At 46.5% G+C, this 57,671-nt stretch carries 53 protein-coding genes, 1 rRNA gene and 2 riboswitches (1 of these 56 running past the window's edge); of the genes, 35 read left to right on the top strand and 19 right to left on the bottom strand.

Annotation, left to right across the window (positions count from 1 at the left end; all coding sequences use genetic code 11):
• A protein-coding gene (locus H8K55_RS20230; protein ID WP_186943916.1) for an SDR family oxidoreductase crosses the window boundary here: on the top strand, nucleotides 1–410 show its 3' portion. It extends 295 nt beyond the left edge of the window; the window shows 410 of its 705 coding nt (coding positions 296–705); its start codon lies off the left edge, out of view; the stop codon is at nucleotides 408–410.
• Nucleotides 411–1,471: 1,061 nt separating this feature from the next.
• Here H8K55_RS20230 and glmU read toward each other — a convergent pair.
• A complete protein-coding gene (gene glmU / locus H8K55_RS20225; RefSeq protein ID WP_186943914.1) occupies nucleotides 1,472–2,839 on the bottom strand; it encodes a bifunctional UDP-N-acetylglucosamine diphosphorylase/glucosamine-1-phosphate N-acetyltransferase GlmU in 1,368 nt (455 codons plus the stop codon).
• A gap of 124 nt (nucleotides 2,840–2,963) precedes the next feature.
• On the opposite strand from glmU, the gene H8K55_RS20220 reads away from it, so the two are divergent.
• From H8K55_RS20220 to H8K55_RS20210, 3 genes are all read left to right on the top strand, one after another.
• The gene (locus tag H8K55_RS20220; protein ID WP_186943912.1) at nucleotides 2,964–3,614 is read left to right on the top strand and encodes a DUF4272 domain-containing protein; all 651 of its coding nucleotides are present in this window, start codon (nucleotides 2,964–2,966) and stop codon (nucleotides 3,612–3,614) included.
• A gap of 196 nt (nucleotides 3,615–3,810) precedes the next feature.
• Entirely contained in the window at nucleotides 3,811–5,148 is a 1,338-nt protein-coding gene (locus tag H8K55_RS20215; RefSeq protein ID WP_186943910.1) for a dipeptidase, read from the top strand.
• A gap of 518 nt (nucleotides 5,149–5,666) precedes the next feature.
• Nucleotides 5,667–6,329: a hypothetical protein gene (locus tag H8K55_RS20210; RefSeq protein ID WP_186943908.1), complete on the top strand. Its 663-nt coding sequence runs from the start codon at nucleotides 5,667–5,669 to the stop codon at nucleotides 6,327–6,329.
• Between the two features lie 99 nt (nucleotides 6,330–6,428).
• Here H8K55_RS20210 and H8K55_RS20205 read toward each other — a convergent pair whose 3' ends face one another.
• Together H8K55_RS20205 and metE are read right to left on the bottom strand one after the other, a co-directional pair.
• Nucleotides 6,429–7,166, bottom strand: coding sequence for a PPC domain-containing protein (locus H8K55_RS20205; protein WP_186943906.1), 738 nt, complete (start codon nucleotides 7,164–7,166; stop codon nucleotides 6,429–6,431).
• 279 nt (nucleotides 7,167–7,445) lie between these two features.
• On the bottom strand, nucleotides 7,446–9,761 hold the full coding sequence (metE, locus tag H8K55_RS20200; RefSeq protein WP_186943904.1) for a 5-methyltetrahydropteroyltriglutamate--homocysteine S-methyltransferase: 2,316 nt from the start codon (nucleotides 9,759–9,761) through the stop codon (nucleotides 7,446–7,448).
• 132 nt (nucleotides 9,762–9,893) lie between these two features.
• Here metE and H8K55_RS20195 point away from each other — a divergent pair, with 132 nt between their 5' ends.
• The 6 genes from H8K55_RS20195 to mmsB all read left to right on the top strand — a co-directional run bounded on the left by H8K55_RS20195 (nucleotide 9,894) and on the right by mmsB (nucleotide 17,030).
• A complete protein-coding gene (locus H8K55_RS20195; RefSeq protein ID WP_186943902.1) occupies nucleotides 9,894–10,817 on the top strand; it encodes a LysR family transcriptional regulator in 924 nt (307 codons plus the stop codon).
• A gap of 110 nt (nucleotides 10,818–10,927) precedes the next feature.
• Nucleotides 10,928–11,139: riboswitch (cobalamin riboswitch) on the top strand.
• A 259-nt stretch (nucleotides 11,140–11,398) separates the two neighbouring features.
• Complete coding sequence (locus H8K55_RS20190) at nucleotides 11,399–12,934, top strand: CoA-acylating methylmalonate-semialdehyde dehydrogenase (RefSeq protein ID WP_186943901.1); 1,536 nt, start codon at nucleotides 11,399–11,401, stop codon at nucleotides 12,932–12,934.
• 10 nt (nucleotides 12,935–12,944) lie between these two features.
• Complete coding sequence (locus tag H8K55_RS20185; RefSeq protein WP_186943900.1) at nucleotides 12,945–14,105, top strand: acyl-CoA dehydrogenase family protein; 1,161 nt, start codon at nucleotides 12,945–12,947, stop codon at nucleotides 14,103–14,105.
• Entirely contained in the window at nucleotides 14,102–14,896 is a 795-nt protein-coding gene (locus H8K55_RS20180; protein ID WP_186943899.1) for an enoyl-CoA hydratase, read from the top strand. Before H8K55_RS20185 ends, H8K55_RS20180 begins: the two co-directional genes overlap by 4 nt.
• A complete protein-coding gene (locus tag H8K55_RS20175) occupies nucleotides 14,893–16,104 on the top strand; it encodes an enoyl-CoA hydratase/isomerase family protein (RefSeq protein ID WP_186943897.1) in 1,212 nt (403 codons plus the stop codon). Before H8K55_RS20180 ends, H8K55_RS20175 begins: the two co-directional genes overlap by 4 nt.
• Nucleotides 16,105–16,127: 23 nt before the next feature.
• Nucleotides 16,128–17,030 carry a 3-hydroxyisobutyrate dehydrogenase gene (gene mmsB / locus H8K55_RS20170; protein WP_186943896.1) on the top strand — a complete coding sequence of 301 codons (903 nt, stop codon included), beginning with the start codon at nucleotides 16,128–16,130 and terminating at the stop codon, nucleotides 17,028–17,030.
• A 217-nt stretch (nucleotides 17,031–17,247) separates the two neighbouring features.
• On the opposite strand, the gene H8K55_RS20165 is transcribed toward mmsB, so the two are convergent.
• The gene (locus H8K55_RS20165; protein WP_186943895.1) at nucleotides 17,248–17,628 is read right to left on the bottom strand and encodes a VOC family protein; all 381 of its coding nucleotides are present in this window, start codon (nucleotides 17,626–17,628) and stop codon (nucleotides 17,248–17,250) included.
• 57 nt (nucleotides 17,629–17,685) lie between these two features.
• Entirely contained in the window at nucleotides 17,686–18,459 is a 774-nt protein-coding gene (locus H8K55_RS20160; RefSeq protein ID WP_186943894.1) for a C1 family peptidase, read from the bottom strand.
• 208 nt (nucleotides 18,460–18,667) lie between these two features.
• On the opposite strand from H8K55_RS20160, the gene hemP reads away from it, so the two are divergent.
• From hemP to H8K55_RS20145, 3 genes are all read left to right on the top strand, one after another.
• The gene (gene hemP / locus H8K55_RS20155) at nucleotides 18,668–18,853 is read left to right on the top strand and encodes a hemin uptake protein HemP (RefSeq protein WP_186943893.1); all 186 of its coding nucleotides are present in this window, start codon (nucleotides 18,668–18,670) and stop codon (nucleotides 18,851–18,853) included.
• A gap of 282 nt (nucleotides 18,854–19,135) precedes the next feature.
• Complete coding sequence (locus H8K55_RS20150) at nucleotides 19,136–19,474, top strand: hypothetical protein (RefSeq protein ID WP_186943892.1); 339 nt, start codon at nucleotides 19,136–19,138, stop codon at nucleotides 19,472–19,474.
• 26 nt (nucleotides 19,475–19,500) lie between these two features.
• A complete protein-coding gene (locus tag H8K55_RS20145) occupies nucleotides 19,501–20,793 on the top strand; it encodes a DUF2325 domain-containing protein (RefSeq protein WP_186943890.1) in 1,293 nt (430 codons plus the stop codon).
• A gap of 85 nt (nucleotides 20,794–20,878) precedes the next feature.
• Here the strand turns inward: H8K55_RS20145 and H8K55_RS20140 are convergent, their stop codons facing one another.
• The gene (locus H8K55_RS20140; RefSeq protein ID WP_186943888.1) at nucleotides 20,879–21,337 is read right to left on the bottom strand and encodes a ferritin-like domain-containing protein; all 459 of its coding nucleotides are present in this window, start codon (nucleotides 21,335–21,337) and stop codon (nucleotides 20,879–20,881) included.
• Between the two features lie 197 nt (nucleotides 21,338–21,534).
• Nucleotides 21,535–23,823 (bottom strand): catecholate siderophore receptor Fiu, encoded by a 2,289-nt coding sequence (locus H8K55_RS20135; protein ID WP_186943886.1) that lies wholly within the window; start codon nucleotides 23,821–23,823, stop codon nucleotides 21,535–21,537.
• Between the two features lie 408 nt (nucleotides 23,824–24,231).
• Here H8K55_RS20135 and H8K55_RS20130 point away from each other — a divergent pair, with 408 nt between their 5' ends.
• The 12 genes from H8K55_RS20130 (at nucleotide 24,232) to H8K55_RS20075 (ending at nucleotide 34,760) form a co-directional block, all read left to right on the top strand.
• The gene (locus tag H8K55_RS20130) at nucleotides 24,232–24,912 is read left to right on the top strand and encodes a Fe2+-dependent dioxygenase (RefSeq protein ID WP_186943884.1); all 681 of its coding nucleotides are present in this window, start codon (nucleotides 24,232–24,234) and stop codon (nucleotides 24,910–24,912) included.
• A 249-nt stretch (nucleotides 24,913–25,161) separates the two neighbouring features.
• Entirely contained in the window at nucleotides 25,162–25,797 is a 636-nt protein-coding gene (locus H8K55_RS20125; protein ID WP_186943883.1) for a PepSY-associated TM helix domain-containing protein, read from the top strand.
• Nucleotides 25,798–25,852: 55 nt separating this feature from the next.
• The gene (locus tag H8K55_RS20120; protein ID WP_186943881.1) at nucleotides 25,853–26,365 is read left to right on the top strand and encodes a DUF2271 domain-containing protein; all 513 of its coding nucleotides are present in this window, start codon (nucleotides 25,853–25,855) and stop codon (nucleotides 26,363–26,365) included.
• A 32-nt stretch (nucleotides 26,366–26,397) separates the two neighbouring features.
• Nucleotides 26,398–27,219 (top strand): DUF4198 domain-containing protein, encoded by an 822-nt coding sequence (locus H8K55_RS20115; RefSeq protein ID WP_186943879.1) that lies wholly within the window; start codon nucleotides 26,398–26,400, stop codon nucleotides 27,217–27,219.
• 114 nt (nucleotides 27,220–27,333) lie between these two features.
• Nucleotides 27,334–28,422: an FAD:protein FMN transferase gene (locus H8K55_RS20110; RefSeq protein WP_329605074.1), complete on the top strand. Its 1,089-nt coding sequence runs from the start codon at nucleotides 27,334–27,336 to the stop codon at nucleotides 28,420–28,422.
• Between the two features lie 133 nt (nucleotides 28,423–28,555).
• Nucleotides 28,556–29,944 (top strand): sulfite reductase subunit alpha, encoded by a 1,389-nt coding sequence (locus H8K55_RS20105; protein WP_230408739.1) that lies wholly within the window; start codon nucleotides 28,556–28,558, stop codon nucleotides 29,942–29,944.
• A gap of 128 nt (nucleotides 29,945–30,072) precedes the next feature.
• On the top strand, nucleotides 30,073–30,825 hold the full coding sequence (locus H8K55_RS20100; RefSeq protein ID WP_186943876.1) for a substrate-binding periplasmic protein: 753 nt from the start codon (nucleotides 30,073–30,075) through the stop codon (nucleotides 30,823–30,825).
• 288 nt (nucleotides 30,826–31,113) lie between these two features.
• Entirely contained in the window at nucleotides 31,114–31,536 is a 423-nt protein-coding gene (locus tag H8K55_RS20095) for a hypothetical protein (RefSeq protein ID WP_186943874.1), read from the top strand.
• A 6-nt stretch (nucleotides 31,537–31,542) separates the two neighbouring features.
• Complete coding sequence (locus H8K55_RS20090; RefSeq protein WP_186943872.1) at nucleotides 31,543–32,106, top strand: dienelactone hydrolase family protein; 564 nt, start codon at nucleotides 31,543–31,545, stop codon at nucleotides 32,104–32,106.
• 90 nt (nucleotides 32,107–32,196) lie between these two features.
• Nucleotides 32,197–32,862, top strand: a complete 666-nt coding sequence (locus H8K55_RS20085; protein WP_186943870.1) for a phytanoyl-CoA dioxygenase family protein — start codon at nucleotides 32,197–32,199, stop codon at nucleotides 32,860–32,862.
• 98 nt (nucleotides 32,863–32,960) lie between these two features.
• Nucleotides 32,961–33,332, top strand: a complete 372-nt coding sequence (locus tag H8K55_RS20080) for a nuclear transport factor 2 family protein (RefSeq protein ID WP_186943868.1) — start codon at nucleotides 32,961–32,963, stop codon at nucleotides 33,330–33,332.
• Nucleotides 33,333–33,566: 234 nt separating this feature from the next.
• Complete coding sequence (locus H8K55_RS20075) at nucleotides 33,567–34,760, top strand: sterol desaturase family protein (RefSeq protein ID WP_230408738.1); 1,194 nt, start codon at nucleotides 33,567–33,569, stop codon at nucleotides 34,758–34,760.
• Nucleotides 34,761–34,830: 70 nt separating this feature from the next.
• On the opposite strand, the gene H8K55_RS20070 is transcribed toward H8K55_RS20075, so the two are convergent.
• The gene (locus tag H8K55_RS20070; RefSeq protein ID WP_186943864.1) at nucleotides 34,831–35,367 is read right to left on the bottom strand and encodes a PilZ domain-containing protein; all 537 of its coding nucleotides are present in this window, start codon (nucleotides 35,365–35,367) and stop codon (nucleotides 34,831–34,833) included.
• A 251-nt stretch (nucleotides 35,368–35,618) separates the two neighbouring features.
• Between H8K55_RS20070 and H8K55_RS20065 the strand changes: the two genes are divergently transcribed.
• The gene (locus H8K55_RS20065; RefSeq protein ID WP_186943862.1) at nucleotides 35,619–35,981 is read left to right on the top strand and encodes a hypothetical protein; all 363 of its coding nucleotides are present in this window, start codon (nucleotides 35,619–35,621) and stop codon (nucleotides 35,979–35,981) included.
• 179 nt (nucleotides 35,982–36,160) lie between these two features.
• The gene (locus tag H8K55_RS20060; RefSeq protein WP_186943860.1) at nucleotides 36,161–36,565 is read left to right on the top strand and encodes a hypothetical protein; all 405 of its coding nucleotides are present in this window, start codon (nucleotides 36,161–36,163) and stop codon (nucleotides 36,563–36,565) included.
• A gap of 110 nt (nucleotides 36,566–36,675) precedes the next feature.
• Here the strand turns inward: H8K55_RS20060 and H8K55_RS20055 are convergent, their stop codons facing one another.
• On the bottom strand, nucleotides 36,676–37,485 hold the full coding sequence (locus tag H8K55_RS20055; RefSeq protein ID WP_186943858.1) for an AraC family transcriptional regulator: 810 nt from the start codon (nucleotides 37,483–37,485) through the stop codon (nucleotides 36,676–36,678).
• Nucleotides 37,486–37,880: 395 nt separating this feature from the next.
• Between H8K55_RS20055 and H8K55_RS20050 the strand changes: the two genes are divergently transcribed.
• The 4 genes from H8K55_RS20050 (at nucleotide 37,881) to H8K55_RS20035 (ending at nucleotide 43,569) form a co-directional block, all read left to right on the top strand.
• Complete coding sequence (locus H8K55_RS20050; protein ID WP_186943856.1) at nucleotides 37,881–39,158, top strand: MFS transporter; 1,278 nt, start codon at nucleotides 37,881–37,883, stop codon at nucleotides 39,156–39,158.
• A gap of 461 nt (nucleotides 39,159–39,619) precedes the next feature.
• Nucleotides 39,620–41,245: a methyl-accepting chemotaxis protein gene (locus H8K55_RS22235; RefSeq protein WP_186943854.1), complete on the top strand. Its 1,626-nt coding sequence runs from the start codon at nucleotides 39,620–39,622 to the stop codon at nucleotides 41,243–41,245.
• Between the two features lie 192 nt (nucleotides 41,246–41,437).
• Nucleotides 41,438–42,277, top strand: a complete 840-nt coding sequence (locus H8K55_RS20040; protein ID WP_186943852.1) for a peptidylprolyl isomerase — start codon at nucleotides 41,438–41,440, stop codon at nucleotides 42,275–42,277.
• Nucleotides 42,278–42,285: 8 nt separating this feature from the next.
• Nucleotides 42,286–43,569, top strand: coding sequence for a dicarboxylate/amino acid:cation symporter (locus H8K55_RS20035; protein ID WP_186943850.1), 1,284 nt, complete (start codon nucleotides 42,286–42,288; stop codon nucleotides 43,567–43,569).
• A gap of 133 nt (nucleotides 43,570–43,702) precedes the next feature.
• Here the strand turns inward: H8K55_RS20035 and H8K55_RS20030 are convergent, their stop codons facing one another.
• The 7 genes from H8K55_RS20030 to H8K55_RS20000 form a co-directional block, all read right to left on the bottom strand.
• On the bottom strand, nucleotides 43,703–44,926 hold the full coding sequence (locus tag H8K55_RS20030; protein WP_186943849.1) for an ABC transporter permease: 1,224 nt from the start codon (nucleotides 44,924–44,926) through the stop codon (nucleotides 43,703–43,705).
• 2 nt (nucleotides 44,927–44,928) lie between these two features.
• The gene (locus H8K55_RS20025) at nucleotides 44,929–45,696 is read right to left on the bottom strand and encodes an ABC transporter ATP-binding protein (protein ID WP_186943848.1); all 768 of its coding nucleotides are present in this window, start codon (nucleotides 45,694–45,696) and stop codon (nucleotides 44,929–44,931) included.
• Nucleotides 45,693–47,006, bottom strand: coding sequence for an efflux RND transporter periplasmic adaptor subunit (locus H8K55_RS20020; RefSeq protein WP_186943847.1), 1,314 nt, complete (start codon nucleotides 47,004–47,006; stop codon nucleotides 45,693–45,695). The genes H8K55_RS20025 and H8K55_RS20020 overlap by 4 nt, the downstream gene beginning before the upstream one ends.
• Nucleotides 47,007–47,018: 12 nt before the next feature.
• Nucleotides 47,019–47,714, bottom strand: a complete 696-nt coding sequence (locus H8K55_RS20015; RefSeq protein ID WP_186943846.1) for a YIP1 family protein — start codon at nucleotides 47,712–47,714, stop codon at nucleotides 47,019–47,021.
• Nucleotides 47,715–48,186: 472 nt separating this feature from the next.
• Nucleotides 48,187–49,125 carry a tRNA 2-thiocytidine(32) synthetase TtcA gene (ttcA, locus tag H8K55_RS20010; RefSeq protein WP_186943845.1) on the bottom strand — a complete coding sequence of 313 codons (939 nt, stop codon included), beginning with the start codon at nucleotides 49,123–49,125 and terminating at the stop codon, nucleotides 48,187–48,189.
• Between the two features lie 8 nt (nucleotides 49,126–49,133).
• On the bottom strand, nucleotides 49,134–49,532 hold the full coding sequence (locus tag H8K55_RS20005) for a dihydroneopterin aldolase (protein WP_186943844.1): 399 nt from the start codon (nucleotides 49,530–49,532) through the stop codon (nucleotides 49,134–49,136).
• Nucleotides 49,533–49,581: 49 nt separating this feature from the next.
• A complete protein-coding gene (locus H8K55_RS20000; protein ID WP_186943843.1) occupies nucleotides 49,582–50,382 on the bottom strand; it encodes an SDR family oxidoreductase in 801 nt (266 codons plus the stop codon).
• Between the two features lie 171 nt (nucleotides 50,383–50,553).
• Here H8K55_RS20000 and H8K55_RS19995 point away from each other — a divergent pair, with 171 nt between their 5' ends.
• From H8K55_RS19995 to H8K55_RS19980, 4 genes are all read left to right on the top strand, one after another.
• Complete coding sequence (locus tag H8K55_RS19995) at nucleotides 50,554–51,774, top strand: class I SAM-dependent methyltransferase (RefSeq protein ID WP_186943842.1); 1,221 nt, start codon at nucleotides 50,554–50,556, stop codon at nucleotides 51,772–51,774.
• Nucleotides 51,775–51,823: 49 nt separating this feature from the next.
• Entirely contained in the window at nucleotides 51,824–52,021 is a 198-nt protein-coding gene (locus H8K55_RS19990; RefSeq protein WP_186943841.1) for a DUF2905 domain-containing protein, read from the top strand.
• Between the two features lie 229 nt (nucleotides 52,022–52,250).
• Complete coding sequence (locus H8K55_RS19985; protein WP_186943840.1) at nucleotides 52,251–53,879, top strand: tetratricopeptide repeat protein; 1,629 nt, start codon at nucleotides 52,251–52,253, stop codon at nucleotides 53,877–53,879.
• A gap of 12 nt (nucleotides 53,880–53,891) precedes the next feature.
• Nucleotides 53,892–55,433, top strand: coding sequence for an HDOD domain-containing protein (locus H8K55_RS19980; RefSeq protein ID WP_186943839.1), 1,542 nt, complete (start codon nucleotides 53,892–53,894; stop codon nucleotides 55,431–55,433).
• 22 nt (nucleotides 55,434–55,455) lie between these two features.
• Here the strand turns inward: H8K55_RS19980 and H8K55_RS19975 are convergent, their stop codons facing one another.
• The 3 genes from H8K55_RS19975 to rrf all read right to left on the bottom strand — a co-directional run bounded on the left by H8K55_RS19975 (nucleotide 55,456) and on the right by rrf (nucleotide 57,669).
• On the bottom strand, nucleotides 55,456–56,271 hold the full coding sequence (locus H8K55_RS19975; RefSeq protein WP_186943838.1) for a hypothetical protein: 816 nt from the start codon (nucleotides 56,269–56,271) through the stop codon (nucleotides 55,456–55,458).
• 120 nt (nucleotides 56,272–56,391) lie between these two features.
• Nucleotides 56,392–56,958: a TMEM165/GDT1 family protein gene (locus H8K55_RS19970; protein WP_186943837.1), complete on the bottom strand. Its 567-nt coding sequence runs from the start codon at nucleotides 56,956–56,958 to the stop codon at nucleotides 56,392–56,394.
• A gap of 91 nt (nucleotides 56,959–57,049) precedes the next feature.
• Nucleotides 57,050–57,182, bottom strand: a riboswitch (yybP-ykoY riboswitch).
• Nucleotides 57,183–57,556: 374 nt separating this feature from the next.
• Nucleotides 57,557–57,669 (bottom strand): 5S ribosomal RNA (gene rrf, locus H8K55_RS19965).
• Nucleotides 57,670–57,671 lie beyond the last annotated feature (2 nt).

Genomic DNA, 57,671 nt, shown 5'->3' with positions numbered 1-57,671 from the left:
TTGAGACTAACTTCTTTGGCGTGTTAAACGTGAGTAAGGCATTCGCCCCCGTTCTCAAAACAAATGGTGGTGGAGCACTCCTTAATGTATTGTCAGTCGCTTCGTGGGTAAATGCCGGTGAGTTAGCCGCCTACTCGGCAAGCAAATCAGCGGCGTGGTCGTTGACCAATGCATTGCGCCACGAACTCGCAACGCAAAAAACTCAAGTATTGGGCTTGCACATGGCCTATGTCGACACGGATTTGACACGGGGTTTTGAGGTTCCAAAAAGCAGTGCCGAAGAAATTGTATTGCGCGCACTTGACGGATTAGAAGCAGGGGCAGATGAAGTGCTGGCAGATGCGCTAACCCAGCAAATTCACAGTGGCATGGCAGAACCACGTCCGGTTTATTTGCCTGAAATTAAGTAAGCACGTCCTTAAGACGTAATTCTTAAGGTATTAATAAAGTTAGCCCAAGTCTGAGGAGTCAATTTGGGCTAACTTCTATTTCAACTTCAATTTACAGCGCTCTATTCTGTCCACGACTTATTTGATAGTTCATGCCAATTATTACGTAGAACAGCAGGCAATTACTATCACATCAAAAAGCTTGAGAAGCCTCAAAGTGCGGCTAAGAATCCCTAGCTAAACGCGAATCCATTGAGGTTCCGCAATAAGGCTGGCTTATAAAGGCTAGAATTAAATTGCATTTAAATTATTTTTGATGATTTATTAGTTAATTTATCGTCGCATTTAGACGACATTTCTGTGAAATTAATGCCTAAAATCAATAATTATTTCTTGACGATGACAAGATATACAATTTGTGAATGATTGACATTACTAATCAAAATTATATTTATATTTATCGCCTTGCTATGATTCTTCCTGTCGCAACGATGCATTTAAATCAAATGCAAAGAAACGATAAACTTAATCACTTATAAAGGAATAATCATGTTGAACGCATTCGTAGAAATCCAACTGGTAGTAACAATGATCGCTGTAGTAGCTGCATTCTCTACTTACTTGATCGATAACTCTACAAACTAATTTTGTAGCAAGTTTTCGAAGTAGTAATAGAAATAGTAATAGAAATAGTAATACGTCGTAAAAATTAGCAATATCAGTAAAAAAGTGGCGCGAGCGATTGCGTGAGCGATACCACAGTAGTAGTCAGATCTAGTATTTTGTACTTAGTCGTTAAGTAGTTCGAAGATGTTTGAAAATGTTAGATGTTGTTAGTAGTAATTGAAGCGCAGCAATTGTAGTAAATCACTGGCTGAGTAGAAACCCGCGTTGGATCGCTAGTGAGTAGTAAAAAATAGACGCCTTATTTGTATGCCTTGATGCATGTGGATGAAAATCCACCTCAGCTATCCGGGGCACATAAAAGGCGTCTGTCTAGGGGGAAATTCTTCCCCCTGTTTTGTATCTGGAGCAGGGAATACATCTACCCGCTCATCGACATATCCTTAATTTCCTCAGCTTTACTTCTTGATTTTTTGCGGGCGCTGCCAGCCCTCTATCGTCAATTGTTTGGCGCGTGATACAGTCAGCTTTCCTTCCGGCGCATCTTTCGACAGCGTCGTTCCCGCACCTAAGGTCGCACCTTTACCGACTCGTACTGGCGCGATCAACTGACTGTCGCTGCCAATGAAGGCATCGTCTTCAATCACCGTGCGGAATTTATTCACGCCGTCGTAATTACAAGTAATCGTGCCAGCGCCGATATTCACACGACTACCAATCGTGGCATCACCAATGTAAGCCAGATGATTGGCTTTGCTGTGCGCTGCAATTTGGCTATTCTTGATTTCAACAAAATTACCAATATGCACGTCTTCTGCTAACTCGGCACCCGGACGCAAACGCGCATATGGACCGACCTGACCTTTGGCACCAACCACCGCATCTTCGATATGACAAAAAGGCTTGATGTCTGCGCCAGCACCGATACGAGCATTTTTAATCACACAGTTGGCGCCGATTTTGACGCCATCTGCTAGCTCGACTTGGCCTTCAAACACACAACCAATATCAATCGTCACGTCGCGTCCGCAAATCAAATTGCCGCGCACATCGATTCTGGCCGGATCCAGCAAAGTCACGCCCTGCTCCAACAAGCGTAGCGCGATATGTTGTTGGTGTAAGCGTTCTAGTTCGGCTAGTTGCACTTTGCTATTGACGCCCATAGTTTCCCAAATTGCCTCTGGTTGTGCCGAAGTGACCTCGACGCCGTCGGCAACCGCACTGGCGACGATATCGGTCAGATAGTATTCACCTTGTGCATTTTGATTAGATAATTTACCCAACCAACGCTTCAAGGCAGCAGTTGGTGCCACCATGATGCCGGTGTTGATTTCCTGAATCGCCCTTTCGTCTGCATTCGCATCTTTCTGCTCAACGATGCTGCGGATTTTCCCCTGTTCCCGAATAATGCGTCCTAAGCCAGTTGGATCAGCCATTTGCGCAGTCAAAATCGCCAATTTATCGCCACCAGCAGCCTCGACTAGGCGTTGCAAACTACTCGTACGTGTGAGTGGAACATCGCCGTATAGAATCAAAGTTGAAACTGCATCATCCAAATGAGGAATCGCCTGCGCTACCGCGTGTCCAGTACCTAATTGCGGTTCTTGCTTGGCAAAACAAATATCTTCGACAGCAACTGCGCTTGGTACTTGCTCGCCGCCATGCCCGTAAATGACACAAATTTTTGCCGCTTGCGCAGCCTGCAATTGGCGTGCTGTCGCAATCACATGCTGCAACATCGCTTTACCAGCAATAGGATGTAGCACTTTGGGGATATCCGATTGCATGCGTTTGCCCATGCCGGCAGCAAGAATAACAACGTTCATTTTTGTGTTTAGGTGGAATAAAGTGAGGCTCACAGTCTATCACGCCGATCTGCCTTGGAGCATCAGGTTGAGAGTGTCATAATCGCGGCTACTACTCCAACTTTCATAGCGACACTGTATTTACATGACACCCGAACTCCGTAAAGAAGCCTCCGAACTCCAACTCCATAAACGCGGCATACGTATTAATGTGCAATTACACGTAATCGAGGCTGATGAAGAAGTGCGCTTACGAACATCAACAGAAGTTGAAGCACGCTTAATCGCCTTGTGGGCAGTTAGCCAGGCAGCGATCAGTGGCGAGCGCAAGGCAATGCATGCGTATCTGCAAGCGCATAATTTGACCTCCGTATTATCTGCACAAGAACTAAACTTCCTGTCGCAAGAAACTGTCAGCGATGCTCTGCAACAAAGCTTTCGTGATCGCCTGCATGCCTTTCACTTTCTCGCCTGGTGCGCAGGCTTACTCGACAAGATAGATCTGAGTTCCAAACCGATTGCGACTGAAAAAATTCTGCAGCATTTCACACAATCAGATCAGAAACCACCATTGACAGTAGCGCTCAAACTCAGACGCAAAGCTGACATCATGGATTGGTCCGATTTGTTATACCGCTTGCATTGGGCAGTGCGGCATGCAAAATTGAATGACAAGCCCAGTCCGGGCAATATCGATACTGCCATGGTATGCGAATGGCATCAGGCGGTGAACTGGATGTGCAATTACGATGAAGAAAACAATTGGGATCTGGTGAGTACCGAAACGACTGCATAGCCACATATGAGTCATTCATGTACAGTGAATAGAATGTGAATGAGTCATTATTATTGGGAACCTTCTGCCATTGAGTGAGTCTAGAGTACAAGGGCGCACACTATTGCCCTCACACAAATGATTGCAGTGTTTAGCAAGTCCAATATCCTTTATCAAAATCCATTACCCTATCGGTAGACCATCTATTAGGAACAACATGAGACAAGTTACACGCCATAAATTACCGATCGCACTCTTGATCAGCTCCCTGTTCGCAGCTTCTGCCTTAAGCGTGGTCAGTTACGCTCAGCCACCTGCCAAAACTGCCTCAGCGGAGGAAGCTTTAGTGACCAAGGCCAAAGGCATACACAAACGTGTACTGACTTTGGATACACATAATGATATCGATATCAATAACTTTGGCTTTTCCCGCAACTACGCACAAGACTTAGAAAACCAAGTCACGCTGCCAAAAATGATCGCTGGCGGTTTGGATGCTTCTTTCTTCATCGTCTACACCGGTCAATCAACTGAAGCCGATGCCTTCGAACCTGCGGGATACAAACGCGCGTATGACAGTGCCATCACGATGTTTGAGGGTATACACCGTATGACGACGGTACTGGCACCTACGCAAATCGAATTTGCCCGCAGTACTGACGACGTGCGCCGCATTTATGCTAAAGGCAAAAAAGTCGCCTTAATCGGTGTAGAAAATGCCTATCCTTTAGGTGACGAAAAAGTCGCTTTAAAACGCGTCAAACAATTCTACGAACGCGGTGCGCGCTATATGTCTTTGGCGCATCAAGGCCATAGCCAGTTATCGGATTCGAATACTGGCGAAGCAATCGGCTGGAAATGGAACGGCTTATCGCCGCTTGGAAAACAGGTCATTGCCGAGATGAATAAGTGGGGCATCATGGTCGATGTGTCGCATCCATCGAAAGAATCGATGATGCAAACACTAGCGATTAGCAAAGCACCCATCATCGCCTCCCATTCTTCTGTGCGTGCCTTGTGCGATGTCAGCCGCAATATGGATGACGAACAATTACTAGCGCTGAAGGCCAACAATGGTGTGATTCAAATCGTTGGTTTTAATTCTTATTTAAAAACCGACTCAGCCGAACGTCGCGCTGCTTTAAAAGCTGTACGTGAAGAATTCAAACTACCAGACAACGTCTCAGTGCAAGGCGTACGCCGTGGACCAGTCGGTGGCATCAGCGAAGAACAACGCACTAGCTTGCTAAAACGCTTGAGCGAAGTCGATGCCAAATTCCCACCACCAAGCCGCGCAACAGTCAAAGATCTGGTTGATCATATTGACTATGCAGTCAAAAAAATCGGCATTGATCATGTCGGCATTTCATCCGACTTTGACGGCGGTGGCGGCATCGATGGTTGGAATCACGCGGGCGAAACTTTCAACGTGACCTTAGAATTAGTCCGTCGTGGTTACACCGAAGCACAGATTGGCAAATTGTGGAGTGGTAATTTATTACGTGTGATGAGCGATGTGGAAAAAATCGCGAAAGAATTACAAGCGCAGAAATAATCACTGTCTGCAAAAAATCCACCATGAATCCCCAAGCAGCTCAGCTCTTGGGGATTTTTCTTTTTGCATCACTAAACTACTGATTTACCCTGACGTTTATTAATCAATGACATCAACGCAGCTGAACGTCGACCACTTACTACGTGATTCACTTACCTCAACAAACTGAAAGTCGCTCAGACTAGGCTTGATTTGATTTCGGGTATTTAGAAAACCCACATTCGGCATCACGAGCTTAATAAAGTGTTGGAAATCATCGACAAGCTACGCCCAGTTTGTAACTTTAAGACAACCAAGACAAATACGAATACTTCCGTTTTCTTATTTTGGTATGCTTACAGCTTGCCAATTTTGAATTTTGAAAAGTGAAGCTTAAGCACTATTTCAGCTGATTTTCACTGGCAAACTATAACCACAGCGACGGTCAAAACCCTTAGCGTGTGGCGTAAGAGTTGAAAAATCTTGAAAATGGGAAGCCTTAATTTAATAGAATTTGAAAGAAAATAAGGGGATAAAAAATGACGAAGAAGACAGTGTTATTCGGCGCTTTATTGAGTAGTTTAATCAGTATCACGTTAGCACATGCACAAACCGAAGTACGAACACGTCCGAACATAAAAGTAGATCCCAAGGTGCTCAAAAATGTGCAAGTAACAAAAACCGAAACAGTAACGCCGGCGCCCGCAAAAAATGATGCGCCGGCACCGCCACCACCGCCAGCCAATACGGCAAAGACCGACGATGACGGTTTTAACATAGGCGGGAAAATTGCAGAGCAAAATTTGATCGCCAAAAGTATTCCTTTAGACAGAAATGAAGAAAGTAATGCTTTCCCTATTGGGGCTATTTTGAAAGCTGGCCAAAAAGTCCTCTTTGAAATCGAAGTTCAAGACCGCAGTCACTGGAATAACTCAAATGAGTACTACTGCAAAGTGATAGAAAGTGGTAGCGGAAAACAAATGATGTACATCAGTTTGCCAGTGATTGATACCTCACAATTCCAAAACAAAAAAACAACTACTGGTACGTCACGTCTGACTTCAGGGACGCATGCCATGGTTTATTCTGACAATAGTAGTCAAGGTATGGTGTTGCTATATCAAGTGGTCTGTGGCGGTCATCAATGGGGAGCACCGACTGGTTCAATCTTTGTGCGAGTGAAGAAAACCATTTTCGAATAAAGCTTCAGGCCTTATCCGGTAAGGTCACTACAGAAGCAGAGGCAGAGACTGATGAAGTATCCCATCAATCAAACCATTTTTGATTGATGGGATAATGGTTCATTGGAAGGTAGTAAGCAGTTTGGCAGCGCTCACATTGCTGACAGCTTGTAACAATAAATAATAAGTACCAGCACGTGGAAAATCAATACTGATCGTTTCGACGTTGCTTGCCCCCATCGAACGTTTTTCATAATTAGTGGTACTTGGTAGAGCACCATATTTCAAATAAATATCACCATCCCCAGTACCACCACTTAATTGATACGTGAGCTTGGATTTGCCAGCGGGCACAGTAATGACAAAGTAACGTTGCTTGTCTTTCGCTAAACTAATACCCGTCATAGGCACACCGTTGGTCACAAAATAAATTTCGCTGGCCTCATAGCTTGCCACCAATGTAGCACCTTGAACTTGAGTCAAGGCATTCACCAAGACAAAATATCTAGAAGAGGCGGCAATCTTACTGATGTTTTCTTCATTGGTGGGTCCGGTAGATTTTGCATAATAAGAACTCGGACTCGCAGCCACATTTTGCTGCACGTACAGATCAGCGTTACCCGTTCCGCCAGACAATTTAAAACTGACACTCTTAGTTTCAGAGGGTACATTCAATACATAGTGCGATTGTGTGCCTGCCGCCATATTAACGCTGACATTTTGCCCGCCATAAATCATGGTCTGTGCCAAAACCGGCACACTAAAACTCATCAGACTAGTAAGACCAAGCAGGCACAAACCACTATTGATGGTACGTGTTGCGATGCTGGTCAATTGAGATGAAATGGACTTCAACATTGTTCGCTCCCTAAAGTAGTTGGGTAAATAATTACATTAATAAATGTAATTATTGAATGTAACTTGTTTACTTTATTGAAGCAATTCCATCTCGGATATATCTAAAATTGACCTTCTTTTCTGAAGAAATGTGTGGTTTTTTTCGTAAGCTTTGCATGTGTGCCGAGAACACGTTTCCTATCACACATCAAAAAATCTCTATGCCTGGAAATAGTCGCGAAAATTTTCTAACTAGCTAATTCCTAGACTATTTCGAGACATTCTAGACACTGTAGACATTTAGCAGCAATGCTGATGCTCAACCTCAGCTTCTTCCATGCAGCTCGCGCGTAATAATGCCGCCGCTTGCACCATATGTTCTAAAGCCGCAATTGTTTCTGGCCAGTCACGTGTTTTTAGACCACAGTCAGGATTCACCCAGATACTTTGATCAGGCAATAATTGCCGCGCTTTTTGCAGAAGCTTTTGCATCTCACTCACTTTCGCCACGCGTGGTGAGTGAATATCGTAGACGCCCGGGCCGATTTGATTCGGATAAGCAAAGTCGCTAAAACCTTCCAATAATTCCATCGCCGAACGTGAAGTTTCGATACTGATGACATCGGCATCCATCGCTGCAATCCACGGCAAAATATCATTGAATTCGGCATAGCACATGTGGGTGTGAATTTGCGTTTCATCCTTAACGACCGCCGAACATAATTTGAACGCATGCACCGCATTTTCCAGATAGGCTGTCCAGTCTTTTTGCTTCAAAGGCAAACCCTCGCGGAAGGCTGGTTCGTCAATTTGGATCATACCAATTCCCGCCTTTTGCAAGTCAGCCACTTCATCGCGCAAAGCTAAGGCAATTTGTAAAGCCGTGGTCGCACGCGGCTGATCGTCGCGCACGAATGACCATTGCAACATCGTGATCGGTCCTGTCAACATCCCCTTCATAGTCTTCTGCGTGAGACTTTGCGCGTAGGCACTCCATGCCACCGTCATTGCTTCTGGACGACAGACATCACCATAAATGAATGGCGGCTTCACGCAACGTGAACCGTAGCTCTGCACCCAACCAAATTGTGTGAAGCCATAACCCCATAATTGTTCACCAAAATATTCCACCATATCGTTACGCTCAGCTTCACCATGCACTAGCACATCGAGACCGATTTTTTCTTGCTCGGCAACGACGTAAGCAATCTCTGCACGCATCGCTTCTAGGTATTCCAAGTGCTTTAACTCACCACGTTTATACGCAGCACGTGCCTGACGGATAGTCTTGGTTTGCGGGAAGGATCCTATCGTCGTGGTCGGAAATAGAGGCAATTGAAAACGCTGCTGTTGCGCGATGATACGCTCTGCAAATGGAGAGTTTCTTTCTGCATCGCTAGCCTGCGTTTGCGCCAATCGTTTTTGTACTGAATCGATATGTATACGTTTAGAAGTACGGCGACTTTGCAGCGCGGCATCGGCGATAGCGAATTGTTCTTGCGCCACTTGTTTATTCCCATCCAAGGCATGTTTTAAGCTGACAATTTCTGCGAGCTTTTGTATGGCAAATGCTAACCATGAACGTAATTCAGGATCGAGCTTAGTCTCAACATCCAAATCAACTGGCACGTGCAACAGAGAACAACTCGCGGCCAACCACAGAGGTGCTTGTAGCGTTTTCAAACGACTTTGCACGGGTTGATATAGTGCGAGAATACTCGACAAATCAGCGCGCCAGATATTGCGTCCATCAATCACGCCCAAAGACAAAACGCGTCCTTGTGGCCAGTTTTTTAACAGAGTTTCCAACTGTTGCGGCGCGCGTACCACGTCAATATGCACGCCATCAACAGCTAGGCGATGCAGCAAATCAGCGTGTTCAGCTACCGCATCGAAATAAGTCGTCAGTAACAATTTAGGTGTGTTGGTGCTCAACAATTGGTAAGCAGGCTCAAACGCACGTAGCCACTCTGCACTGAGATCCAAAACCAAAATTGGTTCATCTATTTGCACCCATTCCACACCCGCTTCTTGTAAAGAGATCAGCAAGGTTTTATACGCTGGTAGTAGCTTATGCAATAGCTCTAATGGGCTACTCAGGCCTGATTTAACTTTGCCCAAATATAGCAAACTCAAAGGCCCAAGCAAACTGACTTTGACTTGATGACCGAGTTGCTGTGCTTGTTGTACTTCCTCTAGCAAGGCATTATTTTTTTGCAGGTCAAATTGTGTATCAGCAGTCCACTCCGGGACTAAGTAATGGTAGTTGGTGTCAAACCATTTGGTCATTTCCATCGCGACGTGCTGTGCATTGCCACGGGCGGCAGTAAAGTAATTTTCCAGACTGGTGTGCTCGCGATCAAAGCCATAACGAGTAGGCAAAGCACCGAATAAGTTCAGCGTACTGAGTACTTGGTCATACCAAGAAAAATCACCAACCGTCACAAAGTCTAAGCCAGCTTGCTGTTGCAATGCCCAATGCTGAGCACGCAAATCACTGGCTATGTCACGCAGAGCAGCTTCACTAATCTCGCCACGCCAAAACGCTTCTTGGGCGAATTTCAATTCACGTTGTGCGCCTATGCGCGGAAATCCTAAAATATGGGCGATGCTCATCATGTGCTCCTGAGGGTTAAGTTTAAGTATTAAGTTTCAGTATTTCTGCATGATGAGATAAAATCCATTATGATTCAAACGATGAATTTTTATATTTAACTTGAAAAATTTTCATAGTAAATTATTTCAGCCATGATCTCCATCTTAGAAATCCGCCATTTAAAAACCTTGCAAGCACTACATGAAGCTGGCAATTTGCTGCGCGCCGCAAGTTTATTAAATCTGACGCAATCAGCCTTATCGCACCAGATCAAACTATTAGAGGAGCATTACGGTAGCGCACTGTTTGAGCGTAAAACCACGCCGATACGCTTCACGGCGGCGGGTGATCGCTTACTGCAATTAGCGAATGCGGTGTTGCCGCAAGTGGCTGCGGCTGAGCGCGATTTGGCGCGGTTGGCACAGGGTGTCGCAGGGCAATTACGCATCGCAGTCGAATGCCATACCTGCTTTGATTGGTTGATGCCAGCGATGGATGTATTTCGCACGCGCTGGCCGGAAGTCGAGCTAGATATTGTGTCTGGCTTTCAGGCAGATCCGGTAGGTTTGCTGTATGAACATCGCGCTGATATCGCAATAGTGTCAGAAACCGATATCAGCGAAAAAGTACATTACCATCCTCTGTTCCGTTTTGAAATCATTGCCCTCATCGCGAAAGATCATGCACTAGCAGAACGCGATTATCTGGTCGCCCAAGACTTCACCAACGATACTTTAATTACCTACCCGGTACCAGACGATATGTTGGATGTCGTCAGGCAAGTGCTCGCCCCTGCTGGCGTCACTACTGCTGGGCGCCGCACCACAGAATTAACCGTCGCCATGATGCAATTAGTCGCAAGCAAACGTGGTATTGCTACCCTGCCAGTGTGGGCTGCACAGAATTATGTGAATCGTGATTATGTGTTGGCAAAACGTGTCACGGCATCAGGTTTAATCGGTAGTTTGTACGCGGCATCTTTACCGGAAATCAGCGACAAAAGTTATTTAAAAGATTTTGTCGCGACCATCCGTGAAACCAGTTTTCTACAATTGCCGAGTATAGAGTTGCTCTGAACAGGAGCTAGTGCCAGAACCAATCTGCAACTCCACGTCCAGTTCGCGCAAGCTTATATAAGTTAAGATAGAATTTTTGATTAACGTTTACGTTAACGTCAATGCTTGTGTTACACTTTCAAGCAACAGGTGCGCGCTTCATTATCTTGAATCGTGTTAAACGGGAAAGTGGTCATGATAGGAAACTCTATCGCCAAGCCCCTGCTGCCTCCGCAACGGTAAGTGAGTGCGGTTACATCATCCATGCCACTGGTCATCAGACTGGGAAGGCGATGTAACAAGACTTGCGAGCCCGGATACCGGCCTGTTGATCTCTATGGAAAACATTGCGGAAGGCGGTGTTTGAAATCAGTAATCCATTTTCAATACTGTTTTCTGTTATTTTTTCCTAAGGTCTGGTCACGTACGGAAGGTGCGTGGCGGATGTGTTTTCACATCCATGGCCGGGATTTGGTTTTATCCACTCACCACGTTTGAAGAAATACAGGTATTGGATCAGCCCTCCCGTTTTCAGGCACAGCGCAGCGACATCTTGCGAACAGAGTTTCGCCTTCGTTTGCGCATGGTAAAAGGAAACTCGTATGGAATTGCAATCCAAATTGTCTTCTGCTTTGTCTTCTGCTGTCCCTAGCGTCAAATTACTCATCAATGGCGAATTTATAGAATCCCGTAGCGATCAATGGCGCAACGTGATTAATCCCGCCACGCAACAAGTTCTGGCACGCGTGCCATTTGCGACTCGACAAGAAATGCAGGCAGCAGTTGACAGTGCAAAAGCTGCTTTTATCACCTGGAGAAAAACACCGATCAGTACACGAGCACGCATTTTTCTTAAATATCAGCAATTGATCCGAGAAAACATGACGGAACTGGCTAGCATCTTGACAGCCGAACAAGGCAAGACACTACCCGATGCAGAAGGCGATATTTTTCGTGGCTTAGAAGTGGTTGAACATGCAGCCAATATAGGTACGTTACAAATGGGTGAGTTAGCCAGCAATGTTGCTAATGGCGTCGATACTTACACCATCAATCAAGCTTTAGGCGTTTGCGCGGGTATTACGCCTTTCAATTTTCCAGCAATGATTCCGCTCTGGACTTTTCCGATGGCGATTGCGTGCGGCAATACTTTTATCCTTAAACCTTCAGAGCAAGATCCCATGGTGACGATGCGTCTGGCAGAGCTGGCATTGGAGGCAGGCATTCCCCCCGGTGTTTTAAACGTCGTGCATGGCGGCGAAGAAATTGTGAATACTATTTGTGATCACCCAGATATTCGTGCAGTTTCATTTGTTGGATCAACGCGTGTTGGTACTCACATTTATCGACGTGCAACCATGGCGGGCAAACGTGCGCAATGTATGATGGGTGCAAAAAATCACGCCATTATCCTGCCTGATGCTAATCGCTCTCATACGATCAACAATTTGGTCGGCGCTGCATTTGGTGCTGCGGGCCAACGCTGCATGGCCTTATCTGTCGTCATTCTGGTGGGTAGTAGCCAAGATTGGTTACCAGAAATCATCGCTAAAACGCGCACACTTTCTGTCAACGCAGGGGTAGAAGCCAATACCGATATCGGCCCCGTTATCTCATGCGCTGCTAAAGAAAGAGTTGAAGAGTTGATCGCGCAAGGCGTTAAAGATGGTGCGCAATTAGTGTTGGATGGACGTAAGCCAAAAGTACCTGACTACCCAAAAGGTAACTTTATCGGCCCTAGTATTTTCACGCATGTCACACCGGGCATGAGTATTTATGATGAAGAAATCTTCGGTCCGGTTTTATGCATTATGTTTGCCGATACTTTGGCCGATGCCATCACCATCATCAACGCCAATCCTCACGGTAACGGTACAGCTTTGTTCACACAGTCTGGTGCCGCTGCTCGTCAATTTGAAGAAGATGTCGATGTCGGACAAATCGGCATCAATGTTCCGATTCCAGTACCTGTTCCCTTGTTCTCATTTACCGGTTCACGCGCTTCCAAATTGGGTGATCTTGGCCCTTATGGTAAGCAAGTCATCCAGTTCTACACGCAAACCAAAACCATTACGGCGCGCTGGTTTGACGATAATGTGAACGCTGCGACTGTCAATACCACGATTTCGCTCAAGTAGAGAGGCGACCATGGACTTCGAACTAACTGAAGACCAGCGCGCCTACCAACAATCTGCCAGGGACTTTGCCTGCAAGGAAATGTCCGTGCAGGCGGCATCATGGGATGCACAATCTTTCTTTCCCTTGAAAGTGATTGCGCACGCGGGTGAATTGGGATTCTGTGGCATGTATGTACCGGAAGCCTTGGGCGGCCTGGGCTTGACGCGACTCGATGCCGCTATCGTTTTTGAAGAACTGGCGCGCGCCTGTCCTTCCACGACGGCCTATATCACCATCCATAATATGGCAACCTGGATGCTGGCAGAATGGGGAACGACTCACATACAAAATACCTGGGTAGGACCATTGGCCGTGGGAACAAAACTGGCGTCCTATTGCTTAACCGAAGCGGGTGCCGGTTCAGACGCAGCTGCCTTGCGTACTACGGCAACGGTTGACGGTGATGACTACCTGCTCAATGGCAGCAAAGCCTTTATCTCTGGCGCGGGAGCGACCGATATGCTGGTCGTCATGGCCCGTAGCGGAGGGGATGGCGCGAACGGCATTTCTGCTTTTGCTGTACCTGCGGATTTACCGGGTATCACTTACGGTAAAAAAGAAGACAAGATGGGTTGGAATAGCCAGCCCACGCGCACCATTCATTTCGATCGGGTCAGGATTCCACGTTCACATTTATTGGGACAAGAAGGTGAAGGATTCAGGATCGCCATGCGTGGTCTGGATGGTGGCCGTATCAATATCGCCACCTGTTCAATAGGTGCAGCCCAATCAGCATTAAACAGTGCGCAAACCTATATGAACGAGCGCATGCAATTTCAAAAAAAACTGGCGGATTTTCAGGTCTTGCAATTCAAGTTGGCAGACATGCAGACGGAATTGATCGCTGCCCGGCAAATGGTTAGATTGGCTGCCAGCAAACTGGATGGCAAAGCACCTAATGCTTCTGTGTATTGCGCAATGGCGAAACGCCTGGCGACCGATACCGGTTTTGCTGTCTGTAACGAGGCACTGCAAATCCATGGCGGCTACGGCTATATCCGTGAATATCCATTAGAGCGGTTCTTACGTGATGTACGCGTCCATCAGATTCTGGAAGGTACCAATGAAATCATGCGCGTCATCGTTGCGCGCCACCTGTTAACCCAAACTAGCACTGAGGAGTTCCAATGAGTCAATCCGTAAATCAATACCATAGTCTGCAATGCGAAATCAGCGGACACACCGCTATCGTCACTATAGCCAATCCACCAGCCAATACCTGGACATCGGAAAGCCTGCAATCATTGACGCAACTGGTGACTGACCTGAATGCCAACCCTGCAATTTATAGCCTGGTGATTACCGGTAGCGGGCAAAAATTCTTTTCTGCTGGCGCAGATTTAAAACTATTTGCCGATGGTGATAAAGCAGTGGCTCTGGATATGGCACGTCGTTTTGGCGAAGCATTTGAAGCCTTAAGCCAGTTCCGTGGTGTTTCTATTGCGGCGATTAATGGTTATGCCATGGGTGGTGGATTGGAGTGTGCATTGGCTTGCGATATACGTATCGCTGAAACCCAATCTCAAATGGCGTTGCCGGAAGCAACGGTAGGCTTATTGCCCTGCGCTGGAGGTACACAAAACCTCGCGTGGCTGGTAGGCGAAGGCTGGGCAAAACGCCTGATCTTATGTGGCGAGCGTATCACCGCAGAAACGGCCTTACGTATCGGCCTGGTGGAAGAAGTTGTGGCAACCGGCACAGCGTTGGAACACGCATTAACGCTAGCAAAACAAGCGAGCAAACAAAGTCCAACCAGTGTCAAAGCCTGCAAGCAATTAATACAGGGAGCACGTCACCAACCATTGGCAACGGTATTACCAAAAGAGCGCGAAGCCTTTACGAATTTGTTTGATACCGCAGATCAAAAAGAAGGTGTCACGGCATTTCTGGAAAAACGCCCTGCAATATGGAGTAATTCATGATCCCACAAGATAGTAACGCTCCCGTTATTTTTTCAAGAATCGCTGCACAGGAAGGCAAATATGTAGGTATCGCCACCTTCAATGTGGAAAAAACCTTGAACGCCTTATCGATGGAAATGGTGCAGCTATTACATACGCAGCTACAAGCCTGGGAACAAGATTCCAGTATCGCGGTTGTAATGCTAGAGGGGGCTGGTGACAAGGCATTTTGCGCAGGTGGTGATTTGCAAAATCTGTATACCAGTATGCGGGCACATCATGCGTCAACCCAATCTGAAGATGTACTTGGTAATCCCTGTGCACTCGATTTCTTTTCGCAGGAATACCGGCTTGATTATCTGATCCACACCTATCAAAAACCTATCCTGTGCTGGGGGCACGGGATTGTGATGGGCGGTGGTATCGGTTTAATGGCGGGTGCCAGTCATCGCGTCGTCACAGAAAAATCACGCCTGGCCATGCCCGAAATCGCGATCGGTTTATTTCCCGACGTGGGCGGTAGTTACTTCCTCAGCCGTATGCCAAACAAGCTAGGTTTATTTTTAGCCTTAACTGGTGCCAGCATTAATTCGACCGATGCCAAGTTTATCCGATTAGCTGACGTACAACTACCGCATGCCAGTAAAACTGAAGTGCTGACTACCTTGCAAACCATGCTATGGAGCGAACAAGATAGCGATAATCACCAGCGTCTGCATTTAGTCTTGCAACATTTGGAAGCTAAGCATGCAAGCGCAGCATTGCCAGGCCCATTAGAGCAACAGGCGAGCCAGATAGCAAAGTTATGCGAGGGTGACGATCTCCAAACAATCGTAAGCGACATCACCTCGTTAGCCAGCACGGAGAACATAGATCTTTACCTACAAAAAGCCGCCAACAATCTGCAAAAAGGGAATCCAACTTCTGCTTGGCTAGCCTACGCTTTACAAGACGCCGCGCAGCATCTATCTCTTGCTGAAGTGTTTCGTATGGAATTGGTCGCGGCTCTAGTTTGCGCACAAGAGCCTGATTTTGCCGAAGGCATACGTGCATTAATTATCGACAAAGACTTGCAGCCTCATTGGAAGGCAGAAAACTTAAACAACGTCAGCGCAATCAGCAAAGAAAAGTTTTTCCGCTCCCCTTGGCTAGCACAGCACCATCCTCTGCACGACCTCGAGCGTTCCTCGAACAAAACAATCAATGCGCGTGCAGCAGAAGCAGCCTAAACAATTTAAAAAGGAGAACCCGCATGTCACAGCTTCAACGCATCGCCTTTATCGGCCTCGGTAATATGGGAGCACCGATGGCAATGAACTTATGTAAAGCAGGATACACATTACAAGTATTTGATTTGTCCGCAGCGGCATTAAACAAACTCAGCGAAGCCGGAGCCAGTATCGCCCACTCCGCACAAAATGCCGTAAAAGACGCGCAGATCATCATCAGCATGCTACCCGCCAGCACCCATGTAGAAAACCTCTACCTATCTGCGGACACCGGTATACTGTCGCACATAGCGCAAGATGCACTCATCATTGATTGCAGTACCATCGCCCCATGGTCTGCACAAAAAGTAGCGCAAGCAGCGCAGGCGCGCGGTTTAGCGATGCTTGATGCGCCGGTCTCAGGCGGTACCGCCGGAGCTGCTGCTGGTACCTTAAGTTTTATGGTGGGCGGCTCTACAGAAAGCTTAGAACGCGCCCACCCACTCCTCAGCGCAATGGGAAAAAATATCTTTCATGCGGGCGATCATGGCGCAGGGCAAACCGCCAAAATCTGCAACAACATGCTATTGGGAATTTTAATGGCAGGCACTGCTGAAGCGCTGGCATTAGGTGTGGCAAACGGACTCGATCCCAAAATCTTATCCGACATCATGAGTAAAAGTTCCGGTCGCAACTGGGCTTTAGAACTCTACAACCCCTACCCTGGCGTGATGGACAATGTACCGGCATCGCGCAATTATAGCGGCGGCTTCGGCGTCAACTTAATGCTCAAAGATTTAGGCTTAGCTACCCAGGCAGCGCTAGCAGGTCAGGCAACGATTCCTCTGGGAGAGCTAACCCGCAACCTATACAGCATGCACAGTCAACATGGCGCGGGAGAAAAAGACTTTTCGAGTATTTTGGAATGTTTTACAGTCAAGCAGTAAGCAAAAACACCCACAATATTCGTCAAAAATTTAAGTAAAAAATTGAGATACAAAGTTCTTCACAGCACCTCACTTGCCATTCGTACTTTATTTGACTGTTCGAGCATGTCATGCCATTCAAAATCATATGGCGCATAAAATGCGGTAACAGTGAGGTGCCTTTTTTTATCAAAGCAAATGCTAGCGAATACTAGCAAACACTAACAAACACTAGCATTTACGACTTCGACTTCTCTTCCATCAACCCCACCAGATTACCATCAGGATCACGTACAAAACCTATCCACAAATCATGATCTGGCATAGGTGCAGCAAACTGCGGGATGCGTTCGGCGACCGCGCCACGCGCGACGATATCGACGAACCTTGCTTCTATATCCTGAACTTTAAAATACAGAATAGAATTGGCACCGACTGCACCCGCACCTTGGGGCGTACTCAGCATAATGCGTACCGTCCCCGCAGCCAAAAAAGCTAATGTCGGCACTGGACTAAATAGAAACTGCAATCCTAGTACGTCACGATAAAATGTTAACGCCGCTGCTACATCACTCACCGTAATGGCGATTTGTCCTATTTCGGATACTTTAGTTTCCATGTTTCCCTCGTAAAAATAGCGTGTAATTTAAGTAGATAAGCAAAATTTCAACCGATTTCAACCGACTTCAACAGCGCGCAAAGTCCAAAAATCTCGTGCCATTCTTTCTTGCATCAGATACTCGTAAGGCACAGTAAAATAACCTTGTTGCCCCCAATTCTTCCCCCAAGAATTCATCAAAATAAAGCGTTGGCTTTCATCGTTATAACCGACGGCTAATACGGCATGACCACCGACTTTAGTTTCTGCTTTTTTGGGCAAATGCAAAACACCACGACTGGTCATCTGCGCACTCTCAAACGCACTGTATACCGTTAAGCCCAACACAAAGGGAAAGCCTTCTGCCAGACATGCTTTCAACTCATCTAATTCATGCCGTAGCCGTTGATAAGCGACGCTTTGGTAATTTAAGGCTTGTTGATAGGCGTGATGTGGTGGTTTGCTTGCATATTGATAGGCACGATACGGCCAAGCACTCTCGCGGCAAATTCCCTGTTTAGCCACACTTTTCATGGCATCACGAATTTGCGCTCCTTTATTTTGACGCTGTTTACCCGCCAATACCCTAGCGTTGTAATGCAAAAACAAACGCGATGGATGATAGGCTGGCGCAACTCGTCCCTGCTCTCTCGCCTGTCGCATTAGATTAAAACGAAATGCATTACAAACCGCATTCGCAGTACAACTACCTAGCCGCGATCCTTGATCATACACTGGCGGACAATGACTACGTAAATCGACACGCGCAGGTAAAAGTAAAGGTGGCACCTGAAACGCATGATCTCTCGAGTCGGGACCATCTGGCTGCAGTAAACATAGTTTCGTTTGCAAAACGTTCACCTTCTTAAGAAAGACATTCTGGACAGTTTATATGAAACTTAGGTCATAAAAGCATGTAAATATGGTCAATAGTGACGATTCCTCAGCTGCTGCAAAGACACAAAAAATTTTCATAAAATCGTATATACTCCTTGTAAATGAGAATGATTCGCATTTATAATAAATCGACGACTTACTCTCAATAAAAAATATTTCATTTATGAATCTCACAGACAAAAATAAAATTACTCAAGAATCTGTCAGGCATCTGCCAGAAATCGCCACAAATTTGAGAATTTCCAGCAAAGACATATTGCGCGGTCACAAAGAAGTTGAAATTGAACACAATGGCGTGCTTTATCGCTTTCGTTGTACTTCCTTAGGTAAACTGATTTTGACTAAATAGCCTCAATCCAAAACTACACACTTTTCAAGCACCCGCCAGCCAACACTCTTCACAGCTTATGTTATGAAGAGCGACCATACAATCCGCCAGCCAGTGCCGCTTTAATGGAGAAACCCATGCACAACAAAGGCGCGCCTGCACAACCGATATTACTGCTGATTGATATTTTTCCACAGCAAATCTGAACATGTTTTCCTCTCTCTGAGGTCAGATGCGGCTTGCTCGTACGCCGCTATCTCACTACCGATTTATTTACATTTATTTTAAACAGGGGTTCTATACATGAAACCATCTGCCTCTCAATCGGGTTCAAATAATGCCTGCCAGCATCTAAGTATTGCCAACAGCAAAATTGGCGAAATTATGATTTGCCCAGAATGTAGCGTCATACATCTATCACTACAGTCGATCTCTATACGTCTCGATCTCGATGCATTCTCTGAATTAGCGAAGATGATCAAACACGCGCAAGCAACAATAGAACAGGCACAGGAGCAGGCACAGAAATTCTCGTCGAACCAAGCAAATCCATCGAATGATTTACACGATGCAGATCCATTAGCGCATGAAGCACTCCTGCAAGAAAATGCTTATCCCTACTACCCACACAAAGTTCACTAATCTTTCTTTCAGCGAGGAGACTTACGATGTGCGAAAAACACGAATCCAGTCAACAAAAGCAACACAACAGCGCAACGGCAACTAAACCACTGAGCTCGCGCCGTCGCCGCTTGTGGGATTTATCAAGGGAGACGCATTGCCCTGTCATCGGCGTATGCATCCCACTCGCGGTCTTGCGACGCCTGCTCGGCAAAGCTGTTGGCGGTGCAACTCAAGCTGACGACTACGAAATTCATGTAGGAGCAATCGCCGAAAGCAGCTATCGCAATCGCCTCTCCGAATTACTGCAAGAAGATTTGGAACAACGCTATTCGCTGACCATTAAACGGTTTCGTACTGCGAAAACGGTGGGTGCTTTAACTCAACTATGGTTGGATGCCATCTATCAAGGTGATGTCGCCGGTGCATTCTGGGCTGGACTCACACATCCTTTATGCGATCTTGGCTTACAAGAAGGTATGTGTCGCGATATGCACATGCTGCAACATCAGGCTGGTGCAACCGTGCGTGCCGACATTGTCCGCTTTAACGCTGTATTAGAAGAAAATGCCCTACTCGCCAGAGAGATTGCTCGCCATCAGGAAAGACACACCCGCCACATGCAAGAGAAGGCACAAGAAATTGAAAAGCTACAGCGAAACATCGTTCAGTTACGCGCCGAATGTATAGGTAAGGAAAGTATCATCGCTTATCTGAATACAGATTTACAAGCACTAAAGAACGCTGCGCCAGAACGGGTGCAGGCTGAGAAAAACAGTCATCAACAACTACAACAAAAATTAGAACGAATGGGAGTACGACAAGCTGAATTGGAACAAAAAATACGGGAACTCAAGCACAAACTCACATACAAACTCAAGCAAACCAACAAGCATGGATCACTCGAAGTCACGAACGAAAATGTATTAGAAAATACACTAGAAAGTGCGCTAGAAAATGTCACATCAGCGAAAGAATTTAATCATCATCGCACCATTCCGATTACGCTTCAGCTACAACAAAAAAATGTACTTTGTGTCGGCGGCCGCAGCGGCAATGTTGCCAGCTATCGCGACTTAATCGAACGTGTAGGTGGTCGCTTCGCACACCATGATGGCGGCATGGAAGATAGTCAGAATTTATTAGACAGTAGCCTGGCCGCTGCAGATTTGGTTATCTGTCAAACCGGCTGTATCAGCCACAATGCCTATTGGCGCGTCAAAGAATTTTGCAAACGCACGGGCAAGCGCTGTGTGTTTGTAGAAAACCCGAGTGTGTCCTCGCTAGCTCGAGGATTAGAACAGGTATCTGAGGAAGCGACTACGACGGTAGACAAATGATGGTGAAAAAATACAACGCTAAAAATAGCGTGTTGGATCACACAAAGCGACAGCGACGCCCAACACGCCTTACAACATGACTGGATCAGGACGCTTCAAACACCTCAATTGCGCCCGGGCGGCGCAACATCTTGTTGACCTCATCCAAATGCAACTCTTCTGCAACGATCATTTCACGTGCGTATTCTTCCAGTAACACTGAACTGCCTTCAACAATTTTGAGCAGGGCATAATAGGCTGACAAAGCAGTGGTTTCGAGCTCCAAACTTTCGCGCAAAATATCACCGATATCATGTTTTTCGGTTTCTAATAGAGCGCCTATCTTTAATGAAGGGTGGCCGCCTAGCAAGGTTGCTAGCTCACCTGCTTTATGTGCATGCGCCAGACTTTCATCGGCATTTCCCTTTAACCAAGAGACGATAGGAATGCGGTTATAGCCATACACCATCAACGAGTAATGCGTATATCTGACCACGCCAGCGAGTTCTAATTCCATGATGTGATTGAGTGCATCAATCGCCATCTGTTTTTTTGTATCATCCATATTGTTTCTCCTAATTTTCTTAAACTACGCGCGACATCAGCTGCATTGTGTACCTAATTACCGATCTATGTAAACGTGAAAATAATCGTGAAAATAAACGTCAAAATAAACGTCAAAACGACAAGCCCTACACGTTAAGTGTCTATGACTTGTCGTTATTTTGGATCAGCGAATCAAAGCTAATCCTTGCAAAAAACTTAGAACAATACGTTCGCGCTCAGTGAAATCGTACGTGGACTACCTACGGTATAACGCGCACCACTATTGTTCAAAGTGCTAACGTATTCCTTGTCAGTCAGATTGTTTACATTTAATTGCAAAGATAAATTGCGAGTTGCCTGATAGCCAATCACGGCATTCGCAACCCAGCTAGAAGCAATCGATGGCAAATTTTGTAGCGCCGCATTGAGACTAGGATCAACAATACGCTTTTGCTCAGAGGTATAACGAACACCACCACCCACGGTCCAGCTTGGTGCTACTTTATAACTACTCCATAAGGTCGCGGTTAAGTCAGGTGACCAGCGTGCTGCCGCACCTGCTGCATTGTTACCAGCTGAACCTTGCAAAACCTTGGTTTTCATTGTCGCGACGCCAGCCGTAATCTGCCAGTCTGGATTGACTTGTCCAACCAAACCAAGCTCTACACCTTCCACACGACGCTTGCCAAATTGCGCAAAAACATTGGTCACAGCATCGACTTGCACGATTTCATTCGTGTTATCGGTACGATAAAAAGCCGCTGTAAATGCCAATGCTTTATTTAATAAATCCCATTTAGTACCAAGCTCAAGATTGGTGGTTTTTTGTGGATCGGCGAGCGGACCATTGACGTTGTTAGCAGCACTGCTCAAAGAAAAGTTAGAGCTGCCTGGTGGCGTCAATGAAGTTGCATAAACACCGTACAAACGACCATTTTTTGCGACTTTGTAAACTGTGCCTAACTTCCAACTGAGCAAATCATCATTCTTGTTTACTTTCGCTGGAATCAAAGTACCAACTGGCAAAGTCGGATTCGCTGCCGCTGTGGACAGGCTGACCGTCTTCGATTCTGTACTGTAACGCTCGTAACGCAAGCCAGTATTTAATTGCCAGTCGTCATTGACATCAATCGCATCAAATACATACAGCGCGGCGGTTTTGGTTTGACCGTCGCTGCTCGCACCGTTTTTCGCCAACGCTGGCAACACGGTATTGGCATCTGGCTGGTACAGATTTGCTGCAGGAATCACCGCACCAGTTGGTACAGCCAATGTGTTCGTCGTTTGACGCTCTTGCAATAACTCTACACCGGCAGATAAGCTATGCTTGAAACCTGCGGCGTCAAAACTACTATTGACGCTAGTCTGGTTCGCAAAAATATCATTGCTTTGATCAAGGCCTTGACGAGTGCGCGCTACAGTCCAGGTATTTTGAGCGCCTGTCGCTGTCAGTCCATTTACACCCGTTAACGCACGCTTCATAGAGGACTGTCCGTAACGCGTCACATTACGCAAAACGGTATTCGCACTCAGATCAAATTCGAACTTCGCCGTCGCCATATCAGCTTCTACTTTTTCGAAATCATTGACACTACCGTAGTAATTTTTTGAACGTACTTTCGGTGCGACCATCACTGCCGCAGTAGCATTGTAGAAACCCGCTAAGCCTACCGTTGGAATACCACCATCAGGCACATTATCTTGACGTATGTGTTGCGAGTAGAAGTAAGCACGCGTCTTTTCACCAAGGCCAACAGCGATGGACGGCGCGATACCATAAGCATTACTTTCTAATTGATCACGACCTGCTACGCCGCCTGCTTGTTTGAATACATTCAAACGTACTGCCGTTGTATCACCAATTTTTTGATTGATATCAGCCGTGATACGTTTATTGTTGCCATTATTAATACTGGCTGTGCCGCTGACCGCATCTTCTAAAGTGGGCACTTTCGACGCCAGATTAATATAGCCCGATGCAGCACCACGACCTACGTCGGCACCTGCAGGACCTTTTACCACTTCGACTTGTTCCACGTTAAAAGTATCACGTGTTACCGCACCAAGATCGCGTACACCATCAACAAACACAGAAGACTGCGTTGCAAACCCGCGCATTTGGAAAGTATCACCCGCGCTGGTATTCCCATTTTCACCTAATTGCATCGTAATACCTGGCGTATTACGCAAAGCATCCATCATGTTGAAAGCGCCCTGCTCTTGCAGTAATTCTTTCTTGATCACCGACACCATTTGCGGCGTCTCCAGCAAAGGCTTCACAAACTTACTGGAGCTGGATGTATCTGCTTTAAATGGCACATCTAGTGTGCCCTGTACTTTGATTTCTGGCAGTTCAGCTTCTTTTTTTGTTTTTTCTTGCGCGTTGGCTGGCTTAGCTTGTTGTGCTTGCACAGATAAAGGTGCGGCCAATGCGGCCAATGCAATCAGGGTATGACTCAATTGCACGGTGTTCTTTAGATGTTGTCGACTACGAATATATGCCACAGAATTCTCCGGAAGGTAGATTAAATCCAGATTCTTCATCAGACGCACCATAGGTGCTATTTACGTGGTGAGCGCACATGTTCTGTTTGCTGTTCCTCAATGTCGATAACTCATGATTGACGCTATGCTGAATCAACCCACACATTAGAACTTGCTCAAAAACTGCATCCGTCATCATCGCAAATCCAAATAAAAAATCTGGGCTGGCTAAAACAAATGGAAAAAAGCTGGCTAATGACAACTACTTGGAGGACGCAGTATCGGTGGCTGGCAAACTTGATAAAGTCAAATAATAATAGTTCTCATTTAGATTTGCAAGAACTAAATGATAATGATTCTTATTTACTTATTTTTGAATATTGATTAAAATGACGCAAATTCACAAGAAACCTCTCAAGAATATTCCCCATGATGCTGCACATTCCCGCCGTCCTTAGTATCGAAGAAGTCAACTATCTTCGCCGCCGCTTAGAGACCACGGACTGGGTTGATGGCAAACAAACCGTGGGAGCACAAGGGGCGCAAGTTAAACAAAACCGACAACTCCTAGAACATGCAGAAGTCAGCTTAGAACTAGGGAAAATTGTCTTAGCAGCGGTAAAAAAACATCCGCTCTTTTTTTCTGCAGCTTTACCCTTACGTATCGTGCCACCGCTATTTAATGCCTATGCAGGTGGTGAGCATTACGGCTTACATGTGGATGGCTCCATACGTCAGGTGCCCAATGCCGATTACAGCTTGCGGACGGATATATCCTCCACCTTATTCTTGTGTGATCCCGATGAATATGATGGTGGCGAATTAGAAGTGGTCGATACCTATGGCACCCATGAAGTCAAGCTGCCAGCGGGTGATTTAATTTTGTATCCATCAACCAGTTTGCATCAGGTCAAGCCAGTCACGCGCGGCGTACGCGTTTGCTCCTTTTTTTGGACGCAAAGCATGATACGTGACGATACCCGTCGCAGCATGCTATTTGAGATGGATCAAAATATACAAGCTTTACGTAACAAATTAGGCGACGGTGCCGAAGTGCTTAGCTTGACGGCGCAATACCATAATTTAGTGCGTATGTGGGCAGAGACATAATCGCCCGCAAATAGGGGGCACCACAATACGGCATTCGAGCAGGCAGTTTGAAACTAAGCGGGTTGAAACTATCCAAGCAACAAAGCGATACAAAACAATTTCTTGTGCTTTTCCAATTGAGATTTTTTCTCAATTAAAATGTGATGTCTGCAAACCATCGTCATTCCATTTTTAGACCACAGAGCCTAACAAGAAATAATAAGCGGCAGCAACATTCCATCATCAAGTTTACTTTCGGTTCTATATAACGTGTCTACACCTCAACAACAACGCGCATTCTGGCTACGTCATTTGCATAACTGGCATTGGATCAGTTCTGCGATTTGCTTAATTGCGATGATATTGTTCGCTATCACTGGGTTTACTTTAAATCACGCAGGCGATATCGAAGCGCATCCCATATTCAGCAAAAAAACAGGAATCATCCCGCCCGCTTTATTGGCCAAGCTAGCGCAGGAAATTCCTCAGCGCAGCAAAAAATCCAAGGACCAAAGTTTGCCGCAAGAAATGCAGACATGGTTAGAACAAAATCTGAAGATTGATGTCCAAGCGAAAGCGGCTGAGTGGTCACCCGAAGAAATCTATGTCGCCCTGCCCCGGCCGGGCGGCGATGCCTGGCTCAGAATTGACATGGACAGTGGCGCGCTCGAGTACGAAAAAACCGAACGCGGCTTGGTCGCTTACTTGAACGATTTACACAAGGGCAGAAATACGGGCAAAGCCTGGTCGTGGTTTATCGACATTTTTGCACTGGCTTGCCTGATATTTTGTGTCACTGGTTTATTTTTATTAAAGATGCATGCGAATAATCGCGTGTTGACTTGGCCGCTAGTTACCCTGGGTTTGGTAGCGCCAGTTTTATTAGTCATTTTATTTATACATTGATGTCCGTATTTCCGCCTTTACTTTAATCTTAGTGCTCTCATCGACGAGGTATAACATGCAGAAAATCATCCCCTTCGCCATCTCCACATTGCTAGGCTCTTCAGCGATGGCGGCTGAATTAGTCGTGAAGTTAGAAGTTCCTAAACTGGACGTTGCCGAATATCACAAACCCTATGTGGCTTTGTGGATAGAGCGTCCAGATCAAACCTTAGCCGCGAATTTGCAAGTCTGGTACGACATCAAGAAACGCAATAATGAAGGCACGAAGTGGTTGAAAGATTTACGCCAATGGTGGCGTCGTAGTGGTCGCGATTTAAGTTTGCCGGTTGATGGCGTGAGTGCTGCCACCCGCATCGTTGGTGAGCACAGTTTGAGCTTTGCGGGTGACAGCAATGCATTAGCAAAACTGCCGGCAGGCGACTACAACCTGATCGTAGAAGCCGCGCGTGAAGGTGGAGGTCGTGAAGTCGTCAAACTGCCATTTACCTGGAATGGCAAAGAGCAGGCGGTAATGAGCGTGCAGGGTAGCCATGAACTGGGCAAAGTCAGCGTTCAGGTCAAAAAATAATCTCAGCGAATTACACTATCAAGGAATCCACGATGAAACGTCTTGCCCTCACTAGCGCACTCAGTTGCGCCCTCAGCGCAGCTCTATTAACACCACTTTCTGCATTGGCAGACCGTCCATTTATTTTGCCAGCGATGACGCTCAATTCCGGCACCGCGCCTCTGATTACGTTTGATGCTGCGGTGGGTGAAAACCTGTTTTACTTCGATCACAATACCTTGAGTATCGATAACCTGATTATCACTGCAGCCGATGGCAGTATTGTGAAGCCAGAAAGCATCGCTCTTGGTAAATTGCGCAATAGTTTTGATGTGCGAGCGAGCCTGCAGGGCACCTATAAAGTCAGTATTGTGAACGACATGCTGATCGCCAATTACAAGGAAAATGGCGCACCAAAACGCTGGCGTGGCAACGCTGAAAGTTTCGCCAAAGAGGTCCCGGCGAATGCAGAAGAATTACAAGTATTCCAAAATCAAAGTCGCATCGAAACCTTCGTCACGAATGGCAGCCCGAACAACACCGCCTTAAAACCTAGCGGCAAAGGTTTAGAGTTACAAGCGATCACCCATCCGAATGACATCGTCGACGGTGAAGCCGCGAGTTTCCGCTTGCTCTTAGATGGTCAACCTGCAGCAGGCGTGAAAGTCACCGTAATTGCCGGTGGCGCACGTTATCGCCAAAAACTTGGCGAACAGTTTTATACCAGCGATGCCGACGGTAAAATTAAGATCAACTGGCAAGGTGCTGGCATGTATTGGTTGCAAGCGCGTACTAGCGACAATAAAACCGCCGTACCTGCCGCCAAAGAGCGTCGTGTCAGCTATATCGCGACCTTAGAAGTATTGCCGCAATAAATTGACTAGTGTGCACTGGCAAGCTGAGGTAGCGCTTCAAATTGCCAGTGTTCTGCACAAAGTAAGACGCCGTATCCGTAACTCCTGTAACCGTTTCATTTGATTGTTGTAACCGTGTCTTCTTCATCTATTCCTGACAAGTTATCCCCCTCCGCACGTCAAGTGCTGATTCCGCTCAATATGAGTCAGCCGCGCGTGCCCGATAGTGGAATGCATTATGTGAATTTGCAGGGTTTTAGTATGGGTACCAGTTGGCAGGTGCAGTGCTATCTAAACTCTTCGCAACATGCGCCGGAAATTCAGAGCGCCGAATTACAATCAGGAATCCAAGCGCAACTCGATCAGATTGTGGCGCAGATGAGCCCATGGGAAACCGATTCTGACATCAATCAATTCAATCGTGCGCCAGCGAATAGCTGGCAAGTTTTGCCACCAGAGTTTTTTAAAGTCTTACAGCACAGTGTTTTCGTCGCGGAACAAACCCGTGGTGCTTTCGATCCCAGCATTGGACACTTGGCGAATTTATGGGGTTTTGGCCCTGCCGGAAAAATTGAGCAAGCACCAGAAGCAATGGAGATCTTGCAAGCGCGCATGCGCACTAATTGGCAACAAATTCGCCTCAACCCCACCGACAGCAGCGCACTACAAATCGGCAATGTGCATCTCGATCTATGTTCTACCGCTAAAGGTTTTGGCGTTGATCAGGTCGCCCGTTATTTGCAACAAATCGGGATCACGAGTTATCTGGTCGAAGTCGGCGGCGAACTGCGCGGCCTCGGTTGCAAACCCGATGGACAACCATGGTGGGTAGAGCTCGAAGTCGTACCCGATTCAACCTTGGAACAATTACCTATTCAAGATTTATCCACTTCGTATGTAGTCGCCTTGCATGGTTTAGCCATTGCAACATCCGGTGATTACAATCGTTATTTCATGCACGAAGGCAAGCGCTATTCGCACACGATAGATCCACGCACTGGCTACCCCGTCGATCACGATCTTGCTTCCGTCACGGTGATGCATAGCGAATGTATGATCGCCGATGCGCTGGCTACGGCGATGAGCGTACTCGGTGTAAAAAAAGGCATGGCCTACGCTAAACGGCTGCACGCGGCAGCGCGCTTTATTGAACGCAAACCCGATGGTTTTGTTGAGCACTTGAGCCCAGCCTTCATTGCGATGATGGATGAGCATCTTGATTAAAACATCCACACCACCAGTCACAAATTCCGCAAAAGCGCCCCGTCTCCTCACACTTGGTTTAGTGATTTCTTTGAGCATAAGCGCGCTGATTTTGCTGACATCATTTAGCACCTATCTACTAGGGGCGCTTAGCTTGCAGCAAGTACGCTTAGGCAGCGCCACCAGCGTGCTGCTCAGCTATGTCCTGTTTTATTGCTGGATACAGCAAGGCCACGCGCAAGCGCATCAAGCCAGTTCGCCGCCAACGACACAGCTTGACTCATTTGCCGCAGACGAAATACTTGTCGTGTACGCGAGCCAAACCGGCTACGCCGAACAATTGGCAATACAAACTCTCAGCAGTTTGCAAGAAGGCGACATGCCATCTCGCTTGATGAATATTCAAGCGTTTACGCCAGTGATATTACAACAAGCACAAAAAATTTTATTCATCGCCAGCACGACAGGCGAAGGCGATGCCCCAGACAGCGCGGCTAAATTTAATCGCAATGTTCTGCATGCAAGCCCACAACAAACAACATCACTCTCGCACTTGCAATACGCGATTCTGGCACTCGGTGATCGCCACTACCAAGCCTTCTGCGCATTCGGGCATCAACTCGATCACTGGCTACGGCAACAGGGCGCGCGCAGTCTGTTTGATCTGGTTGAAGTGGATAATGGCGACGAAGGCGCACTCCGCCACTGGCAACACCATCTGGGTGTACTCAGTGGTCACACCGATCTCGCCGATTGGCATCAAGCCGAGTATGAAAATTGGACATTGAACGAACGCCGCTTACTCAATCCAGACAGTCAGGGCAATCCCGTCTATCAATTACGCTTAGTACCAAGCACCAGCATTAGCAATAGCAGCTGGCAGGCAGGTGACATCGCCGAAATCCTGCCACGTCGCCCGGGCAGCGAACAGACCTTACCGCACCGGGAATATTCGATTGCTTCCATCCCGCAAGATGGTGCGGTCGAACTCATCGTGCGCCAAATGCAACAGGCCGATGGTAGCTTAGGACTAGGTTCCGGCTGGCTCACACACTACGCCGATATCAACAGCACGATAGCATTACGCCTGCGCAGCAACCGCAGCTTCCATCCACCGACCAATAACTGCCCACTCATCCTGATCGGCAACGGCACTGGCATCGCTGGCTTGCGCGCTCATCTCAAACATCGTGCTCAACAAGGACAACATCAAGCACCAAACTGGTTATTCTTCGGCGAGCGCAATCGCGCCAACGATTTTTTCTGCCAAACAGAAATCGAACAATGGCAAGCCGATGGCACATTGGCCAAACTTGACCTAGCCTTCTCCCGCGACCAGACCCAACGCATTTACGTACAAGACAAATTACGCGAACAAGCCACCGAATTGAGCGCATGGGTAGCGCAAGGCGCTGCAATTTATGTTTGCGGCAGCTTAGAAGGCATGGCTGGCGGCGTTGATACAGCACTGCGCGAAATTTTAGGAGATAAACAATTAGAACGCATGCGCGAGGAAGGGCTTTATCGGAGAGATGTTTATTAAGCCGAGATTCCACAGAACATTTGCTTGTCAGAATAAATTTGGCTATAGTCCGTCTCTATATACATAGAAAAAAAAGAATTTTTTAAACTATTTCTTATATTAATCAAAGATCCAGGCAAAGCTAAACCATGGCCGTAATAAAAATTCTCCTGATAGCGGCCAGCTTACTCTGTCTGAATACGCAAACGCTAGCGCAAAACAAAACTTCACCAGTGTTGTCCCTATATTGCGAAGACGACAAACCACTTCAGTTTTATGACGAGAATAAAAAGCTGACTGGCTTGACGGTTGAAGTCGTACAAGAAATCCAACGACGACTCGGCAACAAAGATCGCATCCAGGTCGTTCCATGGTCACGCGGCATCGACAAATTAAACAAAGAGCCGAATAGTTTTCTGTTCACGATGGCACGCACGCCCGACCGGGAGCAACTCTATCAATGGATAGGCCCTATCCTATTTATTGAGTATGGTCTGTACGTCAAAGCGGATTCATCAATTCAAATTAATAAGCTTGAGGATGCAAAAAAGATCGGTCTGATTGGCGTGTATCGCGACGACATCCGTGACCAAACCCTCAGTAAATTGGGCTTCACCAATCTGGATCGCGCCAGCTCAGTTGCCTCTAGCTTTAAGAAATTAATGATAGGCAGAATTGCCGCCTACGCCGATGCAAAAAAAGGCGTCGCCATCACGGCAAATTTAGCCGGCTACCAGGCATCAGACGTCAAACTCGCCTACGATTTATTTAAGAATCCCTTGTATATTGCTGTTTCAAAAAACACGGATGCAGCCATCGTTGCCCAATGGAATAGCTCCTTAGAAGAAATGAAGAAGGACAAAAGTTTTCTTAAAATTCTAAAGAAATATAACGAACAATAAGCGCTGTGTGATTATGCGACGCCAATCGCAGTTACTAGATTTTTGTCACCCATCCACCTTCACCTATCCATCGTAGCGACAGCGTACAGTGCCATAAGCAAAACGCCTTCAACGAGCTTATAGTCGAATCGATGTTCATCATTAATTCGGTGCGGCGCGTAAGCTACCGGGGTAAATTTTATGAGCGCAATAAGCTTATTGAGATATCGAGTACATCGAGACTTTGTTGTTTATTTTTTACAACTATGTTAACTTCGGTTTCTTTCACTCCAAAACAAAGTCCTCAAAATGAACGGGTACATCTGTCGTTTACTGTTTATCATCGTTACATTGAGCTTCCCGACGTTAGCTTGGTCACATAACTTAAATGGAGAGTGGATTTTAAAAATAGAAAACAAAAAACACCAAACGATCGCAACGCTCAACATTCAGTTCACTAAACAAAAAGCAGAATCGTGCATCGCTGGTGAATGGTCAAGAATCATAGTTTTGTCGTCAACGACAAAAGATAAGAATTTCTTCCCCGTTTCCGACATGCTGTCGTACTCTATTGAAAAGAACCGATTGGCGATTGGACGCAATGAAATTTGCGACGCCTATTTAATGTTAAACGGCAGATTAAGAAAGAAAGTAATCCGTGGCGATTATTACGCGTTGGGAATGGGCGGCGCCTCACCGCTTGGCTTCTTCTCTTTAAGCAAGAAAAACTGAACGACTATGCAAACCCTAGTCGCCACAGACATACACGGCATCAACAATGATCTCAAAGCGCTGTTTCAAGATAACGACGGTGAGATTAGATTTCTGTCACCTTGGAATCTTGATGGATGTCCATTCGAAACAGAGCAAGAAGCGGTCGCTGCTTTTCATGCGAAAAATGGGCTTACGACCTACCAGCAAAAAATTGCAGAAGCGGCTGGAAGCACACCTTGCCTTTTAATAGGATTCAGCGTCGGTGCAACGAGTATGTGGCTACATACCGCTAGCGAAAATTGCCACCCTGATAGTTATGCTCAGCTAATTTATGGTTCACGTATCAGAGATTATTTATCCCTTGTTCCACGTTGTCCTACCTCGCTGATCTTCGCGGAACATGAATCGTCCTTCCGACCAGAAACAGTGGCCGCCAAAATGATCCATACGCAAGTTGAATGCACCATCATCAAAGATACGCATCACGGCTTCATGAATCCTCACTCACCTCACTTTAATGAAGCACATACACGAGGACAACTAACACAGATAAAGTCTTTTCTGACGCGATACAACAAACGTGATTAGACAAGTATTGACGCAGACAAGTATTGACGCAGACAAGCTATCGCAATAATCATACGCAAATTCTCTCACACTGATACACAACAAACCATCATGCAATTTCTTGATAAGGGATTTGAGATCGTCGACGATTTTATTTCTCAGCATTGGCTGAAAACGATCGTCAGCGACGTCGAACAATCTGCAAACCCGAATATCGGCAGCGGCCTCAGACATATCAACAAGAAATTACCTGCCGTTGCAGACTACCTTAGCAGCGCCGAATTTCAGAAAAAATCTGAAAATTTTTTACCTGTCGGCGCCTCATTGGTTCGAGCCATTCTTTTTAATAAGTCACCCGAATCGAATTGGTATGTGACCTGGCACCAGGACAAAACCGTTTCAGTATCCAAACAATTTGACGCAGTTGGCTGGCGTGCGTGGAGTGTCAAGGATGGCAGCTTGCACGTGCAACCACCATTAGAAGTTGTAGATGAAATGGTGACGATACGCGTACATCTGGATGCAACACCGAAAGAAAACGCTTGTCTCAAAGTGATACCCGATAGTCACAAACTGGGTCTATTGTCACCCGAACAGATCAGCGACATCGTGACAGAAGATAAAATCCACTACTGTGAAACCCAAAGAGGTGCTGCACTAGTCATGCGTCCGCATTTACTGCATGCCTCAAGTAAAAGTACAATTCCCGGCAAGCGGCGGGTTTTGCATTTAGAGTTTAGCGACTGGCAGTTACCAGATGGCATTTATTGGGATTGATTTCATCGCTAGCCTAAAACAGGCCTAAAAAATGCCTGCGTATAGCGTCTCCTCTACTATTTCCAAATGTCCAAACACAATTTCTACACAAGCTCATAATGACCACTAATTCACCACTCGCCGTCGTTCAAAGACAACTCGATGCCTATAACAGTAAAGATATCGACGCATTAATGGCTAACTACGCACCGGATGCAGAACAATTCACATTGCACGGAGAATTGCTGGCATCTGGTCACCCGCAAATGCGCGAGCGCTACCTGTCGCGTTTTGTCGAACCTGATCTACATGCAAAGCTGATATCTCGTATGGTGGTGGGTAATATAGTCACGGATGCCGAGCTAATCACGCGTAATTTTCCCGAGGGTAAAGGCACGATAGAGATGCTTTGTATTTACGAAGTGATCGATGGCCGAATTCAACGAGCATCGTTTGCGATAGGTGACAAAACATTGCACGCGACTGACTGAATCGCGTGTTTATTCGTACGATTTGATTGCCTTAGATTACAACTCAGATTGCAAAATTGACTTTGCATTTTAATTTTGAAATTTTGTTTTGCACCCTTATACTGTGGAGCGAAATAAAGCGCAGCTTGGATAAAATTCGATAGCGAGAAAACTATGCAGAAAAAACACTCCACAGAAAAAATAAGTAGCCCCGTCAAAGTGATCACTGGTGCGGCTAAAGATACCGCCAAGTTAATGGCGGCTGATGGCGAGCTCAAAAAAGGTTATGGCATCGTCAGTGGTGTCTGGGCTTTGAGTCTTGCCATTCTGTGTTTTCTGGGTGTACTTGCCTTTCATTTCCCTCAATATTTGACCACCCCAGAATTACGTCAAAAATATTCACCGGATTTAATTCGACATCTGATGTTTGCTGCGCTGGTGCTGTCGGGATCGATTAGTCTAGTCAATCTGATCCTCAAACGCGCACGTAGTATCAATGGCGTGGCGGGTCTTTTAGTATTGGCGTGCCTTGCACTGGGCGGTTCGCATGTAACCGTTGCTGACTTTCCTGATCATACGCCTTACATCGGTCTGGATTGGTTTATTCTCGATTTGCTAGGTTCAACTTTGATCTTTGTCGCATTCGAAAAAATCTTTCCTCTGTATCGCGGGCAACCGATTTTTCGCAAAGAATGGCAAACGGATCTGGTGCACTTTGCAGTCAACCACTTCATCATTGGCCTGGCCTTATTGACCGTCAATTTTCTGATTCACAAGATTTTCGGTTGGATTGCGATTCCTGCTGCGCAAGAATTGGTACAAGCGATTCCATTTATACCGCAACTTTTACTATGCATATTGATTGCCGATCTGGCGCAATATTGGACCCATCGCGCCTATCACGAAGTGCCGTTTTTGTGGCGCTTCCATGCCGTCCATCACAGTACGAAAACCATGGATTGGCTGGCAGGTTCGCGCATGCACATACTCGAACTGATCGCGACCCGCGTTCTCGTACTCGGTAGCTTGTATGTACTGGGCTTTGAAAAATCAGTGATGGATGTGTACATCATTGTGGTCGGATTTCAGGCCGTGTTTAATCATGCGAATGTCCATCTGAACTGGGGACCCTTGAAGTATCTGATCGTAACGCCCGATTTTCATCACTGGCATCATTCATCGGACGATATCGCGGTTGATAAAAATTATGCCGCGCACTTTGCGTTTCTGGATCATCTATTTGGCACTGCCATCAAAGGTCAAACAGGTTTTCCGAAACATTATGGTGTGATTGGTGACTACATGCCTGAGGGATTTATGGCGCAACAGAATTTCCCGTTTCATGTTGATCCTTATCGCGCTGGCACCGCTGCTATCTTGCGCTCTAAGCGTCGGAAACGTCAGCAGCAAAAAGCTGAAACGAGTACAGAGACCAGTCTCGACAATTAAGATCCGCACTGCGGGTGTGGCCAAACGCCATGCTCGCAGCTAGCATCTAGCTACGAACTGCGAGCATCAACTAAGCCTCAGAGTAGGCGATTCCACCGGCATTACTAATCTCTAAACGCTCTTCCAGCAATTTTTTGTCGCCACTGCGAAACTCCACGAATTCCAAGCCTATACGAAACAAGGTCTTCGACAAAATCGTGTAATTCATGCGACAAGTGATTTCGAGAATTTTTTCTCGACCGCCAGCAAATAAGGGCGGCAAGGCTAGCAGTAAAATCACTTTACCGTCATGAAAAACATTGTGATCGCAATGTATGCTCAAGCCCCCCATAGAAATTTCATTGACGCGGCCATGGAAGGTTTTTTTCCCATTGCCACCTTCATACACAATCGCGATTCGCCATTTGACCAGATAGCGTTTATGTCGCCGATGTTCGACTTTGGGTAGACGAGTCACAATTTGTTTTGGAGCGAATGAACGTGATTCGGTGTCGCCTGGGGGCTGATTTTGTGGCTTACTGAGGATCTTCTTAGGAGTAGCGTCATCACTCTTTGGTGTTGGCAGCTTCTGCTCACTTATCTTGGAATCACTGGACGTTTTTTTCATAGTGCGACACCGCCGGGGTAGATTTCATCTCGTCTTAGCCTGGACATAAGGAAGTTGATTCAAGGCAACTAAATAGCTTCGATATTAAAACACGGATTTCCCACTTTTGCGTGCGTAGATTGCATAGATTGAGTGAGTGTATGTGCAGGCATGTACTTAACTGCTTTGCCATAGACATATCAATGACAGAACCGCCATACTCATGACTCTTCACAATTCTTCAACAGACCCTAAGTACGAGGAGAGAAATTTTGTTAAGCCATAAGCAAAAAGCTGGGCTGGCCTTAATCTTGTCATGCATGTCGACACTGATTGCAGTGTATTTGGATAGTCTAGAATTCGAGGAAATAGGCTTCGACAATCCATGGATATTTAGCACCAATATGCTATGGGTGTTGGTCGTGCTTTGGCTTATTTGGGACTTATTTCGCGGTAAAAACATTCAGCAATCCTTGATACTCACGGGTGCAGTCATGCTGGCATCCTTAATTTGGGATAGCTATCGATTTGGCTTCGGGCTAGCGCAATTGTTTTACACTTTAGAGCTACTTTTATTCGCTAGCGCATATTGGTTTTCTGGTAAAAGTACTGCTGCCAAACGCATGGATAATTGATCGCCAGGTTAGCTTTCATCGGTGCTGGCGCTAATTTCGCACTCTACAAAAATGACACACCAGAATCCATAGTGATTTAAGGCAGCACTACCAGTAAGAATAATTTCCCTGTAGCGCAGAATTTTTTGCTAGGATGCTGCGCTTGCCTGAGTTCAGGCCGATTACCTAGAATGAAAATCATGCTGCGCGAAAAATTATTTTTAAGTATTGTTTTTTTGATCCTGTCGATGTTAGCTGGATTGGCCTGCGTTCCTTTATTCGGCACAGTGTTGAATGATCCGGCGATGACTGCCAAACTTGGTGCTGCAACCCTATTATTGCTACCACTGCTTAGTCTGGGCCTCATGTGGAAAGCGAATCCTGGTTCGAATTATGTATTACGCCGTTATAGTTTTTTATCTTGGGCAGCGGTTCTATGTTTGATTGGAGTAAGTAATTTTGTGCTGATCAAAGATCAGGCGAATTCGAACACAACCATACTGATGTTGGGCGTTGTGTGTGCTGCCATTAGCTTGCATGCGAAGAAAAAAGCAGACAAGAAGAAATCGACGACAGCAACTGTAAACGAAGACGCTGCTGCCTAGTTAACTACATACGAAGATAGATAGTTACCGCAACGCAGAGTCAAAAACTCTGCGTTTTTTTTCGCACCTGTTTTTGACTTACTTCTCACTTACCCTACGCTTGCATTCCATTATTTGCGCATCGCTAGTCGAAAAAATTGTGAAGGCGATTGGCCGAAAGTTTTTTTGAACATTGCAGAAAATGCCGATTGACTAGCATAGCCCAACTCGGCAGCGACCACCGATAAAGGCTTGCCACTTGCGATCAAAGGCGCAGCTCGCGCCAGCCGCATTTGCTGCCGCCAGAGGCCAAAACTCATTTGCATTTCACTTTGAAATAGACGCGCCAAGGTGCGCTCAGATGCGCCAGCCTGTTGCGACAAATCGTGCAGGCTGAGATTAGACGCAGGATCGGCAATCAACATCTCACATAGGCTGCGTAGACGTGGTTCACGTGGCATAGGTACGTTCAACGGCAGAGGTGCAGCATGTGCTAATTCATCCAATAAGCAGGCTGCCAAGTGGGCTTCACGCTGCGCTGTTTGATTCGCCTGATTCAGCTCTAAGGTGGTCAATGAACGGACTAACTCCCGCATTAAGTCAGATACTTCTAACACCACACAATCGTCACCGGAAATCGGTGCGACCGAGACATCTACATGAATCGCCCGCAATTGCGCTCTTTCCAAGGTCCGTACTTCATGCTCTATGTGCGCTGGAATCCAGATCGCCCGCAATGGTGGCACGAACCAAGTCTGATGGTTGGCATTCACTTGCACCGCCCCGTCTAAGGCATAGGTGACCTGCCCCCAAGCATGCTGGTGCGCACGCAGCAGTTCATCGGCTTCCAAATCGCGGGCCACCACACGCACCGGACGCTCGGCAGTGGGTGATAAGCTGGCGGGCGGCGCACCCGTATGGGTGATTGGTGTTTGCGACATCGTTAGCATCTCTCTATTTTAGGAATTCTCAATTCGGTGCTTAGACAATACCGACGGCAGCGAATTGTATTCGCTTGCAATGCGCGATAAAGGGAATAAGGTTGGTTGCGCAATGCACACCGAAGCCGCAGTCAATGTGTGTGGTGCGCACGGCGCACCCTACCCGATGAAACTCAAGCCAGCGCATTTTGCATAAGTTCTACATTAAATTAACAAAAATAGAATAAAAATAAACAGAAACAAACAGGATCTAGCAGATTTGGCAAATTATCGACAAATTATGACTGTTTATCTCAAAACAGACGAGGCTTTTTTCCGTAGACTTGATTTTCTTAGAACTAGGGCGTGTTGAATCGCGATGATTTTGCACCGCCAATCTTACCTAGAGTAATTTCATGACTAGCATTGCTGCCCATCCTACCCAAGTACAGAGTCCGAATAGCCTTAAACAAGATGCGCTTGTCATTGGCCTAGTCGGCTTGGCACACGGAATCTCGCATTTTTTCCACATGATCTTGGCGCCTTTGTTTCCCTGGCTAAAAGACGCTTTTAACTTATCGTATGCGGAACTTGGCATTTTGATGAGTGCGTTTTTTGTGGTCTCGGGCATAGGTCAGGCGCTGGCAGGCTTTGTGGTTGATCGAATTGGTGCCAGAGCAGTACTCTTTTTTGGAATCACTTGTCTCGCCTTATCTGCTGCTGTGTTGGCTGTCGCGCCGAGTTACGCGGTCTTAATGCTAGGTTCTATGTTAGCTGGCTTAGGCAATAGTGTGTTTCATCCGGCCGATTACACGATACTGAATAAATGCGTGACGACGCAACGCCTAAGCCATGCATTTTCAGTACACGGCATCAGCGGTAACTTGGGTTGGGCTGCAGCTCCAGTGTTTTTGGTGAGTTTGGCGAATTTGTACAATTGGCGTATCGCGCTGATGGCAGCGGCAGCTTTACCTGTGATCGTGCTGATCATTTTGATTAGCTACCGTCATTTGCTGCACACTATTCCCAAACCACACAACACGGCCAGCAGCACTTCTGCTACCACCGCTGCTAGCACAGTCGCAGACCAACAAAATCCAGACAATAGCGTATTTCACTTCATGCGTTTGCCCGCAGTGTGGATGTGTTTCCTATTCTTTTTTATGATCTCTATGGGCATCGGTGGTATTCAAAGCTTTTCACCCACTGCCTTACGCGAAGTGTATGGCATGTCTCTAGCATGGGCGACTGCCGCGTATACTGCCTATATGCTGACTTCTGCTGTGGGTATGGTGTGGGGCGGTTTTATCGCTGCCAAAACAACAGATCATGACCGTACGATCACGGTAGCATTTTCATTTTCCGCAGTGATTGCTTTGCTACTATCAACTGGCTGGGTATCACCGATGATGGCGGTGGTCTTGATGGGAGCAGTCGGCTTGGGTGCCGGGATTGCCGGACCTTCTCGCGATTTACTCATTCGTGCGGCATCGCCGAAAAATGCGACTGGCCGCGTGTACGGCGTCGTGTATTCTGGTTTGGATATTGGCCTGGCATTTTCGCCAGCGCTTTTTGGAGCCATCATGGATGCGCATCATCCTAGCTGGGTTTTCGCTTGTATCGGTATGTTCCAGATGCTCGCAATCTTTACTGCAGTGGGCGTTGGAACCAACACCCGTAAGAAAACCAAATAACTTGCCGACCGATTATTAAACTATCGCAACGATAAGAATAAATGGCAATCACCATAATGTGTTTGCCATTGAAATACATTTAAAAACAGCAAGTCTGCAGCCTTGTTTGTGACGATTTTGCTATTTGTTTTCTATGTGTTTGCTATTTATTTTCTATTTCTTTGTGACTATGCACTAATTTAGCTGGTGCATCATAGTTATAGAATTGTTGCTGGCTCGCAATATAATACTGCGAAATGCTTTCTATAAAGCTGCGTGTACATGGTAGGATTTTGGCAGTTGGATGCTTGAGCCCGATCTGTACTCATTACATGAGTCCAAAAGGCCGTGTGCACATCCTAGAAATCGCAAGTCCTTGACCTCAATTGCCTCGCTTCACGCTCTGCCAATTAGTCTTTGGTGTGCGCTAGACGAGGCCTTTTAATTTAAGGGTCAACAGAAAAAATAATCAGGAGAATACTATGTCAGGCTTGTTCGGCCCGCTTCATCAAATCAGTGTCAGCAAACGCTTGGGCGCATTAGTTATCAGTGCGATTTTGGGCATCGTGATATTAAGTGCGATTTTCTTAAACAGCGAAAGAAACGCGATACTGAAAGAGCATCAAAACAGTGTAAAAAATACCGTGGAATTAGCGAATACACTGGTTGAACATTATCAAAAATTAGCAGCCGATGCCAAAATGAGCGAAGCCGATGCTAAACAAGCGGCACTCGCCGCTGTCAAGACTCTACGCTATGGCGACAATGGTTATGTATGGATTAACGACACATATCCACGCATGATCATGCATCCGATTTCACCGAATATGGACGGCCAAGATTTATCCGATAACAAAGACAGCAAAGGCAAATTATTATTCGTCGAAATGCGCGATATCGCCAAGAGCAAAGGTGCTGGCTTTTTGGAATACATGTGGACAAAACCAAACAGCACGACACCAGTTCCTAAATTGGCTTACGTCAAACTCAATGCACAGTGGTCATGGGTTATTGGCACTGGCGTTTATTTAGATACGATAGACGAAGCTGTTTACCAAAGTGCGATACAAATGATGATTACCGTCGGCATACTATCTTTGCTGTTGTTCGCTTTGGGCTTTGTGATTTCGCGTGGATTGGTCAAGCAACTAGGTTGCGAACCACAATATGCAGTGGACATTACCGGTGCCATCGCCGCCGGTGATTTAACGGTGCATATCGACATCGACACTGACAATCAAACCAGCTTGCTGTATTCGATATTCAGTATGCGCAACAGCCTGCGTGACATCATCCGTGAAGTGCGCAAAGGAACCGATGCGATCGCCACATCATCGACAGAAATCGCGCAAGGCAATATGGATTTATCTGCACGCACCGAGAGCCAATCAAGCGCATTAGAAGAAACTTCTGCATCGATGCTGACACTAACTGACGCAGTCAAACTCAATTCGTCTCACGCCCGCAATGCGAATCAAATGGCGGCATCAGCATCGAGTGTGGCGATCAAGGGCGGCACGGTAGTCAATGATGTGATCGATACAATGAGCGAAATTAATACGTCATCACAGAAGATTGTCGATATTATTTCGGTGATTGACGGCATCGCTTTTCAAACTAACATTTTGGCTTTGAATGCCGCGGTTGAAGCGGCACGGGCGGGTGAACAAGGACGTGGCTTTGCGGTGGTCGCATCAGAAGTACGCAGCCTGGCGCAACGCTCGGCGAGTGCCGCTAAAGAAATCAAAACCTTAATCGGCGACTCGGTCGACAATGTTAAGCGCGGCACGCAATTGGTCGATCAAGCGGGTGAAACGATGAAAGAAATCGTCGAAAGTGTGCAGCACGTGACACAAATTATGGAAGAAATCACCAAAGCATCAGATGAACAAGCCACAGGCATTGAACAGGTAAATGTGGCGATTCGTGAAATGGACGATGTGACCCAGCAAAATGCCGCCCTGGTTGAACAAGCAGCGGCAGCTGCTGCTGCGATGCAGGAACAAGCCGGTACGTTAACGCAAGTGGTGCACATGTTTAAGATGCGTGGTGATCCGGTGACGACCGCTCACGGCACTAAAATCAAGCGCGCACCGCAGTTGCATTGAACGTCGGCATTAATCTCAAATGACCATAAAAATGGCTAGAATCTACACAGGTTCTAGCCATTTTTTTTTCATAGTTAGTAATGCAAATAGCGCTGGCTGATAATCGCTAGCTTCCCTACAATAGTTAGATAATGTTTTTACACCGCCTTTACACCACCGTCACCCTCTCGTCACCCTGATATTGGAGTCCGCATGAAATTTTCTGGCCGCACTGCCCTACCACTAGCATTCACTTCTCTGACGTTCAGCGCTTGCGCATTAAGCCTGGCGTTACCGGCAACAGCTCAAGAACAATGGCGTACGCTCGATCCCGAAAATACATTGATTATTGATTCTAACAAGGGTCGTATGGTCATAGAAATGCGGCCGGAGATGGCACCGAAAGCGGTCGAAAGAATCAAATTACTGACACGTGAAAAAGTCTATGACGGATTACAATTTCATCGCGTCATCGCCAAATTTGTAGCGCAGACCGGCAACCCAAATAATAAAGATGGTGGTGGCACTGCATATCCAAATCTACCGCCGGAAATGATGTTTAAACTGGCTTATCCAGCAGTGAGTAACTTTGCTGCGCTGAGCAGCGATGCCGCAACAGGATTTCTGGGTAGCGTACCGTTTCAATCTCTGCCACTGACAGATGCCATCAAAGGCGGCAATGGTAGTTTGCGCTCATGGGGGGCGCATTGCCCGGGCGTCGCAGGCATGGGGCGCAATGAACCACGTGATTCCGCAAATAGCGAACTCTATTTTATGCTCGATGCCAGCCGCCGCCTTGATCGTGACTACACCGTGTTTGGTCGTATTGTGATTGGCAATGATGTGCTCTTAAAGATTACGCACGGCGAGCCGCCAGCGCAACCCGACATCATGCAAACAGTGCGTCTGCTTGCCGATTTTCCTGCCAAAGATAGACCGGTCGTGCGAGTCGCCAGCTCGGCTGCGATGGAAAAAATTATCGTACAAACGCGCCGCGAAAAAGGTGCTGATTTCAGCGTATGCGATGTCACTATTCCTGCCAAAATTGACTAGGTAAAAATATGCAAACAGTCGCTAGTGAATCGGGCAGCACCTTGCGTAATTACGCCAGCATCTTATTGCTATTAGGCGGCATTTGTTTGGGAAGTTTGGTCGGTTTTATCTTTGGTAACAAAGTAGAAGGCGTCAAATTCATTGGCGATATTTTTCTCAATCTTTTGTTTACCGCCATCATTCCGCTGGTGTTTTTTACCATCGCTTCATCGATTGCGAATTTACAGAAGACTGAACGATTAGGGAAATTATTCGGCATCGTCGCCGGCGTATTTTTGCTGACGGTTTTGATTTCTGCGGCTGTTATGGCGGGCGTCATGTTGTTGTTTCCAATTGATCAGGGCAACACTCTACGCACAATAGCGGCACAAGCCTTGATTGATAATCCTGCTAGTGCGCACCAAGCTTTGACACCAAGCGCGGGTGCCAGTTTGACACAAGTATTAACGGTCAATGATTTCTTCGAATTGATGGCTCGCAAAAACATGCTGGCCTTAATTTTGATTTCTCTGCTCGTCGGTTTTGCGACCTTGCGTGCTGGCGAAAAGGGTAAAGCGTTCGCGCAATTTCTTGATTCTGCGAACGAAGTCATGAAGCAGTTGCTAGCGATGATCATGAAAATCGCACCGCTAGGTTTGGGCGCTTACTTTGCGTATCAGGTCGGCGTATTTGGACCGCAATTACTCGGTGTATATGTGCATCCGCTGGCCTTGTATTACGCTACTTGTGCCGCGTATTTTGTGATTTTCTTCAGCTTATATGCCTACTTTGCTGCGGGGCGTTTGGGGCTAAGTATATTTTGGAAAAACAATCTGACACCCGCCTTAACCGCGATTGGCACTTGCAGCAGTATCGCCACCATTCCAGCTAATTTATTGGCAGCGGAAAAAATGCAAATTCCCGATTATGTACGCAATATCGTGATTCCATTAGGTGCGCCTATCCACAAAGATGGCTCGAGCATGTCGTCCATCATCAAACTTGCTTTGCTGTTTGCAATGTTCGGCAAAGACTTCTCTGCACCGGAAATGCTGTTAGCGATTATGGGGATTACTGTCATCGTATCGGTCGTTGAAGGAGGCATTCCTAACGGTGGTTACATTGGTGAAGTGTTCGCGATTACTGCATTTGGTTTTCCTATGGAACAGGCATTACCCGTGGCGATGGTGATCGGTACCTTGGTTGATCCGATTGCTACTTTACTCAATGCAAATGGCGATCTGGTATCAGCGATGATGGTGACGCGTATTGTAGAAGGTAAGGACTGGTTAAGTTCACGGCTGAATAAATAAAGGATCAAATAAAAAAGCAGTGGCATTTTTGTGCCGCTGCTTTTCATTTTCCCACACTAGCAAACTAATCTAACTAATCTAACCAACTTAGATTGCCACTTCGATTTCCACTTACCCCGAACTTACTTCGAACCTACTCATAGCGCAAAGCATCAATAGGATCAAGCTTCGCTGCTTTGCTGGCAGGCATAACGCCAAACACAATACCCACGCCTGCGGAGAAGACAAACGACAACACGACCGCCCACCATGGCACGACCGCATCCGGGAAATCAGGAATCATTTTCGAAATTCCAAATCCCAAACCATAGCCGAGTATCAAGCCGATCAAACCACCCAATACCGAGAGCGTCACCGCCTCGATCAAAAACTGCATCATGATGTCGCGACTACGTGCACCAATCGCTTTGCAGATACCGATTTCACGTGTGCGTTCAGTCACCGATACCAGCATGATATTCATGATGCCGATGCCGCCCACTAACAAGGCAATCCCAACGATACCGCCCATGACCAAAGTCACCGTCGCCGTAATACTGTCCAAACTCTTTGATAATTGATCTGAAGATTCCATATCAAAATCATCGGGCGCGTCGGCGTCTAATTTGTGCGACTTACGCATCACGGCTTTAATGCGTGGTTTCACTTCTTCCAACTTGGAAATATCTTTCAATGACACCGTGAATTGCATATTGCGCAGACGCTGATTATTCCCCATCAAACTACGTCCGGTACGAAAAGGAACAATCACATAATCGTCTTGTGACATACCGAATAATTCGCCGCGCTTTTCCATCACTCCAATAATTTTGAACCACTCATTACTGAAACTGATGTATTGACCGATAGGATTGTCAGGCAAATGCAAAGACTCGATCAGCTTAGGTCCTATCACCGCAACCCGACGCGCACTAGACTCATCAGAATCACTCAAGAAACGCCCGACACTAGCAAAGCGTTGCTGCACCTCTTGGTAAGTCGGCGTGGTTGCCATAATGCGTGCGGTGGTTTCCGTGCTGCCAAAACGCACGGTCGGTGACGACAATAAAAATAAGGGACTGACGTCGGCGATTTCATCGACATGCGTGCGCAATTGTTCTATGTCTTCAAATCGCAATTCATTAAACTTGCCGCGCATCGCATCTTTCATGGTGTTATGCGCAGTGATGGTTAAAGAATTGCCGCCCAAGCCTTCGAACTGTTTGGTCACACTTTTTGACAAGCCTTGAATCAGCGAGATCACCGTAATCACAGAAGCAACGCCTATGATAATGCCAAGTGAAGTCAAGAAACTACGCATACGATGCGCACGGATAGAGTTCAATGCAGAACGCACACTTTCTAATAATAGAAACATACTTACTCCTTCGGCATGTGCGAAATATTGGATGCGTTGATTGGGTCGGATGCGTTGGATTCGTTTGACGCGTTTGATGCGTTTGATGTGCGCGGCACATTACGCACGTCGCTCAAGACACGACCATCATGCAAGCGCACAATGCGGTGACATTGCTCTGCAATATCGGGCTCATGCGTGACCATCACAACAGTCTGACCATTTCTATGGACTTCTTTAATCAAATCCAGAATTTCCAAACTAGTGCTGGAATCAAGATTACCGGTCGGTTCATCGGCCAGCAAAATCGCTGGCTTACCGACCAGAGCACGCGCGATCGCCACCCTTTGTCTTTGACCGCCGGACAATTCATTGGGACGATGATGCATACGCGATCCCAAGCCTACGTGATCCAATGCTTCCGCCGCCAGACGATTTCGCTCCTTGTAACCAAGACCACGATAGATCAAAGGCTGTGCGACATTATCTAATGCAGTAGCACGTGGCAACAGATGGAAACTTTGAAAAATAAAGCCAATTTCTGCATTACGCACCAAGGCTAATTCATCGCTCTCCATCGTCGCTACATCACGCCCATTGAGTCGATAAGTGCCCGATGTAGGTCGATCTAAGCAGCCGACAATATTCATCATGGTCGATTTGCCAGAACCGGAAGCACCGATGAACGCAACCAACTCATTGCGCTCTATGTGCAGATCAACACCGCGCAGAGCATGCACGGTTTGATCCCCCATCTGATAATTTTTTTCGATAGCTGACAGCGTAATCACGGCTTTTTCCCATCTGCGCTAGCTGAAACACTAGATGCAGAAGTAGCAGAAGCGGATGCACTAGCTGGTTTGGTTGCGCTTGCTTTGTCAGCCTTGTCGGCAGATTTCAATTCTTTAACCTGATCACCATCACGTAAGCCGCGCAAAACACGTGCCGGGCCAGTCACCACCATATCGCCTTCTGCCACACCGGATAAGATTTCCTGATTATTATCATCAGCAATACCAACTTTGACTTCCTTCTTGCGCGCGACGCCGTCTTTCACGATAAAGACCACACCAGCTCCTTTAGCGGCCTCTTTGGCGTCTTTGCTTTCTTTGGCGTCTTTATCCAGCTTCATACTGTCGCCAGTCAAAATTGCTTGTATAGGCAATACGGGTTTCGGACTACCACCACCCGTAATAATCTCCACCCTACAAGTCATGCCAGTACGTATGCCCAGCATCGTTTCAGCTAAGCGCAATTTCACAACATAGCTCTTGCCTTGTGACGCGCCAGCTAACGCGACTTTCGGTGCCATCGACACTTCTTCCACCGTTCCAGCCACAGGTTGATCATCAAATGCTGCTGGATAGACTTTTACTTTTTGTCCTACCATGACTTTGGCAACATCTGCTTCATCCACGTTCACTTCCGCCATGATGCTACCGACATCGGCAATCGTCATCAGGGAAGAACCCGCCATGCCAGTCGCACTCGCCACTGCAGTTTCACCAATCTTAATTTGCACGGCTGTGACGGTACCGCTGATCGGCGCTTTAACTTCGGTTTTATCCAAACGCTTTAATGCCTGATCTAAGGCTGCACTCGCTTGCTGCATACTCTCGCGCGCTGCATGCAAATCCACTTTAGCGACATTGAACTGATGCACAGCATCTTCATATTTACTGGTGTCGATAAACTTCGCTTCGGCAAGACGACGACTACGATCGACGTTGACTTGTTGACGATCAACATTTAATTGTGCACGTTCGATATTCACTTGCGCACTGCGCACAATTGCACGTTGCTGTGTCACTTCGGCTTTGATCAAAGTAGGGTCGAGACGCAACAAGACTTGCCCTTCTTGTATCTTGTCGCCCTCTTTCACCAATACTTCAGAGACTTTGCCGATCACTTCACTTGACAATTGCACTTGCTGGCGAAACACGAAATTCCCCGATGCCAAAATCGACGGCTGAATTTCCTTCTTGCTGACTGCCGCCAATTCCACTTCTAGCTTAGGTTTACTACCGCTAAATTTAATCACAAGTGGCACAGCAATCACTGCAATCACAGCTGCTATACCGATCAGTTTACGTTTGTTCATAGTCGCTACCGCTTAGTTAGAAAATGTAATTTTTAATGCCCAGCAGCCGAAGAAGAAAACATACGGCAACAGTGCAGCAAATGCGCATGCAGCAGTACTACGTCCAGTCCAAACCCGCAAACCGACGAAAGATAACAGGGCTGTCCACAGCGTCGTTATGCTTATATTTGTCAAAAATCTCTCCCACGGTGCACCTAAAGGAGCATGCGCAATTAGATAATTCATCGACAGCATATTCAAATCTTCCATTGCCACTTGACCGTGACCAGTTGCTACCTGGATCGCCATCAAAGGCAATCCCAACAGAGCCGGCACACTAGTCCACACGGTGAAATGGAACCAATTGCCATACGTAATCTCAGTACCTAACACCTTAGATGCGAGCCAGTAATACAAAGCGAAAACGGCATAAATGATGAGGCTCAAAGCAAACACAATGCCCAGTGTTGAATACATCATGGCATTACGTGTCATAAAACTTGCCATTGCAGTCCGCGCTTCAGGTTTCAAATTTGGTTGCGAAGCCATAGTATGTTCAATCAACCAAGAAAGATCGACCGTCGCGAAATACCAATAAAACACGATCAAGCTTCCAAGGATAATCATCACTAGGGGCACCCAAGCTGCCGGTTTCTCTTTGAGAGCGATGTAAGCTGCTTTGGGTTCAAAAAATAATTTTGCTATTACCGAGATTGCATTTGAAGACATCATGTTTCCTTTTCTTTTTTATTGATGCAGAGTCATCACGCGCGTTTGTCTTAACTTGCCGCATTTTTTCAAATCGCCAGGCGGGCAAAATATGATTCAAATAGAAAAGTGTCGAATTGAAAACAGCATCATAATCCTAGCTTATTGAAATTACATAATTATTAATTGCGATAAAGACCAGCTTTTTTACATGTTGAACACTCTGATTGTTTAGCGGTGATGCATTTTCCTCCTAAAATCCACGAGAAATTGCCTGTACAGTCAATTTCAAACTTAAAGCATGTCCAGTTTAATCGGCTCAATAGTCAAGCGGCGACGCATGCGATGAACAACGATTTATATGTGACGAATTCCCGCCTATCAGGATGAAATTTTTCTAGTTGTCAGACCGAATGTGCCGGAGCGGCAAAACTCGTACAGCGCAGGCAAAAAAAATGCGCCAATCAGGCGCATTTTTTAGAAACATCAACACTCAATCTTGTTCCAGATTCAAATTAATCACCGCATTCGTCGGCGGCGCACAAGGCTCTTCATCGAAGGCTATATCTCCATTCACCATCGCTTCGCCAGTTAAGGCCAAGTCGCGGAAATTAAATAAATCCTTGTCCATCAAATGCGAAGGTACAACCGTCGATAAGGCTGAGAAAATATTATCGACCCGTCCCGGATGTTGCTTATCCCAATCACGCATCAATTGCTTGACGTGTTTGCGCTGCAGATTTTCTTGTGAGCCACATAAATTGCAAGGAATAATGGGGAACTGTTTTACCTCTGCATAGCGTTCTGTATCAGATTCTTTTACATAAGCTAAAGGGCGAATAACAATATGTTTGCCGTCATCCGATTGCAATTTAGCGGGCATACCTTTGAGTTTGCCACCGAAGAACATATTCAGGAAAAAGGTTTCCATGATGTCGTCACGATGATGGCCGAGCGCGATCTTGGTGGCGCCCAATTCATCTGCCACACGATACAAAATTCCACGACGCAAGCGCGAACATAATGAGCAAGTGGTTTTTCCTTCCGGCACCAAACGCTTAACGATGCTGTAAGTATCTTGATTTTCAATGTGGTAAGGGATCCCCAGTTTATCCAAATAAGCTGGCAAGATATCTTCCGGAAAACCAGGCTGCTTCTGATCAAGATTGACGGCGACGATATCAAAATTGATCGGCGCACGTTCACGCAAAGTCATCAAAATATCGAGCAAGGCATAGCTGTCTTTACCGCCCGACAGACAGACCATGATTTTGTCGCCATCTTCTATCATATTGAAGTCGCCTATCGCCTGTCCTACCAAGCGGCATAAACGCTTATGCAGTTTGTTGTTTTCGTAGGCGATTTTTTCCGGTGACCGGGTGGCGGGAGTTTGTGCCAGCTTTCCCGGCGTTGGCATAGAGATGACTTGCATATTTTTACTCACACTTCAGTTTTAATTTGAAACACTTCTACTCCGACGCCTTCGCAATCTGGATAGACGTCAGGTTTCATCGTGGAGACACGAACAGCACGTACGCGTGGATGTGCCAACATGATTTTCGCAACGTCATCACACAAGGTCTCTTGCAAATGCACGTGTCCTTGTGCAACGCGAGCGGCTATTGTGCCGCGCATAAAATCGTAGTCAACGACTTCATCTAACTGATCATCTTTCGGCGTTGATAAAGCGAGCGGGATATAGAGGTCAACATTAATCATCACGCGCTGCTCACCCTTCTTCTCAAATTCATGAACGCCAATATTGATAGAAATTTCGTAGTTACGCAAAAACAAACGACGACAATCAACGAGTTGCGGGTGGTGGAGTATGGATAACATAAATAGTCGCTTCAAAAAACGTATAAATAAAAAATTAAAAACAATTCAATTACTCAGCACGGCCACCGTTTGCGGCCGCTAAAAACATCACATCGCGCTGAGTCGGAATCAAATGCTGACCGCCATCGACCAATAAGGTCGTACCAGTAATCGCTTTCGCCGACGCCACATAACACACGGCTTCCGCAATATCTTGCGGCGTACTGGAGCGACCGAGCGGCGTCATTTGATGTGCCACTTCAAAATCACCGACGCTCTGATCCCCTGAGACCAAAGACAGACCTGGGGCAATTCCCACCACTCTGACCTTGGGCGCCAATGCTTGCGCTAGCGTCGTGGTCGCCGTATGCAGCGCCGCTTTTGATAAGGTATACGACAAATAATCGGGATTTTGGTTAAATAATTTCTGATCAAGAATATTGATGACTACCGCCATTCCAGCCTGTGCATCTTCTGGCAAATTCGCATACAAGTCTTGCGCCAGCATCAGCGGCGCCATCACATTCGCATGCATGTGCCTGTCTAGACAAGCTTGCGAAAAATCCGCAATACCATCTGCTTCAAATAAAGACGCATTATTGACCACCACATCCAAGCGCCCAAAGTAGGCGAGCGCTTGCGGCACAATTTTCTTAACCTGGGCAACGTCACCCAGATCCGCCTGTACCGCCACAGCCCGTCGCCCTGACTGTTCAATCTCTGTCACTAACTGTGCCGCCTCCTTGGCAGACTGACCGTAATGCACAACAATATCCCAACCTCGCTGCGCCAGCGCCAACGCAATCTGACGGCCTATCCGCTTTGCAGCACCGGTAACCAGAGCCACGGGAACAGCGCTCACTGAACTCATATTCTTTCTCTTTCTACATGATGGAGATCAGTCACTGCTCGCGGCTCTATCTGCACGAACATATCAGCGCAGGCACCATAACAGTTTTTCTCACATTATTTGATAGTGCAATTAGCGAAAATGTTTTCACTAAATGATGGGATTCGTCCCGCTTTTTAATACAATGCTGAAATGCAGAAACTAAATTCAACTCCCCATCAAAAACTTGCCCTGCCGACGCCCTCCGCGGATGCGATGCAAGCATCCCAGCAATTGCAAAAACTGATACGCACCGAGATTGCCAATCATGGGGGCGTGATTCCATTTTCACACTACATGGAAATGGCACTCTACACACCACGCCTGGGCTATTACAGTGGCGGCTCGGCAAAACTGGGAGCAGATGGTGATTTCACCACAGCACCGGAAATGAGTTCTTTGTTCGGCGCCACCCTCGCGCAGGTCGCTCAACAGTTATTTACGCAGACACCGGCAGCCATTCTGGAATTTGGTGCAGGAACAGGTAAACTGGCCTTTGACATTTTGTCAGAATACCAAGATTCAAATTTTCCGCTAAACCGCTATTTTATCGTGGAATTGTCTGGCGAACTCAGGGCGAGGCAAGAACAGCGATTAAAAGATTTTCCGCAAGTGGTTTGGCTCTCGGAAATGCCAGCAGCATTCTCCGGCGTCGTCATTGGCAATGAAGTACTCGATGCCATACCAATTGAGCTAATGATGCGCACTGAACATGGTTGGTCACGCTTGGGAGTGGCGGCAAGCGACGATCCAGCAGAGTCATTCAAATTGATCAGTTTGCATGATCAAGCCGAAGACATCGCGCATCTGATCGCACAGATACCAGAATCTGAAAGCCTGCCTATCGGCTATATCAGTGAAGTACACCCAGTTGAAATTGGCTTCATGCGTAGTGTTGCGGCCATGTTATTGGCCGGAAAAGCACAATCCGGACTCGGTGGCGCTGCGCTTTGGCTTGACTATGGATTCCCAGCACAGGAATACTATTTGCCGCAGCGCGACAAGGGTACCTTAATGTGCCACTATCGACATCATGCACATCCAGATCCCTTTTATTTGCCTGGATTGCAAGACATTACTGCGCACGTTGACTTCACCGCCATCGCAATTGCGGGTGTAGAAGCGGGACTTGACCTGCTCAGCTACACCAGCCAAGCAAGTTTCTTACTGAGTTGTGGCTTAACGGATGTCTTAAAACGTATTCCCGTCGAAGATCCCCAACGCTATCTTCCAGCGAGTAATGCCGTCCAGAAATTAACTTCACCGGCGGAGATGGGGGAGTTATTTAAAGTACTATTACTTGGCTGCGATATCGAATTACCGATTTCGCTGGCGCATAATTTGGCACGCTTTGACCGTAGCCACAAACTCTAAACCTGTCACAACTGACAGCTCGTAAGAAATTTCATCTGGAAGAAAAGCTATGATACGTTGGGTTGTCGTGATTTTTGTAATGCTCGTCCTATTCGCAAACTTATTACCGTGGTTACAAAAACTCGGCATAGGCAAATTGCCTGGTGACTTGCGTTTTAAGCTATTTGGAAGGGTATTCACTATTCCATTCGCTTCAACTATCTTACTTTCTCTAGCCATTCTCTTACTTGCAAAATTTCTCAAATGAAACATAGCGTCGCATTCCAACGACGTTGCATTAATTGTCTTGAAAAAAATTGCTATACAGCTACATTATAAAGAGCTAATCGGTTAAAGTTTTAGCCTAGGATGGTCGTCATCAGTATGACAGCTGCTAGACAGCCGTAAGACAGACGCGCACTCGCGAATTTTGTTTGATGTGTTGCCACAAAAAAAAAGTCAAATCAGGCCAACACAATTATCGTCAAAAGGTTTTCATGAGCAACTTAGCAGAGATACGCGCATTACTTGTTGAGCCACATGCAGGCATGCGGGTCAGCTTGCACAATATGCTCAACCTATGCGGCATCAGTAAAATCGAACACGCATTAACAGCAGGTAATGCGGTACGTTCAATTCAAGGTAAAGTATTTGACCTCATACTTTGTGAATATGAACTTGGGGTTGGCCAAGACGGACAGCAATTACTTGAAGACATCCGCCACCACAAGCTAACTCCACTATCGACGATTTTTATTATGGTCACGGCAGAACGCGCTTATGCCAAAGTGGTGAGCGCTGCCGAATTAGCACCGTCTGATTATTTGCTCAAACCATTTACTGCGGACATGCTCTTGGAGCGTGTATTAAAAGCCATAGAAAAACGTAAAGCGTTTGTCGAAGTCTATAATTTGATGGAACAAGGTTTCATACGCGAAGCACTGGAAGCCTGCATCGAGGGAGAAAAAAATCATCCCCGTTACTTAGTCGATTTTATGCGCTTACGAGCAGAGTTACATGTGAGTTTAGGCGAAGCGCCGGAAGCCGAAGAGTTGTATGTCAAGCTGCATGAAATGAGGGCGGTCGCATGGGCACGACTAGGTTTAGCGAAAACCCTGTTTATGCAAGGACGCTACGAGGAAGCTGAAAGTATTCTAAGTAACTTGGTGTCTGAAAATGCAAACTATATGGATGCCTACGATTGGCTATCCAAAACGCACGAAGCCATAGGCGCATTACCGGAAGCGAAATCGGTGCTTGATACAGCCATAACGGTATCCCCACACGCGGTGAGGCGTTTGCGTAAGTTAGGCTCGCTCGCACTCGAAACAGGCGATATCGAGACTGCCGAAAATGTACTCAAAAAAGTCGTCAGCAAAGCCAAATATTCCGAATTTCGCGATCCCGAAGACCACGTCAAATTAGTCAATGCCCTTGTCAAAAAAGGCGATCATAATCAAGCCAAATCAGTCATTCGTGATTTAGAAAAAAGCATGTCAGGACTCAAAAAAACCGAAGCCTGTCGTGCGATCTCTGCTGCCATGGTTCATGCCTCAACGGGCGATGTCGCTAAACTTAGCGAAGAACTCGACGCAGCAGTACAAGCCAATCGCGAAGAGATTGGATTATCAAATGAGCTCAAACTAGGACTAGCACAGAGCTGCTTGGAAAATGACAGAGAAGAAGCGGCTTCTGAAGTCATTATGGAAGTAATGCGCAATGCACCAAATCAATCTATGGTCAGCAAAGCGCTCAATGTGTTTGAGAGCGCAGGCAAAGGTCACCTCGGCAAAGAATTAGCGCAACGCAGCCAAAAAGAAGTCAAAGACTTGGTCGCTTTAGGTGTTCAAAAAGCGAAAGAAGGCGATTATCGCGGCTCGGTTGATCTCATGTCGAGTGCTGCACGCAAATCACCAGACAACCCTCAAGTGGTCTTAAATGCAGCTTTGGCCGCGCTCAAATGCATAGAAAACCTTGGCTGGGATCTCGCGACAGGGAACTTAGCAAAACAATTAATTGAATCTGCTGCGCGTTTAGATCCTATGAATCCGCGTTTAAAAGCCATTCGCGGTCTTTATAGTGAATTACAAAAACGTTTTGGAATTGATGCAGTACGTTCAAAATAGTAGAAGGCTTTTGTGAATAATAGTACTTCCCCAACTCATGGCGCGCGCGAACGATTGCTAGATAAAATTCGTAGCGACAAAAACCTGCCGACGCTAGGCGTTGCCATCAACAAGGTCGTCCAGATCACCTCCTCGGGTGAAGATTCAGTTTCGGAATTGGCGCATTTCATCTTGTCTGATGTCGCCCTCACGCAAAAGATCTTACATTTATCGAATACGATTACCTATCGAACTTTAGGTGGCGTGTCAGTCACAACGATTTCACGCGCGATCTTTTTGCTTGGATTCGATACGATTAAAGCGAGCGCCTTAGCGACCTTGTTAGTCGATGGTTTTCGCGATCAAAAACAAGCACAGGCGGTACGTAAAGAATTGGTTCAGGCACTCTGTGCCAGCGTGACGGCGCGTGAGATTGCCAAACGCAATCGCCATCCCAAAAGTGAAGAAGCGGCGGTCGCGGCGCTATTTAAAAACATAGGACGAATTCTGGTCGCCTCATTTGATCATCTGCTGTATGACAAAATCCACGAACTCATTTTAGAAGATCCTCAAAATGCCAGTGAAGCCTGCAATAAATTATTGGGCTGTAGTTTCGAGCGTTTTGGGGAAAGCGTATTACAGGACTGGAAGATTCCTGACAGTATTATCTTAGCCTTGCAACCGATTTATGGCGAACCGAAAAAATCAACGCAGGATTCGGAATGGGTCAAGCAAGTAGCCAATCTCAGTGAGGCGGTAGCAAAGGTCTTAATTCAGAGCGACAGCAAATTGTCCGTCAGCGAACGTTGCGCTCCTTTAATTAAACGCTTCGGCAGTGCTTTAGATTTCAACGCGGAACAACTAGAAATTATACTGAAGAGTGTTGATAAAGAAGCGCGCCAATTGGCGATTACATTAGAGGTGCCGTTAGCGACTTTGGATCAGACACCCAAGACTGGCGCGGTTCAAGATAGCGATTTTTGTAATGAGTTTATGCTCCCGTCTTTTGACACGCAGCAGTTGCAATCAGTCAAACGTCAACCAAGTGGAAAGCCCCTAAATGCGCGTGATCTATTACTGGCTGGGGTGCAAGACGCAACGCAAATGCTGGCCTCAAAAGACTTGAAGCTCAATGATTTAGTGCTCTTGGTATTGGAGACTCTGTATGGTGCGATGGGATTTCGTTTTGCGACGGCTTGTCTGCGCGACCTGCAACAAGCGAAATATGTGGCACGCATATCAGTCGGTGAAAAGTATATGGAGCGACAAAAGGAATTTCAGTTTCCCGTACAAATGGACAACTCCATTTTCCATGTGGCGATGAACAATAATGTGGATCTGATGATCGCGGACGCCTTAAATCCCAAGATACAGGCAACGCTACCTACTTGGCATAAACGATTACTGCCCGATACCCGCAGCTTTATCGTATTACCGTTAGTGATCGAAAAGAAAGCCTTAGGATTTTTTTACGCCGATCGAATTTATGCTGCAGATGAAGGTATGCCACCAGACGAAACTGCCCTTATCAAAACATTGAAAGGGCAGTTGCTGAGTGCCATGATGAAACGCTAGAGCCTGAACTACAAGCAAAGTTTTACATCAAAGGTATCTCTTGCTTCTTCGCCAATGCATCCAAATCCTGCCAGATCGTCATCTGATTTAACAAGCGCGTGGCTGGATCGATCATACTGTTGAGATTAAAAAATTTTTCTAGTGAGTTTGCATCGAAGGACAAGCTTTGAGAAAAATTGATTTGGCCATATTGTTTCTTGAAAGCCATCAATAAGTCTGCGGGTGCATCCTTGTGCCACGCCTGCATCAATCCACCGACCATCAAAGAACTATCTATCGTTTGCTCTAACATGCGCGGATTTTTGGGTGTGCTCAAGTCGCGATAATCGATAAGACGAGGGAAATAGAATTTCTTGATCCAGGAGGCGGGTATGCCTCCTGCTCGTTTTAATACAACACTACGCCACAGTTTCCAACTTTTTTCAGCGTGATCCTGGTCTTCGAAGTGCAAGTCTGCAAATACTTCGCAATCCTCCGCCAGTTCGAATTCCAATACGATAGGTAAGCCAATTTGAGTTGCCACTTCCTCTAAATCGTCCATCAGCGGCTTCTGCCCACGCACCGTTTGTAAATGCTGTACAAATGCGTTGAGTATGGTTTCATGTGTGGCATAGACTTCAGCGGTAGACGCACAAAATTCCGCTGCAGCTGCAAAATAAGCCATCAACTCCCCAATGTAAATTCCACTGTCCTCAACAAATGCTGGGCTTTCGACATGTGCCTGCAAGCCAATCCGAGGCAAATTTTCGGGTATCCCTTTATTAAAAAAGGAATACAAGGAATTCGATAGCGATCCAACTTTGACCCGAGTTCCTTTGGGTAAGACATAAGTACTCATAACAGACTTTCAGTATTGACTGAACAAGACATGCAGGCTCAGCTCAAATTAATAATGGTTCCGGTTGATAGAAAGATGCTTTTCGCACAGGTCATCTCGTGGTGAAACAGAGAATGGCGATCAAATTGGACCTAAATGCAGTAACACAATAAGTCCCAAAACCGCAAAAACCAAAGCGGCTAGCCAACGCACATAGTGAAACGGAAAGTTTGGTGACGCTACCTTACCAAGAAAAACTGCAGGTACATCCGCAATCAACATCCCCAAGGTCGTGCCTGCTACAACCCAAGTCAATTCGGTATATTTGGCCGCCAAAGCCACAGTGGCCAGTTGCGTTTTATCACCGATTTCTGCAAAGAAGAAGCTGACGGTGGTCAACAAAAAAACACCGAATCGCCCTTCCGCCAGTCCGTCCTCTTCTATTTCATCGGGTTTAAGTGTCCACGCTGCGATAGCAAGAAATGATAAACCGAGTGCCCAACGCAATACATCTTGTGAAATATGCGTAGCAACCCACTGTCCCAATAATCCGGCAAGTGTATGGTTAAGCAGAGTCGCAATCAATATGCCCAAGATAATTGGAATAGGTTTGCGATATCTCGCGGCAAGCAAAAGTGCTAATAATTGAGTTTTATCACCAATTTCACCGATGCTAACTGCGAATGTTGAAACGAGAAATGCTTCCATGATTTTTATTTTGGATGGGCATTGAAATGAACGACGCAATGAACGACCTATTTTCTAGCCCATCCTGGGTTAAAGAAAATAAGTGTTCAAAGGTCTTGCCAAATTCATCTGCGCATTTATCGCTTACAAACCAGACGCACCATGACCAGTCGGTCAAGTATGTTGATACGTCTATTTCCCAAGCTTGACTTTGGAAAAACAGGCTACTCCCCAGTGAATACTGCAGACATTATACCTCAGAGGATATGTAACAAACTCAATAAACTCGATAAGGTCAATCAAATTCAAGCGAATGAACGGCCTTAAATTCTATGCATTAAGCGGAGAACAAAGTCCAAACTCGTTATTGATAATTGGCTTCGATCAAAATAGAGCGAAATGAAAATAGCGAAGTTCGAAGTCTAAGCAAAAAGCACTGGTAAGTAGCTTGAATTTGTTGCCTCAATGGATCGACGATCGTTTCAATGCGGAGTGGCATGCGAGAGTTGGATGCGCAAGGCAGGAGGTAGAAATGGCGGATTAAGTCGAAATCACAAAAGCAGAAGAACAAAAGCAAAAGCCCCTGATTCGATGGAATCAGGGGCAATGCGGAATAAGAGCCTGACGATGACCTACTTTCACACTGGTTGCAGCACTATCATCGGCGCAAAGTCGTTTCACGGTCCTGTTCGGGATGGGAAGGTGTGGTACCAACTTGCTATAGTCATCAGGCA

Origin of the sequence: Affinundibacterium flavidum (assembly GCF_014284175.1) — a bacterium.
Taxonomy (GTDB): Bacteria; Pseudomonadota; Gammaproteobacteria; order Burkholderiales; family Burkholderiaceae_D; genus Undibacterium; species Undibacterium flavidum.
The sequence above is the reverse complement of the archived record's forward strand: the minus strand, read 5'-3'. Positions and strand labels throughout refer to the sequence as shown.

Coding starts and splice junctions, on each gene's coding strand:
- glmU (WP_186943914.1), bottom strand. CDS start 2,839: ATGAACGTTGTTATTCTTGCTGCCGGCATGGGCAAACGCATGCAATCG.
- H8K55_RS20220 (WP_186943912.1), top strand. CDS start 2,964: ATGACACCCGAACTCCGTAAAGAAGCCTCCGAACTCCAACTCCATAAA.
- H8K55_RS20215 (WP_186943910.1), top strand. CDS start 3,811: ATGAGACAAGTTACACGCCATAAATTACCGATCGCACTCTTGATCAGC.
- H8K55_RS20210 (WP_186943908.1), top strand. CDS start 5,667: ATGACGAAGAAGACAGTGTTATTCGGCGCTTTATTGAGTAGTTTAATC.
- H8K55_RS20205 (WP_186943906.1), bottom strand. CDS start 7,166: ATGTTGAAGTCCATTTCATCTCAATTGACCAGCATCGCAACACGTACC.
- metE (WP_186943904.1), bottom strand. CDS start 9,761: ATGAGCATCGCCCATATTTTAGGATTTCCGCGCATAGGCGCACAACGT.
- H8K55_RS20195 (WP_186943902.1), top strand. CDS start 9,894: ATGATCTCCATCTTAGAAATCCGCCATTTAAAAACCTTGCAAGCACTA.
- H8K55_RS20190 (WP_186943901.1), top strand. CDS start 11,399: ATGGAATTGCAATCCAAATTGTCTTCTGCTTTGTCTTCTGCTGTCCCT.
- H8K55_RS20185 (WP_186943900.1), top strand. CDS start 12,945: ATGGACTTCGAACTAACTGAAGACCAGCGCGCCTACCAACAATCTGCC.
- H8K55_RS20180 (WP_186943899.1), top strand. CDS start 14,102: ATGAGTCAATCCGTAAATCAATACCATAGTCTGCAATGCGAAATCAGC.
- H8K55_RS20175 (WP_186943897.1), top strand. CDS start 14,893: ATGATCCCACAAGATAGTAACGCTCCCGTTATTTTTTCAAGAATCGCT.
- mmsB (WP_186943896.1), top strand. CDS start 16,128: ATGTCACAGCTTCAACGCATCGCCTTTATCGGCCTCGGTAATATGGGA.
- H8K55_RS20165 (WP_186943895.1), bottom strand. CDS start 17,628: ATGGAAACTAAAGTATCCGAAATAGGACAAATCGCCATTACGGTGAGT.
- hemP (WP_186943893.1), top strand. CDS start 18,668: ATGAATCTCACAGACAAAAATAAAATTACTCAAGAATCTGTCAGGCAT.
- H8K55_RS20150 (WP_186943892.1), top strand. CDS start 19,136: ATGAAACCATCTGCCTCTCAATCGGGTTCAAATAATGCCTGCCAGCAT.
- H8K55_RS20145 (WP_186943890.1), top strand. CDS start 19,501: ATGTGCGAAAAACACGAATCCAGTCAACAAAAGCAACACAACAGCGCA.
- H8K55_RS20140 (WP_186943888.1), bottom strand. CDS start 21,337: ATGGATGATACAAAAAAACAGATGGCGATTGATGCACTCAATCACATC.
- H8K55_RS20130 (WP_186943884.1), top strand. CDS start 24,232: ATGATGCTGCACATTCCCGCCGTCCTTAGTATCGAAGAAGTCAACTAT.
- H8K55_RS20120 (WP_186943881.1), top strand. CDS start 25,853: ATGCAGAAAATCATCCCCTTCGCCATCTCCACATTGCTAGGCTCTTCA.
- H8K55_RS20115 (WP_186943879.1), top strand. CDS start 26,398: ATGAAACGTCTTGCCCTCACTAGCGCACTCAGTTGCGCCCTCAGCGCA.
- H8K55_RS20100 (WP_186943876.1), top strand. CDS start 30,073: ATGGCCGTAATAAAAATTCTCCTGATAGCGGCCAGCTTACTCTGTCTG.
- H8K55_RS20095 (WP_186943874.1), top strand. CDS start 31,114: ATGAACGGGTACATCTGTCGTTTACTGTTTATCATCGTTACATTGAGC.
- H8K55_RS20090 (WP_186943872.1), top strand. CDS start 31,543: ATGCAAACCCTAGTCGCCACAGACATACACGGCATCAACAATGATCTC.
- H8K55_RS20085 (WP_186943870.1), top strand. CDS start 32,197: ATGCAATTTCTTGATAAGGGATTTGAGATCGTCGACGATTTTATTTCT.
- H8K55_RS20080 (WP_186943868.1), top strand. CDS start 32,961: ATGACCACTAATTCACCACTCGCCGTCGTTCAAAGACAACTCGATGCC.
- H8K55_RS20075 (WP_230408738.1), top strand. CDS start 33,567: ATGGCGGCTGATGGCGAGCTCAAAAAAGGTTATGGCATCGTCAGTGGT.
- H8K55_RS20070 (WP_186943864.1), bottom strand. CDS start 35,367: ATGAAAAAAACGTCCAGTGATTCCAAGATAAGTGAGCAGAAGCTGCCA.
- H8K55_RS20060 (WP_186943860.1), top strand. CDS start 36,161: ATGCTGCGCGAAAAATTATTTTTAAGTATTGTTTTTTTGATCCTGTCG.
- H8K55_RS20055 (WP_186943858.1), bottom strand. CDS start 37,485: ATGTCGCAAACACCAATCACCCATACGGGTGCGCCGCCCGCCAGCTTA.
- H8K55_RS20050 (WP_186943856.1), top strand. CDS start 37,881: ATGACTAGCATTGCTGCCCATCCTACCCAAGTACAGAGTCCGAATAGC.
- H8K55_RS22235 (WP_186943854.1), top strand. CDS start 39,620: ATGTCAGGCTTGTTCGGCCCGCTTCATCAAATCAGTGTCAGCAAACGC.
- H8K55_RS20040 (WP_186943852.1), top strand. CDS start 41,438: ATGAAATTTTCTGGCCGCACTGCCCTACCACTAGCATTCACTTCTCTG.
- H8K55_RS20035 (WP_186943850.1), top strand. CDS start 42,286: ATGCAAACAGTCGCTAGTGAATCGGGCAGCACCTTGCGTAATTACGCC.
- H8K55_RS20030 (WP_186943849.1), bottom strand. CDS start 44,926: ATGTTTCTATTATTAGAAAGTGTGCGTTCTGCATTGAACTCTATCCGT.
- H8K55_RS20020 (WP_186943847.1), bottom strand. CDS start 47,006: ATGAACAAACGTAAACTGATCGGTATAGCAGCTGTGATTGCAGTGATT.
- H8K55_RS20015 (WP_186943846.1), bottom strand. CDS start 47,714: ATGTCTTCAAATGCAATCTCGGTAATAGCAAAATTATTTTTTGAACCC.
- ttcA (WP_186943845.1), bottom strand. CDS start 49,125: ATGCAAGTCATCTCTATGCCAACGCCGGGAAAGCTGGCACAAACTCCC.
- H8K55_RS20005 (WP_186943844.1), bottom strand. CDS start 49,532: ATGTTATCCATACTCCACCACCCGCAACTCGTTGATTGTCGTCGTTTG.
- H8K55_RS20000 (WP_186943843.1), bottom strand. CDS start 50,382: ATGAGTTCAGTGAGCGCTGTTCCCGTGGCTCTGGTTACCGGTGCTGCA.
- H8K55_RS19995 (WP_186943842.1), top strand. CDS start 50,554: ATGCAGAAACTAAATTCAACTCCCCATCAAAAACTTGCCCTGCCGACG.
- H8K55_RS19990 (WP_186943841.1), top strand. CDS start 51,824: ATGATACGTTGGGTTGTCGTGATTTTTGTAATGCTCGTCCTATTCGCA.
- H8K55_RS19985 (WP_186943840.1), top strand. CDS start 52,251: ATGAGCAACTTAGCAGAGATACGCGCATTACTTGTTGAGCCACATGCA.
- H8K55_RS19975 (WP_186943838.1), bottom strand. CDS start 56,271: ATGAGTACTTATGTCTTACCCAAAGGAACTCGGGTCAAAGTTGGATCG.
- H8K55_RS19970 (WP_186943837.1), bottom strand. CDS start 56,958: ATGGAAGCATTTCTCGTTTCAACATTCGCAGTTAGCATCGGTGAAATT.